This is a genomic window from Streptomyces sp. NBC_00005, assembly GCF_045160215.1.
Taxonomy (GTDB): Bacteria; Actinomycetota; Actinomycetes; order Streptomycetales; family Streptomycetaceae; genus Streptomyces.
Map to the genome: position 1 here is coordinate 10,559,300 of NZ_CP108316.1, position 57,247 is coordinate 10,616,546.

The following is a 57,247-nucleotide window of genomic DNA, read 5'->3' on the forward strand; positions in this document are numbered from 1 at the left end:
CAGGGCCATGGTGCGTTCTGTGAGGTCCCGCGGACACACCGCTCGGACATGGATCATGTCCATCCGGACCTCCGCGAATCGGCTCGGTGCGGCGGCTTGCGGCCCCGACCGGGGCGCCCATCCATTAACCCGGCGGTCCCCGGGCCCGGCAACTCGGTGTGCCGGAATCCGACGCCTGCCGGAGGCTGGGGGTATGCGAACGCCCGACAAGCTGAGCGAGCCCGATTTCCGGTCGCTCTACCGCCACCTGCGCGGCACGGCCCCCGGCGGCGCCACTCGCCGCGGTGCCATGGACACGATCACCGGGGACCAGGTGCTGGCGGCCGTCCGCGAAGTGCGTTCGGGACGTACGGTGTCGCTCGCGGCCCCGGTGAACACCCGTCCCGAACCTGACGACGCCGATCCGGCCGAGCACCGGCTCACGGCTCCGGCCGACGCCGAACCGGGGGAGAGGGGCCTGGAGTTCGCGCGGGACCGCTTCGCCATGAACATCCACGGTGACGTGAACAGCCACCTCGACGCGCTGTGCCACGTCATCTACGACGGCACCCTGCACGGCGGTGTGCCGGCGGCGGGCGCCCTGTCGCCGGACGGAGCGAGCGCACTGACCGTCGACCTGGCTCGCGACGGGATCGTCGGACGCGGGGTCCTCCTCGACGTTCCCCGGCTGCACGGCGTCTCCTGGCTCGAACCCGGATCGAACGTGAAAGCCGAGGACCTCGCCGCAGCCGAAGCCCGCCAGGGGGTCCGGGTCGGCCGGGGCGACATTCTCCTCGTACGGGTCGGACACCGCCGACGTCGTGAGGAACTGGGCCCCTGGGATGTGGCCGAGGCTCGTGCCGGACTCCATCCGACCGCGATGGAGTTCCTGGCCGAGCGGGAGGTGGCCGTACTCGGCAGTGACGGCAACAGTGACACGGCGCCCAGTCCGGTGGAGGGGGTCGCGTTCCCGGTGCATGTGCTCGCCATCCACGCGATGGGACTGCATCTGCTCGACTACCTGCGGTTCGAGGACCTCGCGCAGATCTGCGCGCGGGAAGCCCGCTGGTCGTTCCTGTGCGTGATCGCCCCTCTCCGGCTGCCCGCGGCCACTGGCTCGCCGGTCAATCCCCTCGCGATCCTGTGACGGTCGACGGCCGACGAGTGATCGTTGGGTGGCCCGCGTTTCAGGTGGTCAGCTGGTAGATGCTCTTGCCCACCAGGTACAGGCCCAGCAGCAGTGACAGACCCACGACCGCCTGGTCCTGATGGGCGGCCGGCCACGGGTCGACGTTGATCGCCAGGCCGATGAGGACCAGGTCAAGGACCATCGCTGCCCTGGCTCGGCCTCGCGAGCCTCGCCAAGGCGCGGGAAACACGCATGACCTCATCGTCACCGCCCCGCGCCGTGCCCACAAAACCGTGGTGTCACTCGGAACGCAGGCGGCGGCCTCCTCACCCGTACGGCACAACGGCGCCTGCGCCACAGGCCCGGTCGGCCGCCCGGGGCGGCACTCTGGTGAGGCGGTCACCCCTCGGGGTGTGGCGCCCGGACCCGACCTCGGGAGCAGCATGCGCGCAGGCAGAGAACCCGGCTCGCCCACGGACGGCGCGCGAAGCCGCCTGCGCCGGCGGACGGCTGACCTGCGGGCCCGGCTGCTGCGGCTGCGCGACACCGCCGAAGAGCGGTTCCCGGTGATCACCCGCCTCACCTCCCACCTGATCGCGGTGAATCTGCTGGACTCCGCGACGCGGCTGGCGGCCCAGGCGTTCTTGACCGCCGTACCGCTGCTCTTCCTGGTCGCCGCTTTCGCCCCGCAAGGGGTGCGCAACCAGATCATCACTTCGGTGCATGACGTCCTTGGCATCAGCGGCTCCGCCGACCAGCAGCTGAAGAAGGTCTACCAGGCCGATCCCGCCAATCTGCAGCAGAGCACCGGGGTGGTGAGCGCGCTGATGGTGCTGCTCTCCGCCACCGCCTGCAGCCGCGCGATGCAGCGGCTGTGCCAACGGGCCTGGCGGTTGCCCAGTGCGGGTGCCCGGGTCGCCGCCTGGAGATGGCCTGTGTGGATCGCGGTCTGGATGGTTGTCTTGGCTCTGCAGGGACCGCTGCGTGACGGCTTCGGCGTGGGGCTGTGGCTGGGCCTGCCGCTGCTGCTGATTGTCGAGGTGGGCGTGTGGTGGTGGACCCAGCACCTGCTGCTGGCCGCGCGCGTCCCCTGGATGCCCCTGCTGCCCGGGGCGCTCCTCACCGGAGTGGCCATGACCGCACTGACGGTGATCGCGAAGGTGTACGTGCCCGCCGCGCTCAACCGCAGCCTGGACCGGTACGGGTCGCTGGGTGCGGTCTTCACCGTGTTGTCGTGGCTGATCGGACTCTGTGTCGTAGTGGCTTTGTGCATCACCGTTGGCGCGGTCATCGCTCGAGAGCCCGCCGTGGCCCGACGTTTTGGATCACCCGATTGGCCCAACTCGCCCGAAATGTAACCCAGGGATACGTTGGTAGTTGGACCAGGCCTTCCCTTGACCCAGCGGGGCCGGAGCATGCTCCGAGGACGGTGGCCGGCATGACCGACGAACGACACTACGACGTCATCATCATCGGCACCGGTGCGGGCGGTGGCACCATCGCCCACCGGCTGGCCCCCACCGGAAAACGGATCCTCCTTCTCGAACGCGGAGACTACCTGCCCCGCGAACGCGACAACTGGGAATCCACCGCCGTCTTCGTCAAAGGGAAATACCGCGCTCCGGAGTTCTGGTACGACAAAGATGGAAACCAGTTCCCGCCCGAGGTGAATTACTACGTGGGCGGCAACACCAAGTTCTACGGCGCCGCACTCTTCCGTATGCGCCCCGAGGACTTCGGCGAACTCAGGCACCACGACGGCATCTCCCCGGCCTGGCCGCTGAGCTACGAGGAACTCGAGCCGTACTACTCGCAGGCCGAACACCTCTACCTCGTCCACGGCAGACACGGAGAGGACCCGACCGAGGGCCCCACCAGCGCCCAGTACGCCCACCCGCCGGTCCAGCACGAGCCGCGCATCCAGCAGCTCAGCCACGATCTGGAGAAGCAGGGGCTGCATCCCTTCCACCTCCCGATCGGGGTGAACCTCACCCAGGACGACCGGGGCCGGGCCACCCACACCAGCGCCTGCATCCGCTGTGACCGGGTCGACGGCTTCCCGTGTCTGCTCGGCGCCAAGTCCGACGCGCAGGTCATCTGCGTCGATCCCGCCCTCGAACACACCAACGTCGAGATGGTCACTCATGCGGATGTGCGGCGCCTCGACACGGATGCCACCGGCCGCAGTGTCACCTCGGTCGTCGCGACAGTGGGAGACGGGGACGCCGCCACCGTGGAGTTCAGCGCCGACATCGTGGTCGTCGCCTGTGGTGCGGTCAACTCGGCCGTCCTGCTGCTGCGTTCGGCCAACGACCGGCATCCGCAGGGCCTCGGCAACAACTCGGACGTGGTGGGCAGGCACTACATGCGCCACAACAACATGGCCCTGATGGCCGTGTCCAAGGAACCCAACGACACCAAGTTCCAGAAGACGTTGGCGCTGCACGACTGGTATCTGGGTTCCGACGACTGGGAATACCCCCTCGGCGGCATCCAGATGCTGGGCAAGTCCGACTCCGAGCAGATCCACGGCGAAGCGCCCCGGTGGGCCGGGGCCGTCGCCCCCGACATGCCCTTCGAAGTACTCGCCCATCACGCGGTCGACTTCTGGCTGTGCGGAGAGGATCTGCCCGTCGCCGACAACCGCGTCACCCTGGACCGGGACGGCGGCATCCACCTGGCCCTCGACGAGAAGAACAACATCGCCGGGCTGAAGCGCCTGCGGCACAAACTGCAAAGCATGCTCGGCCACTTGGGCATGCACGAACACCATCTGCTGTCGCACAGCATCTACCTGCACAAGGGCATGCCCATCGGCGCCACCGCACATCAGGCGGGCACGGTCCGCTTCGGCCACGACCCCGAAAGCTCCGCGCTCGACGTCAACTGCAAGGCCCACGACCTCGACAACCTCTACGTCGTCGACACGAGCTTCTTCCCGAGCATCGGAGCGGTCAACCCCTCGTTGACCGCCATCGCCAACGCCCTGCGCGTCGGCGACCACATCGCGGAGCGACTGCAATGACCTCCAACCACCCGGACAACAGCGACATCCGCCACCGCACACCTCAGGAGCGTGCCGCACGGGGCAAGAGCGCCCGGGCATCCGTACCCCGCTCCAGCCACGTCGAGTTCGCTCCCACGGTGAAGCGGCCCGACCCGGTGGACATCATCGAGGGGCAGTCGGCGACGCGGGTTACCGAGCTCGTCCCCATCCGCTACGGCCGGATGAGCGAGTCGCCGTTCCGCTTCTACCGCGGGGCCGCCGCCATCATGGCCGGAGATCTCGACGACACCCCCCGGTCCGGGATCAGGGCGCAGTTGTGCGGGGACGCGCACCTGCTGAACTTCCGGCTGCTGGCCTCGCCCGAGCGCCGCATGATGTTCGACATCAACGACTTCGACGAGACCCTGCCCGGCCCATGGGAATGGGACGTCAAGCGCCTGTCGGCGAGTTTCGTCATCGCGGGCCGGGCGAACGACTTCAGCGACAAGGAGCGGGCCGGCATCGTTCAGGCCACGGTGCGGTCCTACCGCGAGTGGATGCGGCGCTTCGCCAAGATGGGCAACCTCGACGTGTGGTACGCCCAGTTCGACGAGGTGTGGGTGCGGGAGCACTTCGGCCCGGAGCTGAGCGCACGGACCCGCGACCGCTGGACGAAGGCGGTGACCAAGGCACGCAGCCGGGACAGTCTCCATGCCTACGGCAAGCTCACCCACATCGTCGACGGGCAGGCCCGCATCGCCGCGGTTCCGCCGCTGATCACGCCCCTCCAGGACCTGCTCCAGGGCGTAGAACGGGACGCGATGGAGAAGGAGATCCACCGGCTGATCGAACGGTACGGCCGCACCCTGCCGTCGGACCGGAGGTCCCTGCTGGAGCAGTACCGGGTGGCCGACATGGCCCGCAAGGTGGTCGGGGTCGGCAGCGTGGGCACCCGTTGCTGGATCGTGCTCCTGCTCGGCCGGGACGACAAGGATCCGCTGCTCCTGCAGGCCAAGGAGGCCGACCAGTCGGTGTTGGCCCCCTTCGCCGGCGCGAGCGCCTACGGAACGCAGGGCGAGCGCGTGGTCGCCGGTCAGCGGCTTATGCAAGCCACCAGTGACATCTTCCTCGGCTGGGAGCGGGTCGACGGGATCGACGGTCGCCGACGCGACTTCTACGTACGGCAGTTGCGGGACTGGAAGGGCATCGCAGAACCCGAGGCGATGGTGCCGGCCGGAATGCAGACCTTCGGCGAGCTGTGCGGTGCCACGCTGGCTCGCGCGCACGCGCGGTCGGGCGACCGGATCGCCATCGCCTCGTATCTGGGCGGGGGCGACTCCTTCGACCGCGCGCTGGTGACCTTCGCCGAGCGCTACGCCGACCAGAACGAGAAGGACCACCAGGCACTCGTCGACGCCGTCCGTACGGGGCGGGTGCCGGCTGAAGCAGCCTGACAAGGGGACCGGCAAGGGGGATCAGCAAGGAGACCCTCATGGATCGCTACCCGCCCATCGCCGACCACGGGCTGGTCGGTGATCTGCAGACCGCGGCGCTCGTGTCGTCCCAGGGCGTGATCGACTGGTTCGCGGCACCGCGCTTCGACTCGCCCAGCGTCTTCGCCGCCCTCCTCGACCACGACGGAGGCGGCTTTTTCCGTCTCGCGCCCGAGCATCCCGAGGGCACCTGGAAGCAGCTCTACTACCCGGACACGGCCGTCGTGGTGACCCGCTTCATGTCACCCGACGGAGTCGGCGAGATCGTCGATCACATGCCGGTGCTACCGGGCCCGACGGCGACCGACCGGCACCAACTGGTGCGCGTCGTCCGCGCGGTGCGCGGTACCGTGCACTTCGACCTCGAATGCCGGCCGCGGTTCGACTACGCGCGGGCCGGCCACGAACTCGACCTGACGGCCGACACGGCGACGTTCCGGGCCCCGGGCACGACCGCCTACCTCCAGGGCAGCATCCCACTCGAACGGGACGGACAGGACGTCCGGGGCGGCATCACCCTCAACGACGGCGAAGCGGCGGCCGTGGTGTTCACGGTGTGCGCGCAGGACGGGGAGGCGCCGCCGCCACCCACCACCGAAGGGATCACCGACGAGGTCTGGAAGAACATCGACTTCTGGCAGCGGTGGGTGCGCACCTCGAACTACCACGGCCGCTGGACGGAGATGGTGCACCGCTCGGCGATCACCCTCAAGCTCCTCACCTACGCCCCCAGCGGCGCGCCGGTCGCCGCCGCCACCATGGGACTGCCCGAGCAGGTCGGCGGCGAGCGCAACTGGGACTACCGGTACACCTGGGTACGGGACGGCTCCCTCTCGGTGCGGGCGCTGCTCGACCTCGGCTTCGTGGAGGAGGCGACCCGCTTCACCCACTGGCTCGCCGACCGCCTGGGCGCACGCGAAGGACCGGACGACGAACCCCTCCAGATCATGTACCGGGTCGACGGCGACCCGCATCTGACCGAGGAGATCCTGGACCACTTCGAGGGCTACCGCGGCTCCTACCCGGTCCGGGCCGGCAACGCCGCCTCCGACCAACTCCAGCTCGACATCTACGGCGAGGCCCTCTACGCCCTGGCCGAGGGCCGCGAGGTCGGCGAACAGGCGGGCTACCACGGGTGGAAGGGCCTGACCCGCACCCTCGACTGGCTCGCCGACTCCTGGGACCGCCCCGACGAGGGCATCTGGGAGACCCGGGGCGGACGCAAGGACTTCACCTACAGCCGGGTGATGTGCTGGGCCGCCTTCGACCACGCTCTGAAGATGGCAGCGGAGTTCCGCAGGCCGGCCGACACCGTGCGCTGGACACGGGCCCGCGACGAGATCTTCGAACAGGTCATGGAACGCGGCTGGAACGAGAAGGAGCAGGCCCTGGTCCAGCACTACGGCGGCGACGTCCTGGACGCCTCCCTGCTGCTCGCCCCGCGGGTCGGATTCGTACCTCCCCGCAGCCCCGGCTGGCTCCACACCCTCGACGCCATGGAGCACGTCCTGGTCTCCGACAGCCTCGTCTACCGCTACGACCCCCAGGCCTCCCCCGACGGACTGCGCGGCTCCGAGGGAACCTTCAGCCTGTGCACGTTCCTGTACGTCGACGCCCTCGCCCGTGCGGACCGGCTCCCGCAGGCCCGCTACACCTTCGAGAAGATGCAGACGTACGCGAACCATGTCGGCCTGTTCGCCGAGGAGATCGGCCCGAGCGGTGAGCAACTCGGCAACTTCCCCCAGGCCTTCACCCATCTCTCCCTCATCATGGCGGCTACGACGCTGGACGAGGCGCTCGACCGGTTCGCGCGCTGAACGGCGGGATTCCCGGCCCCTGCGGCAGCAACTCCGTGGTCACGAACGCCACGACAGCGGTTAGCACGATCACGGGGACGGTCTCCGAGTTGCCCACGACGAGCACGACCAGCACCACACAGCTGACGGGCAGCCGGAGCGTGGCGACGGACGCGGCCGCCATCCCCGCCGCCATACCCGGTACGACGCCGAGCCCGGGCAGCGGTGAGAGCAGGACACCGACCGCGCCGCCCAGGAACAGCGAGGGGAAGGTCGGACCGCCGCGAAGGCTGCCCAGGCAGAGCATGTACGCGACGCCCTTGAACAGCAGGACCGCCACCAGAGCGCCGACCGACCATGCGTGGGGATCGGCGGCGAGTTGCGACAGGGTGGCCTGGCCGGACAGGGTCACCTCGGACGTCGAACGGCCGGTGATGACGGCGTAGAGCGCCGCGCACCCGGCCGCACCGAGTGCGCAGAGCACCGTGTTCCGCAGCGGATGGCCGCGTCGTGCACATCCAACCAGGGTGAGCGGAAGGCGCCTGACTGGTAAAAGCCCATTTCAGGCGCCTTGTTTCGCGCGCCTGGAATAAGCCCAGCTTCTTCGGCGAGTATCTCACCAGCAGGTTCTTAGTCTGCTGGTGGGACAGGGATCGGGCATAGCTCGACCAGCGGAAACGGCCGGGATCGAGAGAGACGGCGGGAAGCTGGTCCGGCCATGGTCCAGATCTTGAGGCGGTGCTGGTCCGGGGGCGCGGAGCCAGGGGGCATTCTGGACTTGACTGGGGGATCAGTGGCAGTCCGGCTACCGCAGACTCAGCCCAGGCAGGGGCGGGGAACGGTCCCAGCAGGACCTGACGCCCGCCGTCGCTGCCGCCATGAGGCGTCGGCGCCGCCCACGACGCGGGAGACCAAGGGACGGCGTGAAGGGCCGCAGCAGGTCCAGTAGTGACGTCCTGTTGTCGACCGTGACTGTGTGCCGCTTGCCGTTGACCGTCAACGAGACGCGACTGGTGGGTGGCGCCTCGGCGGCAGCCGCCTCCTGGGCCCCGAAGGGCGAGGTTCCCGCGACGAGACCGCCGGCCACGACGGCACCGCCGACGGCGGTGGTGGTCGCCATGAAGGTGCGACGGGTCGGTGCTGTCGGGGGTAAGTCGGCGGGAGCGACGGTTGATTCCGGGAGTTCGGTAGACATGCCCACTCTCTCGTTTCGGCGACGGATTCGGGCGACGAACTCGTGGCTGCGGGTACGTGTGGGCCCACGGGCACGAACGATGCGGAATTGCATCGTCAGCCTTGCGAATTGACCTGTCTTTTACCAGGGTGTGCCGTTCCAGGGACCGGCGTTCGGGGTAACGACAGGGCCCCTCAAGGCACTTGGCTTCTTGGTGACGCGATGTCACGCTGACGCGCGTGCGGGTCGGCGGTGGTGCGCATGCGGACTGCGCCCGTGGCCGGCAGGTGCTACCCCCGGCGGCGGCGAAGGCGTGCCGGTGCACGCAGCTTCGCCGCCTTGCCTGGTCAGTCGGTCATGGCAGCGCGGACGAGGGCGGTGTCGACGAACTGTTCGAAGCGGACGATCTTCCCGCCGCGCACCGTGAAGTGGTGGGCGACGCGGACGTCGAGCGGCTTGCCGGTGGCCTTGTTGACGGCGGTGTAGCGGGCCAGGACGACAACGTTCTCCCCGTCGACGACGTAGGTGTCGTCGTGGGCGGTCCAGGCGTCCCAGCCCTGGCCGAGCTTCTCCATCACGTTGGCGGTGACTCCGTCGGGGGTGCGGTAGGTGCCGGCCAGGGGGAAGCCGGCCATCTCCGTCCACTCCACGTCGGGGGCGAGGGTGGCGCGCAGGGCCTCCAGGTCCCCGGCGGCGGAGGCCAGGTACTGGCGCCGTACGACGTCGGCGGGTGCGGCGGAGACGGCGAACTCGGTGTTCTGGTACGTCATTTGGGTCAGCCCCACTTCATCTCGCCCTTGGCGACCTTGGCGCCGATCTGGGCGGCGATGAGCATGCCGTTGTCCGGGTAGCGCTTGACGAGGGCCTCGGTGAGGGCGGCGCCGTCGGCGGCCTTCCCGAGCTCCTCCTCGAAGGCGAGGAGGTAGTCGCGGGTGGCGGTGATGGCGGAGGCGTCGGCGGGAGTGCCGGGCAGACGGTGGCCGGGGACGACCAACTGCGGCTCGAGAGCGGCCATTTCGTCGAGCAGGTCGACCCAGGAGGACCGGTCGCCGGGGGTGGGAGTGTCCGCGACCCAGACGTGCTCCTGCTGGAAGAGCAGCACCCCGCCGAGGATCGCGCGCTCCTCGCGCTGCCACAGGTAGTGGCGGTCGGGCAGTCCGGCGGAGCCGCCCTTGAGCTCGAAGCGGTGGCTCTCCAGGGTCAGGTCGCCGGTCAGCGGGGTGAGGCCGACCAGCCGGGTGGGCAGGTTCGGGCCGAGGGCCTGCCACGCCTTGAGCTTGCCCTCGTAGGAGTGCTTGATGTGCTCGATGACGATCGGGGTGGCGACGAACTCGGCGTTGGGGAAGGCGTCGGCGAGGACTTCGGCGCCGAAGTAGAAGTCGGGGTCGGCGTGGCTGATGAAGACGGTGGTCAGTTCCTTGCCGGAGTCGAGGATCTCGGCGGCCAGGCGGTGGCCGTCGGCGCGGGTGAAGCCGGCGTCGACGAGCAGTGCCTCGTTCTCGCTGGTGACGAGGGTGGCGGTCTTGTTCTTGCTGCCGACGGGGAAGTCGAGGTCGATGATCTTGAAGGAGAGGGAGCTCATGGGGGTCCTTGGTCCGTGAAGGGGAGGGGTGAGGAGGAGAGGGGTCAGGCGGTGTGGGCGGCGGCGAGGCGCCGGTCCACCTCGTCGGCGGTGGCGTGGCCGCGGGCCAGGACGGTGACGCGTTCACCGTCGATGGCAAGAAGGGTGGGGAAGCTGTTGACGCCCAGCCCGGAGGAGCGGGCGAAGTCGGCGTTGGCCCCGGCCTGGGCTTCGGGTGATTCGAAGGCGGCGACGACGGCTTCGGCGTCCAGTCCGGCCGTCTCGGCGAGCTTCCGGTAGGTGGCGGGGGCCGCCAGGCTGTGCCCGTCGAGGTAGAAGGCGCGCTGGAGGTCGACGGCAAGTTCCGCCGCCCGATCGGGGGCTGCCTGGCGCAGAGCGGCCACGCCGCGCGCGGCGGCCTCCGAGTCCATGACGAACGAGCCGTCCGCGATCAGCCGCTGATACCCCTCGCCGAACTCGGCGCCGGTCAGCCCGGCGATCTCGGCGTTCGCCCCCTGGACGTAGCCGAACTCACGGATCGGCACCCGTCGCGGGCCGGTGAACAGGCCGCCGGAGACCACCTCCAACGTCAGCTCGGGGTGCCGCCGGACCATCTCGCGCAGTGTCCCGGAGAACCCGTGCGACCAGCCGCAGTAGGCATCGAAAACGTAGACGAGCTTCATCGACGACCTCGACAGGTGTGTGGCGCCCGCCCAGCGCGAGCGACTCGTCTGACAGAACAGTATCTGACGTGTCAGATATTTCTGTTCCTTTGTGACTTGGGCCACACCTGTGTTGTCGACCTTGCACCACGGTGATCGTCGCGACGCAGCTCAGGGCAGACGGGGCAGCAGGTCCCGCGCCGAGTGGCTGAGGATGCGCAGGTTCTCCATGAATCCCTGGCGGTCCTCGGGGGCAAGGGGGGCGAGGAAGTAGCGCTTGATGTTCTCGACGTGGACCTGGGACGCACGCACCGCTGTCGCCGCTCCGTGCGAGGTGAGCCGTACCAGCCGTCCGCGCCGGTCGCCGGGTGTTTCCGTTCGCTCGACCAGCCCGGCGGCCTCCATCCGGTCCACCAGTCGTGTCGCTCCACCGGTCGTCAGCACCTGCTCCTGGGCGATGGCCCGCATCGGCAGTCCGGGCTCGCCCGCCCGCCCGAGGATCAGCAGCACCTCGAACATGAGGTGGCTGATCCCGCACTCCTGCTCGAGCGCCCGGCCGAGGATGTACTCCAGGCGGTTGGCCGCGCCCTGCAACCGGCCGAAGGCCAGGATCAGTTCGTGATCCGCTGCCTCCTTCGCCGTCGAGATCTCTGCTCGCTCATTCACGGCCTCTCCGCCTCCCTCGTCGTCCCTGGCAGCAACGCACTGATCATGCCCTGCGGTGGACCAGCGGCGGCAATCCGGTGCCGTGGGGCCGAATGGTGATTCTCTAGGTGAGTTCCAACAGCCCCCGGCGGACCGCCTCGGAGACGGCAGCCGCCCTGTTGTCGACGCCGAGCTTCCGGTAGATGCGCACCAGGTGCGTCTTGACGGTCGCCTCACTCAGATACAGGGCTTGCGCGATGGAGCGGTTGCTGTGCCCGTCGGCCATCAACCGGACGACCTCTCTCTCCCGTTGCGTCAACTCCGGCGCAGGACTGACCACCTGCCCGACGAGGTCGCCGACCACCTCCGCCGCGAGGCCCAGGCCGCCCTCGGCGGCGCTGCGCACGGCCCGGAAAAGGTCCTCAGGCGGCCCCGCCTTGAGGACGTAGCCGCGTGCGCCCGCCTCCAGCGCGCGTACGACGTCGGCCCGTCCTGAATAACTGGTCAGCATCACCACGGGCATGCCCGGGGCTTGGGCGGTCAGCCGGCGGATCGCCTCGATCCCGTCGATGCCGGATTTCGTGCCGGCGAAGCGCAGGTCCATCAGCACGACATCGGGTGACAGCTCGAGCGCCAGGCGGACGGCCTCCTCGCCACTGCCGGCCTCCGCGATCACGTCCAGGTCCGGCGCACCCTCCAACAGGGCCCGCAGCCCGGCCCGTACGACCGGATGGTCGTCGGCGATCAGCACGCGCCGCGTCGAGGCCGTCATCGGGTCGCCGCCGCGGAGAGGGGCACTTCCGGGCCGGGCCGCAACGCATGGGCGGGGACGGTGGCCCGAATCCGCGTGCCCCGCCCCGGGGCGCTGTCGACCTCCAGGTCACCGCCGTCCTTGCGCAGCCGCGCCCGGGCCGATGGCAGCCCGAACCCCCGGCCCGACCGGGCCGACGCGCGGACGCGGGCGGGATCGAAGCCGACGCCGTCGTCGCACACGTCCAGCACGACCCGGTCCGTGAGATGCCGCAGCGTCACCGACACGGCGGTGGCCTGCGCATGCTCACGGACGTTCGCCAGCGTGCTCTGCGCCACGCGGAACAGGGCCGTGGCGGTCCGTTCGTCCAGACCGAGGGCCGGGACTCCGACCGAGCGGAACTGCACCAGCCCAGCGCCGCCGATCTGCTGAGCTCGCCCGCACAGCAGCCGCAGGGAACCCTCCAGCCCGGCCTCGGCGACCGCGGGCGGGGCGAGGTCCTGGATGATCCGCCGGGTCTCGGTGAGTCCCGCGTCCAGGCCGTCGGCGACCGCGCGTACCCGGGTCCGGGCCACGTCGGGCCGTTCCTCCCAGTCCTGCTCCGCCGCCTGCAGCAGCATCAGGCTGCCCGACAGCTCCTGTGCCAGCGTGTCGTGCAGGTCCCGGGCGATGCGCGCGCGTTCCTCGAGCGTGCCGCTGCGATGCCGCTCGTCCGCCAGGACGTCACGGGTGCCGCGCAGTTCCTCGAGCAGACGCTGGCGCTCCGCGACGTTCCGCTGCTGGCTCCGGTACAGCGCCACCGTGCCCCAGACGGCCGTCACGGGGATCAGCACCATTTCCGGGTCGAACCCGCCCGCGGACCGGGTCAGTTGACCGACGAGGAGGGCGGTGATGGCGGTCAACGCCACCGCGGCGGCACGGCGTCCGAGCGCGTCCAGCACCACGCACGCCAGCGGTACGGCGCACCAGACGTAGGCGCCGGTCAGGGGCGGTGGAGTGAGGAGGACGAGGATCGCCCACAGCAGGAGGAGGGCCGTGACCCAGGTGTGCCGGGCGAGCCTGCCCCACCTGCTCCAAAGCGCCAGCCCGGCCGCGTACGTCACGGCGAGCAGCCCGCTGACGGTCACGATGTCCCAGCACAGCGGGGTGTTCAGACGGGCAAGGCGGACCAGCGCGGCACCGACGACGAGGAAGAACAGCAGGTGCGGCAGCTGCCTCGGGCCGAACCGTCTGCGGCCGGCCGACGCGGAAGCGTGGACGGGGCCGGGGTCGGACACGACAAACCCCCTGGATGAGTGATCCATTGGGACAGGGGGTGCGAGTCTATCCGCCGTCTGTATGACTCATGTGAAGAGCGGGGCTGCCGGTCCGCCGGCGGGAGAGTGCGGAACGGCAGCCGGGCCGATGGCTGAGCGGGTGAAGCCCGGTGCAGTACAGCGACCCGTGAGGGGCGCGGGGCTGCATCGATGTGCGGCTCCGCCGCGCGGGCGCGAGCAGCCCCCACCGGGCCCGCGGGTAAACGACCCGCATAACCAGCGGAGCGCTCAGGCGCCGGGGTGCAGTCCGAGCCAGCCGGGCGTGGGGTCGCCCTTGACCTCGCCGAAGTACAGGGCGAAGGTCTGCTTCCAGCGCTCCACCTCGGCGCGGTCGGCCATGAAGCGGGGGAAACCGTCCACGTGGGCGTTGGGGTACTCCCACATCTGCTTCAGGCCGGCCGGGGGAGTGATGTCGGTGCGCACGGACCAGCCGTTGAAGGACTGCTGCTGGTGCTCGGTGGACAGCTGCCAGTTGAGGAAGAGCTTGGCGGCGGTGGAGTTCTTGGCCTGCTTGAGGATCGCGGTGCGCTGGCCCCAGGCCATGAAGGGGTGCCGTGGGTCGATGACGAACTTCACGGGGGACGACGTGGACGGGACCGCCGAGCCCGCGGTGCCGATGCCGATCGGCTTTTGCCCGCCGAAGACGGCGTCGCCGGGGGAGTTGCTGCCCCGCGCGAACTGCACGTCCTGGGCGGCGAGTTCGGCCACCCAGTCCCAGCCGTACTGCTGGGCGTACAGCGTGTAGAGGTAGAGGACCGCGTCGTCGTCGTGCGGGTACGACGAGGCGATCTTGCCCTTCCACTTCGGGTCGACCAGGTCGCGCGGGGTGAGCTGCACGCCCGAGCCGACCGCCGTCGTGCTGTACACGAGGCTGAAGGCGATTGCCCCCGTGGCCACCCAAGCGCCCTGCGGGTCCTTGAACTTGTCGTAGACCTTTGAGAACCCGGCGGGCTTGTAGTGCAGCAGGCGGTCCTGCTGCTTCCAGCGGTCGAAGTCCTGGAGGGTCTGGAACTGCACGACGTCCGGAACGAGGGTGTCGGTGGCGAACTGGTTGTCCACCCGCACGTCGTGGTACTTGCTGTAGTCGACGATCAGCGTCAGGTCTATGTCCGGGAAGCGGTCCTTGAAGGCGGCCTTGGTGCCGTCCTGCTGCGTCGGCGTGTCACCGCCGGCGTAGACGACGAGCTTCCCGCCTTCCGCGAGGGCGGCCTGATAGAGCTCGTCGAGCGACCTCGTCTCCTCGCGTCCGCTCGAGCGCCCCGACGCGGCGGGAGAGGCCGAGGCCGGGACCGCCGAGGCGCCGAAGGCACCGGCGCCGAGGGCGGCGCCGGCACCGACGGCGAGGACACGTCGTCTGCTGGGGAAACTGGACATGCGAAGAGACCTCTCTCAGGGGGGTGGCACAGAAGGCCCGGCGCGCGCCACGGGCCATGGTCATTCTGGTGCGGGCCACCTCGACTTCGCGTCGTCCGCACGGAGCGATGAGGCCTCGAAAAGGTGGAAGCTGCGTTCAACCGATCGGTTGAACGCAGCTTCCAGGCCCTGGTGCGTCCGTCTACTCCGGCGGAGGAGGAGCGGTGGTCCGCCGCGGCACCAGACTCGGAGAGAGCTTGACCTGTACCGATGGCTTCTGCCGGTCGGCGATCCGCTCGAGGAGGAGGCGCGCGGCGTTTCTACCGATCTCGTGGCCCGCCTGGTCGACGCTCGTGAGCGAGATCGGACCGAAGGAGGCGAAGGTCGTGTTGTCGTAGCCGGCCACCGAGATGTCACCGGGAACGGACAGCCCGGCTTCGGTGAAGGCCTCCAGCACCCCCATGGCAACGATGTCCGCACCGGCGAAGACCGCCGTGGGCCGACGAGGACGCGCCAGAAGTTCCTTGGCACCCCCGTACCCGCCCTGCTGGGTGTAGCTGGTGGAGGCGACGTCGATCTCCTCCGCGAGGCCGAGGGACCGCATGGCCCGCCGATAGCCGTCCGCGCGCTGGGCGTTGGGCATCTCCGCGATGCGCGTCGGGTCGGTTTCGTGATGCTCGATATGGGCGATCCGGCGGTGCCCGAGGTCGGCAAGGTGACCGACGACCAGGGACGCGCCCGCCATGTCGTCGTCCGTCACGGTGTCGTACACCGGGGAATGCCCGTGGCGGCCGACGACCACGGCGGGCACGGCGGAAGCGACGTTTTCGAGATGAGCGCGCGGTGACACGGGGGCGATCAGGATGAGGCCGTCCATCCCGCGGTCGATCATGGCCTCCGTGACACGCGCCTCCGCCTTCTCGTCGTTGCAGCCGCCAGGCCCCAGGAATACCTGGTAGTCGGTGTTCGCGAGCCAACCGGTGATCCCGTCGAGGATCTCGGGGAAGAAGGGGTTGCGGATGTCGGGCAGCATCACGCCGAGGGTGTACGTCTGCCCGCGCAGGCCCCGGGCGGCCGCGAACGGCCGGTAGCCCAGCTCGTCGATCGCCCGGCGCACCTTCGCGCGCATCTCGGGGCTGGCTCCGTAGGCGTTGCGCAGCACCTTGGAGACGGCGGTTGTGGACACCTGGGCGTGCCGCGCGACGTCGACGATCGTGACGCGGCGCGGCGGTGCTGGCTGCTCCATCCCGGTGCCCTCCGGCGAATTTGGGGAACGTTGCCGCCGAGTGTACGGACGAAGCCACAGCTCAGTAAGGTCACGCCGACGCGATCCCGGACCACTCGTTGCAGGTCGAGCCTGCCTCGTCGACGTAACAGCCATGCAGCGTGCACGGCATCTTGACGTCACGCAGGACGCTCTCTAAGGTCTGGCAGCACCCTGTGGGTAACGTTGCCCACGGACAGAGGCCGGGGCGCCCGCACCGGTGCCGGACCACATCCCCAAGACGCAGAAGTCGGCTGACCGCCGTAAGGCGTCGAGTCGACCGAAGCCTTGATCGCGCCACTCTTTGAAACGTTTCAAGGAAGAGGTCCGCCTGTGACCCTCGCCCCGCACGAGCAACTTCCGGACCACGACCGCATTCCCCGCCCGGAGCCGGTGGCCAAGGCGCGCCGTCCCCGCAACACCCCGCCCTGGTGGTTCGCGCTGCCGGCACTGCTGCTGTTCGCCTTCGTCGTCCTGGTGCCGAGCGTGCGCGGTGTGTACTACGCCTTCACCGACTGGGACGGCCTCGACCCCCACTTCTCCTTCGTCGGGCTGGGCAACTTCGCCGACATGTTCAGCGACGCCGACGCCAAGCAGGCCATCTGGCACACCCTGCTGATCGCCGTGTCGATCACGGTCATCCAGAACGCACTGGGCCTGGCGCTGGCTCTCGGGGTCAACGCGGCCATCAAGTCCCGCAACGTGCTGCGGGTGTTCCTGTTCGCCCCGGCGGTGATCACTCCGATCGTGACCGCCTACCTGTGGCGCAACCTGCTCGGCCCGGACGGGGCCGTCAACAGCCTGCTGGGTGCGGTGGGACTGGGCCGCTGGCGGCAGGACTGGCTGGGCAGTCCGAGCCTCGCGCTGTGGGCCGTGGTCGGCGTGATCGTGTGGCAGTTCGCCGGCTACTCCATGGTCATCTTCCTGGCCGGGCTGCAGTCGGTGCCGAAGGAGGTCCACGAGGCCGCGGCGATCGACGGGGCCGGTCCTGTACGGCGCTTCTGGTCCGTGACCCGGCCGCTGCTGGCCCCGGCGCTCACCGTCAACCTGATGCTGTCGATCATCGGCGGCATCAAACTCTTCGACCAGGTCTACGCGTTGACGGGCGGCGGGCCCGGACACGCGACCGACACCCTTTCGACGCTGATCTACAAAGACGCCTTCACCCTGGGCGAGTTCGGCTACAGCATCGCCCTCGCCGTGGTTCTCACGGTGATCGTCGCGGTGGTGTCCACCGGGCAGTACCTGGTCCTTTCCCGCAACGAGAGGGCCGCGTCATGAACCGCTACCGCCCCCGCACCCTCGCCCTCGAACTGGCGATGATCGCCGCCGCCCTCTTCGTGGGCTTCCCCGTGTATGTCCTGGTCAACCTCGCGGTACGACCGGCGTCGGACACCTCCTCGCCCATCTCGCCGACCGCCTCGCCGACCCTGCACAACTTCACTCAGGCCTGGCAACAGGGCGCGCTCGGCGGCGCATTGGCCAACAGCGTGCTGGTGACGGTCTGCAGTGTCGCCATCGTGCTGGCCGTCTCCGCCCTCGCCGCGTATCCGCTGGCCCGCGTCACGGCACGCTGGTCACGCGGAACGTATCTGCTGGTCCTCCTCGGCCTCGTGCTGCCCTTCCAACTCGCCTCACTGCCGCTCTACCAGACCATGCGTGACCTCGGCCTGCTCGGCACCCCGTGGGCACTGGTCCTCTTCTACTCCGGCCTGCAGGTGCCGTTCACCGTCTTCCTCTACGTCGGCTTCCTGCGCGCCCTGCCCCGCGATTTCGACGATGCCGCCCTGATCGACGGCTGCACACCTCTGCAGGGCTTCCGGTACGTGGTGCTGCCGATGCTCAAGCCGATCACCGTGACGGCTCTGGTGCTCAACACGGTCGCCGTGTGGAACGACTTCTTCACCCCGCTGCTGTACCTCAGCGGCAGCGCCCAGCAGACCATGCCGGTCGCGATCGCCGGCTTCGTCGGTCAGTACGTCACCGACTGGAATCTCATCTTCGCCGCGCTGGTGATCAGCATCCTGCCCGTCCTGATCGTCTACTTCCTGCTGCAGCGCAGCATCATCAACGGCTTCGCGGGAGGGCTGCGGGGATGACCTGCGACACCCACCCGTCACGCACGGCCGAGGCCTCTTCCCCGAGGGAGACATCATGAAGACACGCAAACCGGCGGTCCTGCTGGCCGCGGTGACAGCGACTGCCGTCCTGGCCGCCTGCAGCGGCGGCACCAACGCGGGCGACTCCGGCGGCGGTGGCGGTTCCAAGACCCTGACGCTCGCCTCGGTCGACCAGGGCTCCGTCGAGGACGTCGTCAAGGCGTTCGAGAAGGCCAACCCGGGCGTCAAGGTCCGCTACACCACCAGCGGCGCCGACCAGTACCAGCAGCAGATCCGCACCCAACTCTCCTCGGGCACCGCACCCGACGTGATGTCCGTCTGGCCGGGCAACGGCAACCCCGCCGCCACCTACGTCCTGGCCAAACCCGGTTACCTGCGTGACCTCTCGGACCAGCCCTGGGCCGCCAAGCTGCCCGACGCGATCAAAACCGTCGCCCAGTACAAGGGGAAGACCTACAACGCCATCTTCGGGCAGAACGGCATCGGCGCGGTCTACAACCAGCAGGCCATGGCAAAGGCCGGACTCACCCCACCCGACACCTGGACCAAGCTCCTGGCGTTCTGCCGGGCCGCGAAGGCCAAGGGAACTCCCGCCTTCGCGCTGGGCAACCAGGACAACTGGGTGACCCAACTCGTGCTGTACGCGCTGGTCGCCACGAACGTCTATGGCGCCGACCGCGACTTCGACAAGAAGATGCAGGCCGGTCAGGCCACCTTCGCCAAGTCGCCGTGGACCACCGCCCTGGACAAGTACCTGACGATGGAAAAGACGGGGTGCTTCCAGAAGAACCCGCTGGGCACCAACTACGAAGCCAGCCAAGGCCTCGCCGCCACCGGCAAGACGCTCGGCATCGTCCAGGGCAACTGGGTGATCGCCCTCCTCAAGGGGAAGAACCCGAAGGGCACGTTCACCTTCAAGGCGCTGCCGGCCACTGACGACACGTCGGCGACCCTCATCCCGGCTGCCGCGGGCGCCGGCTACGGAGTGAACGCCAAGACGAAGAACGAGGGCCTGGCGCTGAAGTTCGTGAACTTCGTGATGTCGCCCGAGGGCATGAACCTGTTCGTCAAGAAGCAGGGCGGTCTGCCCTCACTCCCGGACACGGGCTTTGCGGTCGACCCGTCCCTGACCGAACTCTCCACCTTCATCAAGGCAAACCGCACAGTGCCGTTCATGGACCAGCTGTGGCCCAACGCCAAGGTCCAGCAGACCATGCTCAGCGGGCTGCAGGAGATCTTCAGCGGCCAGTCCACGCCCGACAAGCTCCTCAAGGACATGGACGCCGACTACAAGGCCGGAAGCTGACCATCGCGCCGTCGGCCGTCGGCCGCCGGCGGTGGCCGACGGCGCCCTCTGGCACCTGATTGAAACGTTCAAATCATTGGAGGTCGTGGCATGCCCGATGTCCCGAGCGCGGCCCTGAGCCGTAGACAGGTGGTCGGCACCATGGCCGTCTCCGCGGCCGGGCTGGCTCTGCCCGCGGCCTCATGGCTCCCCACGCAGGCCGCCTACGCCGGCGAAGAAGGTGACGGACAGGGAACGAAGGTCACCGGTCTCGCCGTCGACGGTCGCGAGGACAGCCCGCTCGGTGTCGACGATCCCGCACCGCGACTGAGCTGGCGGGTGGTGGGCGCCGGTGCGGGATGGACACAGTCCGCCTACCGGATCCTCGCGGCGCGCACGGAAGAGGAGCTCGACAGGGGCCGATTGCTGTGGGACAGCGGCAAGGTCCGCTCGTCGGCCCAGACGGACATCGCATGGCGCGGTCCCGCGCCGGCCTCGCGCGACCGGGTCGTCTGGCAAGTGCGGGCGTGGAGCGCCGACGGCCACGCGACACCGTGGAGCCGCTCCGCCTCATGGGAGATGGGGCTCCTCAAGCGCTCCGACTGGGGCGAGGCCCGGTGGATCGAGTACCCGGGCCGCGCCGTCGACCAGCCGCTGCCCGTCTTCGCCCGCGCCTTCCGCGTGGACGAGCGCCGGGGCAGGGTCGTCAGGGCGAGGCTGTACCTCTCAGGTGTCGGACTGCACGTGGCCCGGCTCAATGCCAAACCCGTCACCGACGAGGTGCTCGCTCCCGGCAACTCCAACTACCAACTCTCCACCGAATACCGGGTCTACGACGTCTCTCGCCTCATCCGCCCCGGTGAGAACACCCTGGGCGTCGAACTGGGCCATGGCACGGCCTTGGTGACCCGGTCGGTGACGAATCCGACCACCGGCCGCACCGCCCCGTACAGCTGGTGGCAGAGCCAGTTCAAGGGCAGCGGCAGCCTCGTCGCGCCTGCTGTCCGGGGCGCCACCGCCGTCAAGGTGAGCAGCGTGGCGAACTATCACGTCGGCGGCACCGTCAACATCGACACCGGCGACGGCGGCGAGCACCTGGAGTCGCGCACCATCACCGTGATCGGCACCGCCGGCGCCGACGGCACCGGCCTCACCTTCGAGCCCGCGCTGGCCTCCGGCCACGAGAATGGCGCCGCCGTCACCGGCTCCGGCAACTCCCTTGCGAGCACCGACCCGAGCGCGGGCGCCGCCGTCACGCCCCGGCTGATCACCCGTCTGGAACTCACCCACGCCGACGGGACGGTCGAGACCGTCGTCAGCGACCGCTCGTGGAAGACGGCCCTCGGCCCGACCACCACAGCCAACTGGTACTCCGGCTCCGACTACGACGCCCGTCGCGAGCAGCCCGCCTGGACCGCTCCCGGCGCGGACCTCGGCTCCTCGGCGAGGCGGCGCGACGGGACTGCCATGGGCTGGGTCGACGCCAGCATCGCCCCGCCGCCGAACCTGACCACCGAACTGGTCTGGCGGGTGGCCGAGCCGCTCAAGGTCGTCGACAGACTTCGTCCGGTCAGCGTCACACAGCCGCAGCCCGGCGTGTGGGTCTTCGACTTCGGGCAGAACTTCGCCGGCTGGCCGCTGCTCGCGCTCGACGGCCCGCTCCCGGCCGGTACCACCGTCAAGGTGTATCCCGCCGAGTCGCTCAACGCCGACGGCACCGTCAACCAGGCGTCGATCATGGGCGGCGGTGCCGCCCGCGGCACCAACGTGTTCGCCGCCTACACGTCGTACGGCGACGAGCGTGGCGAGAGGTGGCATCCGCAGTTCCACTACTTCGGCATGCAGTGGCTTCAGGTGACGGGCCTGCCCGAGGGCTACATACCGATCCGGGACACGGTCACCGGCCTGCAGATCCACGCGGACGTGCCGGATGCCGGCTCCGTGCGGACCTCCGACGAGCGGATCAACCGCATTCACCGCATGGCCCGTTACTCGATCATGAGCAACACCATGTCCACCTTCACGGACTGTCCCGGCCGCGAAAAGCTCGCCTATCCCGCCGACTATGTGCAGCCTTTCGGCTCCCTGCACCGCACCTTCGGATACTCCGCCTACCTGCGCACCATGGAGCGGCACCTGGCGGAGGGCCAGTCCAGGTCCGGCGACAACATCGGCAACGTGGCGCTCAAGGCCCCGGTGTACGACTGGGGGTACACCGGCCGGTTCGGCGACGAGATCAACTGGGGTGACGGCATCGTCCTGGTGCCCTGGCTGCTGTACGAGACGTACGGCGACACCCGCACGATGCGCCGCTACTACCCGCAGATGCAGGCCTTTCTGGACTACGTCAGGACCAAGAAGGCCGGCACCGGCGCGGACGCCTACATTGTCGACGCCGCACTGGCCGACTGGATCGCCAGTGAGAACACCTCGGGCCGCATCACCGGAACCTGGGCCTACCACCAGATCGCCGACCGCATGGCTCGTATGGCAGCGCTGATCGGACGCAATGCCGACGCGTCCGCGTACCGCAACCTCGCCTCCAGCATCAAGGACGCTTTCAACGACGCCTTCTACAACGCGGCGCTCGGCCGGTACACAGCCGAGGGCGAGCAGGGCAGTGCCGGGGCGACCCAGGCCGCCCAAGCGCTCGCGCTGGACGAGGGACTGGTACCGGAAGGCGAACGCGGGAAGGTCCTCGACGCGCTGGTCGAACTGGTCCGTGCCCACCAGCCGTTCGGGGGCGGGCCGCATCTCAGTGGCGGCACCATAGGGCTCGCGCCCATCGTCAGGGCTCTGCACGAGGGGGGCCGCGACGACGTCCTCTGGGAGGTCCTCCAGGAGGACACCCGTCCCGGCTACGGCTACTTCATGGCGCCCACGACAGCCAATCCCCACGGCCTGACGACCGTTCCCGAGCAGTGGGACATGGGCAACTCCAAGAACCACATGATCCTGCTGCAGATCGAGGAGTGGTTCCACAGCGGCCTGGCAGGCATCCGCCGGGCGCCCGACAAGGCCGACTACCGCGAGTTGGTGATCGACCCTCGCCCGGTCGGCGGACTCACCCATGTCGAGGGCAGCTACCGCACCCCGTACGGCGTGGTGTCCGCCCGGTGGATCCGTGAGAACGGCAGGTTCCGGCTCGACGTCGAGCTCCCGCCCAACACCACGGCAGAGGTCCGGGTGCCGACCGGCGGACGCACAGCCCAAGTGGCCGGAGACGGTGCGGTGTTCCGGGGCTTGCAGGGGGACCGGGCCACCTACGCCGTGGCCTCGGGGAGACACACGTTCACCACCCGCGACACCCAGTAGATCCGCGGTTCAAGGAGCTCTTCAGCGGACAACTCCATGCCCGAGCCGACCCGTGATCGGTACCGGGAACCGAAAGGAAGACGGTGTGAACCATGAAGCACGCAGTGCAGACGGCGCCGACCGCGATGCCGAGGAGGGAATTTCTACCGGCAGTGACAGAACGGGAGTCCGTCGTCGTACCGTGCTCGCCGCGACAGGCGGCGCAATGTCTCTAGGGGCTGGTGCCATGGGCGGCGGAACGAGTGCGGCGGCAGAAGCGTCGCCTCGCGCGCAGGGCGGCTCGGTGTCGGGCCTGACCGTGGAACACCGCACCGATCCCTTGGGCATGGACGCTGCCCGGCCCCGCTTCGGGTGGCGCATGCGGTCCGCCGCCCGGGGGCGGAGCCAGGGCGCGTACCAGATCCTTGTCGCGAGTTCTCCGGACAAGCTGACCGGTGCCGGGGCCCGTGCCGATGTCTGGAACAGTGGCCGTGTCACCTCGCCCGACTCGGTGGCCGTCCGCTACGGGGGCAAGGCCATGAGGCCCTCGACCCGCTACCACTGGACCGTCAGCGTCTGGGACGCCGAAGGCCGCCCGGCCGGCACCGCGTCTCCCGCGTTCTTCGAGACCGGCCTGATGACCACCGACGGCGTGTCCGGATGGGACGGCGCGCAATGGATCGGGATGCAGGGGAAGACCCCCAACTCGGCCGGCGCACCCATGCTGCGGACAGGAGCAGCCCTGAAGAACCGGTCCCGGGTCCGCGAGGCACGACTGTACGTCTCGGCCCTCGGCGTCTACGACGCCTACGTCAACGGCCACCACGTCACCGTCCCGCAGGACGGCGGCACCACGACCGAACTGCTGCCCCCGGGTTGGACCAACTACGACGCGCGCCTCAACTACCTGACCTACGACGTCACGGACCTCGTGACCCGGGAGCGAGCCGTCACGCTCGCCACCGTCCTCGGCAACGGCTGGTACAACGGCCGCATCTCCGACGGCAGTACGTACTACTCGAAGGACGGCAACGCCCTGGCGGTGAAGGCCAAGTTGCTGATCAGGTACGCCGACGGCACGACGCAGACGGTCGTCACCAGACCGGACGGAGGCTGGAAGGCCACGGACACCGGCCCCTACCGGGCCGACGACATCTACGACGGCCAGACCTACGACGCCCGCAAGGAACTTGCGGGTTGGACGGCGCACGGCTTCGACGACTCCGCCTGGTCCGACGTGGAACGAGTCGTCTTCGAGGACAAGTACCCCGACGTGCAACTCCTCGCCTACCCGGGCGAGACCGCTCGCTTCATGCACCGCTGGGACCGGCGACCGCAGTCGATCACCGTCGCCACCGGAGTGACCGGACAGGACGGCAGTGCCAACGGCAGGGGGCGCATCGTCGTGGACCCGACCCGGACGGTGACGGACCCCGCGAAAGCGGCTTCCGCCCCGGTCACGATCGGCAGCGGCGAGACGGCCGTCTTCGACCTCGGCCAGAACATGGTCGGCGTGGCCCGCTACAGCCTGCGCGGACCGGCCGGAGCACAAGTCGAGTTCAGGTTCGGCGAGATGCTCAACGACGACAGCGCCGGCGCGGACGGCCCCGAGGGCTCCATCTACCGGGCCAACCTCCGCAGCGCCAAGGCCACCAGCACGTACATCCTCAAGGGTGACAGCGACGGCGAGACCCACCAGGACTCCCTGACCTTCTACGGCTTCCGCTACGTGTCCGTCACCGCGACGGACACCGTCACGATCACCGGCCTGACCGGAAAGGTCGCCACCTCCGCGATCCGCGAGATCGGCACCGTCACCACCAACAATCCCGACATCAACCAGCTGGCGAGCAACATACGGTGGGGCCAGCGCGGCAACTACCTCTGGGTACCCACCGACTGCCCGCAACGCGACGAACGCCTCGGCTGGACCGGCGACACCCAGGTCTTCTCCACGACCGGCCTCTACAACGCGGACGCCGGTGTCTTCCTCAGCCACTTCCAGGACACCGTCGTCGATTCGGCTGTCATCTACGGCGCGGACAAGGCGCAGTTCACCGGCGTCGCCCCCGGCGGACGGTACAACTTCCCCGGAGGCGGCAGCGGTTGGGCCGACTGCGGGGTCGTACTCCCATGGACGGTATGGCAGATGACCGGCGACGCGACCGTGGTCGAGCGCAGCTGGCCGGCACTGACCCGCTACCTGGACTGGATCCGGCAGCAGACCGGTGACACCTATGCCGGACAGGGCTCTCTCACCGGTGACTGGCTGGCGCCGCAGAAGACCAGCGCCCAGATGATGAGCGACATCTATTACGGCTATGTCGCCAAGCTGATGGCGCAGCTGGCCCGTTCGATCGGCCGGCCGGCGGAGGGGGAGACGTACGACCGGCTCCTCGCCCGTATCAAGCAGGCGTTCACGGCCAAGTACTTGAGCGCCGAGGGCGGCACGGTCACCGTCAAGTCCAGCCTCGGCGACGCCTCCCCGATCGAACCGGGCGCCGACCCCAACCAGAAGACGGAGGACAACAGCCAGACAGCACTGCTATGGGTCCTCAAGCTCGGCTTCTACGAGACGGAGGCCCAACGCCGCACACTGGTCGGGCTGCTGGCGGCCAACATCGGCAACGACGCGGCCTACAAGGCGGCGCACCCGAACAGCAGCCGGGTCAAGTACGCCGAAAACACGCTGTCCGTCGGCTTCCTCGGCGTCAACGTCCTCGCTCCCGTCCTCACCGACGAGGGCCGCGGGGACCTGGCGTACAAGCTGCTGCACCAGGACGCGCTGCCCTCCTGGCTCTTCTCCGTGAAGAACGGTGCCACCACCGTCTGGGAGCGCTGGAACTCCTACTCCAAGGACGCCGGCTTCGGCCCGGTCAGCATGAACTCCTTCAACCACTACGCCTACGGCGCGATCATGGAGTGGATGTACGCGTACATGGCCGGCATCGCCCGCGATCCGGAGAGCCCCGGCTTCAAGCATTTCGTGCTCCAGCCCCACATCGACCCGACCGGCAGGATCACTCAGGTGTCCGGCTCGTACGAGTCGCCGTACGGCGTGATCGAGAGCGAGTGGAAGCTCGAAGACAGCGGCAGGGACCTCGTGTACGACGTGGCGGTGCCCGCGAACAGCGAGGCAGAACTGCGACTTCCGGCGGCGTCGGTCGATTCCGTCCGCGAAGGACGAACTCCCCTGGCGAGAGCAGAGGGTGCGCGCTTCATCGGTCACACCGACGGTGTTTACGTCTGCCGGTTGACGTCCGGTCGATACCGCATCACCGCCAAGCTCCGGTGAGGGGCAGAAGCTGAGGGGACAGGCGACGTGTTCCGCGGTACCACCCGAGTACCGCGGACGCACGCGTCGGTCAGGGCGGTTCGGTGCTCGCTTTCGTGAACTTCGAGACCGTGGACCACCTGCGCAACGAGTACCAGGTCACCGCCGCGCGTCTCTTGGCCACCTGAGTGGACCTGGTACGGCGGGTGACCGGAGCCGACGGAGGAGAACGTCGGAGATCCGAACCCTGACAGGCTGCCCCTGGCCATCACAGTGGGAAGACGCGTACGACGCTCTTTCCACCCCATGGCCTCCGCCACTTGGGCGTCATGGGCACTTCGGTGGACGACGACGTTACCCAGGTCAAGGGACAGCTGCGTGACGAGAGCGGCGACGCCGTTCCGCCAGTCAGCCGGGGCGATTGCCGGCGGAACGACGATCAGCTCCAGTACGTCCGCAGGATGTGCTGCCGTTCCCTCGATGACGGCGCCACTCAGTGCGAGGTAGTCCGGTGCTGGGTGGAGGTGGCCCAGCGCCTGCTCGCGGACCGCGTCGATGACGCGGCCACGCAGGTCTGTCAGTTGACCCAGAGCGGTCCAGACGATGTGGCCTGCGACGAGACGTACGACTTCTCCTTTGCGTCTGGGGACGATGAGGCCGAGCAGGCCTAGGCGGAAGAGTGCTGCTTCCGACTGGGAGGACGTCACCGCGGCGTCCTTGGACAGCTCGTCGAGCGTCAGCGGCCTGGCGGCGCCGGTGGCGTGGTGATCGACGAGGGCCGTGAGAAGCCGACCTGAGGTCCCGGGGAACAGAGCGGACAGCGGAGTCCGGAAATTCATGGCGCGACCTGACCGTCCGGAGCCGGCGCGCCCATGAGGAACTCGCCGGCGACGATCCGGTTCAGCGCGGCTCTGGACAAGCGAAGCACCCCGATTCTGTGAAGAGTTCAGCCTCTGGGCAGGAAGTGTGGGGTTCTCGCCGGCTCCGCAGGCAGGTGGCATCGACGACGAAGCCGGCGAGAGTCTGATCTCCGGACGCCGCGGTTCGAGCGGTCAGACGCCGGAAGGCCGATCGTTCACGAGCGCCGTGGCGGTTTCGTGGAACCCCTTGAGAACATTGAGGAATCCGGCCCTGCCCCACAGCGCCAGACCCAGAACGGCGACGCCTACTGCCGTCATGTGCACGGCCCCAGGGAGGTCTTGGCCCGACAACGCGCGCAGCGCCGACTGGTCTCCGCGGGCCCAGGCCCGCGTTGCCGCGGCGACGGCGAACTCGTAGTGGGGCGGAGCTGCGGCGGCGACCTCGTCGGTACGCCGAACCAGGTCGCCCAGTTTCCACTGCTTGTCAGTCAACTCCATGATGCTGATGGTGGAGCGCAACAGACCACTCAGGACGGCGTACACCTCTACCCAGCCGCCTGCGTCCAGACCGGCCAGTACCTCTTGAACTGCCATGGCGTCGTGGTCTGTGTAGCCCCGGACTACGTCTATCGCACGGTCACGGGAGGCCTTGTGCGCTGCATCGCTCATGCGGCTCACACTATGGATGCCCGGACGGGCGCGAATCGGTCTCTTGGCGCAGCGCGCCTCGGAAGAAAGCACTAAGACCAACGACCACTCCTCCGCAAACATCGCGGGAGAACACCTGTCCCACGCGGCCATGTTGTCCGCTCGAAGCAGCAGCGAACCCAGAATGACCGAGGGCCCCGACCATCTGTGGTCAGGCCGAACACTCCCTGCTTGGAGGCGCGGCCAGGGAGGCCGACGGGGCAGCCGAGTTCCTTTGCGGCTGCGACTCAGCTTTCGAATTGACCAAGAAAAGGAACCTGGAATGGAGGTGGCAGCGCCGGGGGCACGTTGGTGCGCTCGCGCACGCCCTTGCGCCGCGCGTTGTCCCGTTGCGGGATCGTCAATTGGTCCGGGGGCGGAGGCTCCGCGCCAGGGTGGGGATCATCACCGTCGCAGGGACGAGGTGTAGCCCGAGGAGGGCGGTGGCGGTGGCGGTGTTTGCCCCGGAGAGGAGGGGCGGGACCAACGAGATCGCGGTCAGCGACACTGCGGTCCACACGAATCGCTCGGCAGGGCGAGCGCTCCAACGACGAAGAGCGATGGCAATGACGATGCCCACGACCGAGAAGAAGCCGGTCACCACGGCGAACCCGGACAACGAGATCGTCTCGCCACCATCGGGGACCTCGAAGTCGACGCCAACGGCCTGGGCAAGCGCAGCGGCGAGGGTGGTGGCTACCATCGCTGCGAGCGTGGCAGTGAAGCCGGTGCCGGCGAGCCCGCGGAGTCGGTGGGTGTGGCTGGTCCGGCCCGATGTCGGGCCTGCGCCGACCCCGGTGTCATTCATGCTGTTCATGTCGTTCCTCCGTCATTCGGTAACTGGGGTACGGGGTGGGTTGACTGGCATGTGACGGTCCTGCCCCTGGTGGTGACGATGCGCACCCTCGCCGTGCGACGGCCGGGGTTCCGCAGGGCGCGGACGCCGGTGCCGCGGAGCCAGAACCCGGCGTCGCGTCCGAGGACCGGCCCAGGCTCTCCGTCGCGCAGCTCCAGCTGCACCCGCCCGCGGGTGACGACGCCGAACGCGTCGTGCCACTCGGCCGCGACCACCGCGACACGCGCGCCACCGCGCAGCGCGAGCGTCCACACCGGGACTACTCCGTGCCGTCCGCAGGCAGGCGCTCCGGCAGCCCGAGCCGGGGGAACTGGTCGTCGTGGAAGATGACGATCTCGGTGATCGCCCCGCCGGTGACGCGCAGGACGTCGATCGTCAGCGGCAGGTACGCACCCTCCTGCTCCCGCCAGAGGTAGAAGGCGAGGGCGGGCTGCCGGTTTACCGACGTGAGGACGCAGCGCAGGCGCCCCAGGTCCTCGAACCCGTCCTCGACCCAGTTGTTCACCACCGTGTCGCGACCGACGTACAGGCCCGGGGTGGGCGGCATCGAGCAGCGGACGTCGTCCCGCAGCATGGCAGCGAGACCGTCGACGTCCTTGGCGACGCTCGCGTCGGTGAAGCGGCGCACCAGCTCGCGTGTCCCGGCGTCCTCCTCGCCGCCGGTCCAGTCCTGCCGCTCGGCGGGCAGGTGCTCCCGCATGCCGGCGCGGGCCCGCTGCAGCGCACTGTTCACGGAGTTGACGGAGTCCCCGAGGTGTTCCGCGACGTCCTTCGCCGGCCAGCCGAGCACGTCCCGCAGGATCAGCACGGCCCGCGGGCGCGGCGCGAGGTGCTGGACTGCGACCAGGTAGGCCAGCTCGATCGTCTCCCGCGCGACGGCGACGGTCTCCGGCTCGTCCGCGTCGCCCGCGGGCAGCTCGTCGAGCAGCCGGTCCGGGTAGGGCTGCAGCCACAGCACCTCGCCGCCGGTCGCAGGCTCGGGGCGGCGCTTGGCGAGCAGGTCCAGGCAGGCGTTGGTGGCGATCCGGTACAGCCAGGCCCGGAACGTCGACCGCCCCTCGAAGGTCTCCCGCCGCCGCCAGGCACGGAGGAACGTCTCCTGCACGGTGTCCTCGGCGTCCTCGAACGACCCGAGCATCCGGTAGCAGTGCACGTGCAGCTCCCGCCGGTGCTGCTCCGCCAGCCCCGAGAACGCCGGCTCGTCGACCTCGCCCAGCCCGCTCACGCCCAGCTCCTCCAGCCGCGTGTCCGCACTCATCACGTCATCCTTCCGCCTCGTCGTGTCCCGTCGTAGGTATGACGGGTGCGGGCGCGACAACTCATCACTAGGGTCGGCCGGCACGGCTGCTGAGCGTTTTCCTCCTTGGTCGGTCGGGTTTTGGACGTGGTGGAGAACGAGGATGGCCTGCACCGTTGCGGTCGTCCGGGAGGGGCTGCAGCGCAGCTTGGTCAGGATTTTCTAGGTCTTGAGGGTGGCGACGGCGCGTTCGCCGCGGCAGCGGACGGCACCTGCGGGAACCGATGGAGTGTGAGCCCGTGGATGCGACGTGCGGCTGTGGCCGGCGGAGTAGCGGTGGCGGTGATCGTCCTGCTCCTCGCCGCCTTCTGGGGTGTTCAGAGACTCTGAATCCGCGGGGCCGGCGACGCGAGGGCGCCGCGTCGTATGGTGATCCTTCGTAACCGATCGACTGCGTTGCGTGTGTGATTCATGTGATGGTCGGCAGTCGCGTCCAGCGTCGTCCCGCGCCGTCCGTCCTGCTCATCGGACTGATCCTGCTCGTGGCATCCCATCTGCTGGGTGCCCTGCACGGGCCGGGCTTTCTCAGCCACCACCAGCCGCTCACGCTCACTGCGACCGTCGCGCAGTCGACGGCAGCCGCGGAGCCGGTGGCATTCGGGCCGGATCACGGACATGGTCACGACGTCTTCGATGACACCGTGGAGCACGCGGTCGACCGTGTCCGGGTCTCCGCAGACCGTCCGGTCCACGTGCCTCAGCTCGTCGAGCCGGTCGTCCATCTACCCGGCACGAGCGCATCGCCGGGCCGCGGAGATCCAAGGGGCGGAGCTCTCGCACCAACGGGCGGCCGACCCGCATGTTCCAGGCTTTGTGTCTGGCGGCAGTAGGCACGACCCGCACGCCCCCACCGTGTCCGCGTCGCGACGGCAGCGGACCGCGGTCAGGCGTGCCCGCGCGCCCTGCACCGCGCCCGCCCGAACAAGCGGGCGCGAAGGAGCCGTACGCCCATGGATCTCTCCCTGCTCGAATCCCTCGCCTCGGTCGGGGCCGACGCCCCTGTTCCCCCGATCGCCCGCCGCCCGGCACACCTAGTGGGCAACACCCCGGTCCTGTGGATCGACGAGCCGTTCGCCCCGCCGGGCCGCGGCTTCCACGCCAAGCTGGAAGGCACCAACCCCGGCGGCATCAAGGACCGACCCGGCCTGTACATGGTCCGGGAGGCGCGGCGCCGCGGAGAGCTCGCGCCCGAGGCGCCGATCGTCGAGTCCTCCAGCGGCACCCTCGGCCTCGGGCTCGCCCTGGCCGGGCTGACCTACGGCCATCCCGTCACCGTCGTCACGGACCCGGGCATGGAGCCGTCGATGGTCCGGCTGCTCACCGCACTCGGCGCGCACGTCGAGCAGGTGGCCGCACCGCATCCCGACGGAGGCTGGCAGCGGGCCCGCCGTGAGCGGGTCGCCGAACTGATGGCCCGCACACCGGGCGCGTACTGCCCGGACCAGTACCACAACCCCGACAATACGGCCGCCTACCGCCCGATGGCCGCCGAGCTCATGGCCCAACTCGGCCGTGTCGACGTCCTGGTGGCGGCGGTGGGCACGGGCGGGCACTCGGCCGGTATCGCGGCGGGACTGCGCGAGTCGTGTCCCGAGCTGCGGCTTATCGGGGTGGACGCGGTCGGCTCGACGATTTTCGGGCAGCCTGCCGGGTCGCGGCTGATGCGGGGTCTGGGGTCGAGCATCCACCCCTCCAACGTCGACTACGCGGCCTTCGCGGAGGTCCACTGGGTGGGCCCGGCCGAGGCGGTGTGGGCCTGCCGGCAGTTGGCTCGCCGTCACTACGCGTCCGGGGGCTGGAGTGTCGGAGCCGTGGCACTGGTGGCCGGGTGGGTGGCGCGGACGTACCCCGTCGGAACCCGGATCGCCACCGTCTTTCCGGATGGCCCGCACCGCTACCTGGAGACCGTCTACAACGACGCCTGGTGCCGCGAGCACGACCTCCTCGGCCACGAACCTCCGCCCGAGCCCGGCGTGATCGGCGAGCCGGACGAGCGCGTGGTGACCGGCTGGACGAGGTGCGGCCGGGTGCGGGATCCGCTGGCGCGCGAGGCAGTGGCGAAGGCGGAGCTGTCGCAACCTCTCTTGTCCGGAGTGCTGACACGGTGAAGGCGGGTGTGTAGATTGCGGCCGTCAACAAAATGCACAACATCTGGTGTGCTGCTGAGCCGCGGCCGGGCAAGCGTGGTCCTGCGCCTGCCTCTCCTGCCTCGTCACCCCTGTCTCCGGTGCCGGGCTGCGGGAGTGTCGGGTGGCGCATACGGCGGCACAAGCATCCTCCTGGTCGCCGAGGGCTCATGAGGTCCACCTTCTTGCGCAGCGCTTGTTCATGCACCGCAGTGTTCACGCCGTTCACAGTGCTTTCCGTCAGGAGGAGCTCATGCAAAGGCGCGTTCTCGGGCTTGGGGCAATGCTCATGACCTTCGTCGGCATGGCCGGTTGTGGGACTTCGGGGTCGGGGACGAGTGATGCTGCGCCCTCGGGAGGGAACAAGACGGCGACGGTCAAAGTGGGCATCATTCCCATCGTCGATGTGGCTCCGCTCTATCTGGGGCAGCAGAAGGGGTTTTTCAAGAGCCGCGGCATCAACCTGCAGATGGTGAGTGCCCAGGGGGGCGCGGCGATCATTCCCGGTGTGGTGAGCGGACAGTTCCAGTTCGGGTTCAGCAACACCACGTCGTTGATGCTCGCGCAGGTCAAGGGAGTTCCGGTCAAGTCCGTGGTCAACGGCGCCGCCTCAAATGGCAAGGTTGGCAGCGACGTCACGGGCGTGGCGGTCAATAAGGACAGCTCGATCAAGTCGGCCAAGGATCTCGCCGGACACACGGTGGCGGTGAACACCCTGCAGAACATCGGGGACACCACGGTGCGCGAGTCGGTCCGCAAGGCCGGCGGAGACCCGTCGAAGGTCAGGTTCGTCGAGATCGCGTTCGACCAGATGCCGGCCGCCCTGGACGCCGGGCGGGTGGACGCCGCCTGGATGGGCGAGCCGGCGCAGACGATCGCCAAGGCGCAGGGCGCCCGTATCGTGGCCTCGCCGTTCGCCGAGACAGACCCGAAGCTCACCGTGGCGACGTACTTCACTTCGACGCAGCTCATACGGAAGAACCCCGACTTGGTGAAGAGGTTCACCGAAGCAATGGCCGAGTCGCTGCAGTACGCATCAGGCCACCCCGACGAGGCACGCCAGACCCTCACCAGCTACACCAAGATCAGCGGTGACGTCCTGCAGAACCTCACGCTGCCCAGCTGGCCGGCGCAGGTCGACATGGCTTCGCTGGAAAAGCTCGCCTCTCTCAGCGAGAAGGACGGCCTCTTCGGCGACAAGAAGCCCGATCTGAACGCCTTGTTCTCATGACCTGTACCGATTTCACCTCGCAGCGGCCACTTGGATGAGCCGTCGCTTGTCGAGGAGGTCCTGGGGCATGAACCCCCGGCTTTGATCGCCCAGTTGGACGCCGCCTGCCCGGCGGTCGACGAGCTCGCCGAAGCCACGGCGTGGGCGTTCGCTGAGCATCCGGACTCCGACGTCCTGAACGATCCTCGCCGGGCGCGATGAACCCTCGTGCCGGACGTGCTCCTCCACGCCGGGGGAAATATCGCCACGGCGGGCGGCTGTCCCGCGTCCTGGTACCTCGCCCCCTGGGTGATCACGCGCACCTGCCGGGAGGACGCCGCGCGCGCCGTCATCGGCTGTGCTGTGCCGGTCGGCGGGAACCAGAAGGCGGCGAGCGTGCCCCTGCGCGCTGTCCGCGTGGGCGAGGCCGCGCTGCGCCTGCCGACCGCCTTACCGTGCCGAAGCCCGCAGGGGTCGGGACCGGCCGCCGCGGAACCCGGCACTCCGGCGTCGGCTCACCGCACTCAGATCTCCACGAAGTAGCTCGTGAACCCGCCCTCACCGCTCGACACGCCGGAGATCGCGTCGTTGATCTCGTCGAGCGGCCAGGACTTGGGCTGGAGCACGGCGACATCGATCGCTCCGCTGCCCAGCAGCCCGGCCAGTTCCAGGCCCTCGGCGGCTGTGAACCAGACCGAGCCGATGAGTTCCATCTGCTCGTCCATCCACCACTTCACATCGACGCCCAACTCGCCGGCCGTACCGCCGATGTTGACGATCCGGCCGCCGCGGCCGACCCCGTGCATCGCGTCCCCCAACGAGTCGAGCGAGGCGACGGCGCCGAGGGTGTCGATCATGAAGTCCGCGCCCCGGCCCCCGGTGCGCGACTTCACCCAGGCCTCCGTGCCGCCGCCGCGGTTGGAGAAGATCTCGATGCGGTCCGGGGCGAGTTCCGCCAGCCGCTCCAGCAGTGGTACACCGCGCGCGACGGCGAAGATGCGGGAGACACCGAGCGCCAGGGCGACGAGCGTGACGCCGACACCGAGGGTGCCCGTCGCGCCGTTGACGATCAGTGACTTGCCGGCCAACGGGCCGAGCTTCTTGACCGCCGCGTACGACGTGCCGAGGTAGCCGAGCCGGGTGGCCTGCCGGAACTCCAGGTTGTCGGGGATCTTCACCAGTGCGCTCTGCGGCGCGAGCATGTACTCGCAGAAGCCGCCGTAGGGGTAACGCGCGAACATGTCGAGGCTGTTGGGGTTGTAGCCGAAGTAGCCGCCCAGGGTCCAGTAGTCGCACTTCTGCGGTGTGCTCGACCCGCAGGCGTGGCAGGCACCGCACGAGCGGCCCGGGTTGACGTAGACGCGGTCTCCCGGCCTGACGCCGACGACCTGCTCGCCGATCTCGTGCACGACGCCCACGGGGTCGAGCCCGAAGATCGCCGGGAGCGGGGGCAGTGGCATCTGGGGGTACCACGTCTGCCAGTTGGCGAGGACGTTGGCCAGGTTCGGCACCATGCCGCAGCCCCTGACGGCCACCACGACGTCCGTGCCGCTCGCGGTCGGCCGCTCCACGTCCTCGATCTGCATCTTCTCGCCGACGGCGTGCAGCCGCGCGGCGCGCATCAGTTCGGTCATCATCTCTCTCAATGCTCGGGGGGCGATCAGGACTCGGGTGCGATCGTCACGCGCATCCCGTCGAGGGCAGGGCCGAAGACGACCTGGCAGGACAGCCGGGAGTTCTCCGCCAGGTCGTCACAGGCGTCGAGGAGGTCCTCCTCGTCCGCCGATCTGGGGGAGAGTTCGGCACAGGCGGGCAGGCTGTCGACGTAGACGTGGCAGGTCGCGCAGGAGAGCGAGCCGCCGCAGATCGCCTCCAGTTCCTCGACGCCCGCGTTGCGGATGTTCTGCATGAGGGACAGACCGGTGCTTGCTTCGACCGGGTGTGACGTGCCGTCCCGGGTCGTGACTGTGATCTGCATGGTGTTGTTCCTCCGGGGCGGTTCAGGCCGAAGCGGCTATTTCTTTGAGGGGGATTCGGGCGTCGGCCAGCAGCGCGGGGTCGGCATGGGTGCCGGCCTCCACCAGCCGGCGGCCCTGCAGGTAGTCGCGGGCCGAGTTGACGCAGTCCAGGGCGGTGACCGCGCCGTCCTTGAGGTAGACGAGCGAGAAGCTCCGCTTGTCGGGGGCGCCCCGCAGGACGGTCCGGTCGTGGCCGTGGCTCAGGCCGACGGTCTGCAGCCGCAGGTCGTACTGGTTCGACCAGAACAGCGGGAGCAGGCGCAGTGGTTCGGGCCTGCCGCTGATGGCCTTCGCCGCGGTGTCCGCCTGCTCGGAGGCGTTCTGCCGGGACTCGATGCGAATGCCGGCGCCGCCCCGGATCAACGCGCAGTCGCCGGCGGCGTAGACATCCGTGAGCGTCGTGCGGCACAACTCGTCCACCAGCACGCCCAGTTGGCCGGGTGCTGACTCCGCCCCCGCCGAAAGGAGTGGTTCGACGACGGGTTCGATGCCGATGCCCACGATCACCTGGTCGGCCGGGACGACCGTGCCGTCCGTGAGGCGCACCCCGCTCACCGTCCTGTTCTCGCCCACGATCTCGGCGACTCCCGTGCCGAGTCGCAACTCCACGCCGTGGGCGCGGTGTTCGGCCTCGTAGAAGTGGGAGAGGGGCTCTGCGGTGACGCGGGCGAGGACCCGGTCCAGCGCCTCGATCACGACGACCTGCTTGCCGAGCCCGCTCAGCACGGCGGCGGCTTCCAGGCCGACGTAGCCGCCGCCGATCACTGCGATTCGGTGGCTGTGCGGCAGGGCCGTGATGAGTCGGTCGCAGTCGGCCTTGTCCCGGATCGCGTGGATGCCGTCCAGGTCGTGTCCGGGGCAGCGCAGGGTGCGCGGAGTGCCTCCGGCGCACCAGACGAGGATGCCGTAGCCGATCGTGGTGCCGTCGGCGCAGGTGACGGTGTGCGCCTCGGCGTCGACGGCGGTCACGCGCCGGCCGAGGGAGAGCGCGACGTCGTGCTCGGGCCAGAAGTCCGGCGGGCGCAGCAGGAGTTGGGCGAATTCCTTCTTGCCGGCCAGGTACTCCTTCGACAGGGCGGGACGCTCGTACGGAGCGACGGGTTCGTCACCGAGCAGGCAGACGCTCCCCTCGAACCCCGCCTGCCGCAGGGAGATCGCGGCCTGTGCCCCCGCGTGCCCGGCGCCGACGATCAGGCACCCGTAGTGCTCGATGGTCATCGTGGCGCACCGCCGATCAGGACGAAGCACATCGTCGCGGCCCGGTCGCCCTTGTTGCGCCACGCGTGCCGGGTGCCGCACTGGACCGCGATGTCGCCCTGGCGCAGGTGCGCGGTCGCCCCGTCGTCCAGTTCGAGCCAGATCTCCCCGTCGAGGACGAGGTCGTAGTCGACGGTGTCGGTGCGGTGCATGCCGGGGGCGTCCGGTTCGAATCGCTCGGCAAGGCCGGGTATGAACTCGCGCTGCTCGGCATCCGCGGCGACCGGGTCGAACTCCGGACTCGCCATCACGGTGTCGGGCGGGAAAGTGACGATCATCAGGCGGGTCTCGCCCGGCGCCGGTGGCACGTGAAGCCTGGGCGGCGCTGTCTCGGCCTCGTCCTGCGGCAGGCGCGGGGGTGCCGCGGTGGCGTAGACGACCGAGGTCGTCATGCCGGGGACCGAGGCGTAGTGGTGGACGTTGGGGGAGGGCCCGTCGGAGGCGAAGACCGACTTGCCGTCCCTGAGCGCGGTGACCACACGACGGGGGACCCGGGACCCGGAGGTCTCACTCATAGGTCAGCCCCTTCTCCTCAAGGCGGGCACGCAGGGAATTGACGTCGAGGCTGAGCTGTCCGGCCGCGTAGAGCTTCCGCTTCTCCTCCTCCATGGCAGCCCTGCGGCGTGCCTTGTCCAGCACCTCGGCGGCCGACTCCCGAGGCACCACGCAGACACCGTCGTCGTCCGCGACGATCACGTCTCCCGGCGTGATCAGGCTGCCGCCGCAGACCAGGGGGACCTGGACGTCCGCGAGGGTCTCCTTGACCGTCCCCTGGGCGCTGACGGTCTTGCTCCAGACGGGGAACTCGATGGCGCGCAGCTCCGCGACGTCACGCACCCCGGCGTCGATCACGAGTCCGCGAACGCCTCTCGCCTGCGCCGACGTGGCGAGCAGGTCGCCGAAGTAGCCGTCGTCGCAGGGCGAGGTCGGGCTGACGACGAGGATGTCGCCCGGCTGGGCCTGCTCCAGAGCCGCGTGGATCATCCAGTTGTCGCCGGGCGGTACCTCGCAGGTCAGTGCCGGACCTGCGACGACCCGCCCCGACTGGCGGGGCCGTAGGCGGTGGTCGAGGAGTCCGGTGCGGTGCTGCGCCTCATGTGCGGTCGCCACCCCGAGCTCCGCGAAGCCGGCACAGGTCGCCGCGTCGGCGCGGACGACCGTCGTCACGATCCGGGCCATGGTCAGTCACCCCGGACGAAACCGAGGTCGAGCACACCGGCCGCGTCGCTGACCCGCTCCGGATCGAGCAGCCCGGCACGGACCATGAGGTCCACCGTGGCCTCCCACGCCTTGGGCGAGACGACCAGACCAGGCGGCCACATGCCCATGTCCCGGGTGTAGGACAGGCCCTGGGCGGCCAGGTCCGGGGCGTCGGGGGTGGTGATCCGCTGATAGATCGGCAGCGTGCTGCCGTCCTGCGAGGGGTCGTTGACGATGTCGTGCGCCTCGGTCAGGGCGGCGACCAGCCGTTCGACGGTGTCGCGGTTGCGCGCCGTCCAGTCGTTCCTGCCGATGACCGCCGCGAAGACGACCTCGGGGATCGCGTCGTTCACCTCGCCGATCAGGCGGTACCCCTCGCGCTCGGCGAGGAAGTTCCACGGTGCGGGCTGGGGCGCGCAGTCGATCTCGTCCTTCTGGAGCGCCGCCCACCGGGTCGTGTGCACACCAGCGAGGACGAATTCGTAGTCGCCCGGATACGACAGTCCCTCCCGCTGGAGCATGATCTGCATGTAGAGCGCCGTGCCCTCGGTGAGGGAGGAGGTGCCGATCCGCCTGCCGCGCAGCTCGGCGACGGAACCGACCTCGGGGCGGGCGACCAGGGACATGGGCAGCCGCAGCGAGTTGGCGGCGACGATACGCAGGGCTCCGCCGGCGACGTGGTCGGCGACCGCGCCCTCCGGTGGGGTGATCGCCAGGTCGGCGGTGCCGTCGCGCACGGCGGCGGTGGCCTTGTCGACCGAGCCGAGGCGCAGGTACTCGATCTCCAGCCCGTGTTCGCGGAACAGGCCCAGTTCGTCGGCGACGAACACGGGGAGCCAGTTGAAGCCCTGGGCGCCGCCGGCGAAACGTACGGGTGTCAGGTCGGATGTCATCGAGGGGAACTCCAGTTCGGGAGGCCGGGTGCGTGAGTGTTCAGCGCCCTTGTGCGGTGAGCAGCGCGTCGAGCCGGGGATAGACGCGCCGGGCGTTGCCTTCGAGGACGGCGTGCCGGGTCCCGTCGTCGAGACCGAGGGCGTCGATGTAGCGCTTGGTGTCGTCGAAGGGGTGACCTGTCTCCGGGTCCACGGCCTTTACGGCGCCGAGGAGTTCGGACCCGAAGAGAAGGTTCTTGGGGTCGACGACCCGGAACAGGGTGTCGATGCCGGCCTGGTGGTACACGCAGGTGTCGAAGTACAGGTTGTGCAGGAGGTGTTCGGACAGGGGCGGCTTGCCGAGCATGACCGACAGGCCCCGGTAGCGGCCCCAGTGATACGGAGCGGCGCCGCCGCCGTGCGGGATGACCAGCCGCAGGTCCGGGTGCCGTTCGAAGAGGTCGCCCTCCAGCAGCTGCATGAAGACGACCGTGTCGGCGGCGAGGTAGTGCGCGCCGGTGGTGTGCAGGGCGGGGGAGCAGGAGCCCGACACATGGATCATGCCGGGTACGTCCAGGCGGGTCATCGCCTCCCACAGCGGATCCCACCAGCGGTCGTACAGCGGAGGCGCCGACCAACGCCCGCCCGAGGGATCGGGGTTGACGTTGCATCCGACGAACCCGGCCGCCGCACAGCGCTCCAGCTCGGCGACGACCGGCCCGAGGTCGCCCTCGACGGTCTGGGGCAGCTGGCACACGGCGGCGAAGTTCTTCGGGAACAGCTCGCAGATGCGCCGGACGGTGTCGTTCGAGAGCCGGGCCCACTCCGTCGCGATGTCCTGGCCCGGAACGTGGTGGCCCATGCCCGAGGCGCGGGGCGACAGGAGGGTGAGGTCGGAGCCCCGCTCCCGCTGCAGTCGCAGCTGGTTGTCCGTGATGATCTCGATCAGGGTGTCGTCGTCGGTCCCGGCATAGCCGGGCCGGTCCCGCGACCGGCCCTCGGCGAAGTCCACCTGGGCCGCGCGGAAGGCACGGAACTCGGGCGGCTCGGTCGTGAAGTGGCCGTGGCAGTCGATGGCCAGTCCCGTCGTCCCTGCCATGTCACGCGTCCCAGACGGCGGGCAGGTCCGTGACCCCACGGAAACGCCAGCCCTTCGCCGCCACCTCTCGGCTGTCGTCCAGCCGCAGATTCGGCAGCCGCAGGAAGACCTCCTCCAGCGCGATCGTCCCCATCGCCCGTGACAGGGCGTGGCCCGAGCAGAAGTGGGGCCGGAAGCCGAAGGAGAGGTGCGGCCGCTTCTTGCGGGACATGTCGAACCGGTCCGGATTCTCGAAGCGGTTCGGATCCCGGTTGGCCGACGCCATGACGATGGCGACCGACGAGCCGGCCGGGATGCTGGTGCCGGCCACGACGACGTCCTCGGCGGTGACGCGCGGCGTGACTCCGATGGGGGCGATCCAGCGAAGACCCTCGTCGAAGGCGCGCAGCGCGTGTTCCTTCGGGGCGTCCGCGACGACCCGCGCCTGGTCGGGGTTGAGCAGCAGTCCCGCGCAGGCGTTCGCGGCGGCGTGGCCGGGTTCCTGCAGACCGCCCAGGATGATCACCTTCATGGTCGGCAGGACCTCGTCGAAGCCGCGGACCTCACCGTCCGGCAGGCCGCCGCGCACCACATGGCTCATCAGGGTGTGGTCGGGCCTGGCGACCACCCGCTCGTAGAGTGCGCCGAGTTGTGCGTCGATCTCGGCCAGCGCCCGGTCGAGCCGCTCCCACACGGCCGGGTCGTCGCCGACGTTCTGTAGGCCGGCGCTCATCGCGTGGAACCACTCGACCAGCGTCTCGTTCGCGGTGTCCGTCAGGCCGATGACGTCACCGATGCAGCGCACCGAGATCGGTTCGAAGAGGTCGGCGGTGAGGTTCGCCGACCCGCGCGGTGCCAGCTCTGCCAGACAGCGATCGACGACCGGGCGGGTCAGGGCCTCGACGTAGCCCCGGACCTGTTCCAGGGTGAGGTTCTCGTCGATGCCCAGGCGGAGCAGACGGTGGTCCTCGCCGGTCATGGACAGCACGTTCGGCATGCCCATGACTCGGGCCTCCGGCCGGTCCGGGCTGCCGGAAGGGCCGAACATGCGGTCGTTCGCGCCCACCGTGCGGCAGTCCTCGAAGCGGGTGACGAGGTATTCGTGGGTTCCTTCGAAGAAGGCCACGGGAGCTTCCTCGCGCAAGCGGGCGTAGACGGGATAGGGGTCCCGGTACAGGTTCTCGCCATTGAGTTCCAACGCAGACATCACAGGCCGATCCAATCCGGATTCGGGTCCGACTTCGAATTCCAATGAGTATTTGAGTGCTCTCGGAGCGATGTCAATACATCGAACAAGGGCAACTTTTCCGTCGTCCGGTAGCGAAAAATGCGGCTTCATCGGGCGCTTCAAGATTTTTTGTCCAGACCGTTGACGAGGGTAAGGGCTAGGAATACGGTCCGGAATCCGAAGTCTGATCGGTATCTGAAACGCCGTGAGGCGACGCTTCTGATCAGTCACTCCCCGAGAAGAGATGACGATGACCGACGCGACCCTGCATCTGCCCACCCTCCCGGCCGAGTTGGTCCGCGAGCTCGCGGCGGTCGTCGGCGACGGCTCCCTCCACATCGAGCGCGCCAAGGTCGACGAGTTCAAGGACGCCTACTGGATCCCCGGCGATGAGACGTACGCCGCCGCGGCGGTCGTGCAGCCCACCAGTACGGAGCAGGTGCGGGAGATCGTCCGCCTGGCGGGCCGGTACCGCATCCCCGTATGGCCGCACAGCCAGGGCCGCAACCTCGGACACGGCGGTGCCTCACCCCGTGTGCGCGGTTCGATCCAGATCGGGTTCCAGAAGATGAACCGCATCCTGGAGATCAACGAGGAGCTGGCCTACGCGGTGGTCGAGCCCGGCGTGACCTGGTTCGACCTGTACGAGGCCGTCCGCGCGGCCGGCCACCGGCTGCTCACCCCCTGCCCCGACCTCGGCTGGGGATCGATCATCGGCAACTCGATGGACGCCGGCCACACCTACCAGCACTACGGCGCCGACTACATGCTCCCCACCGGGCTGGAGGTCGTCCTCCCGGACGGCGACCTCCTGCGCACCGGGGCCGGAGCGCTCCCGGACGGCAGGGCCTGGCATGTGTACAAGCGGAGCCTGGGACCGTCGCTGGACCGGCTGTTCGTGCAGTCCAACCTCGGCATCGTCACCAGGATGGGCGTCTGGCTCAAGCGCCTGCCGGAGGCCTACGCCCCGCTCGTGCTCTCGGTCGGCGAGGACGAGGACCTCGAAGCGGCGGTGGACACCATCCGGGAACTGCGGCTCGCGGGACACCTGGAGGGCGCCCCCGCGCTCTTCTCCACACTGCGCGCCTCCCACATGCTCAGGGACCTCCCCGTCGCCGCCTCCCACCAGCTCACCGAGGCCGAGATCCGGGAGATCGGCGAGCGCACCGAGGTCGGTGCGTGGGCTGCGCGCGCGGCCGTGTGGGGCGACCCGGAGATCGTGCGGGCCAAGGTGAGGCGCGTCAAGGAGGCCTGGGCGAAGATCCCGACCGGCCGGGTCGAAGCCCGGCGCCTCTACGCGCCGGACGAGTACGACGAGATCGTCATGTCCGCCGACCAGATCATGATCGGCATCCCGACCCTCAAGGCGATCGAGAGTACCCCGGACCATGTCGCCCACATCGATGTCGCACCGGTTGTGCCCCTCCAGGGCCCGCAGGTGCGCAGCATGGTCGAAACGGCCCGTTCGCTGGTGCTCGACGCGGGCGCGAACTTCGGCGCCACCGTCGTGGTCACCGGGGAGCGCTCGTGCGTGGTCATCATCGGCATCCGGTACGACCGGACGGACCCGTCCGACGCGCGAGCCGCCTTCGACCTCGCCAAGCGCCTGGTCGCCGCGGCCGGCGCGCTCGGCTACGGAGAGTCCCGTCCCCACCTGGAGTGCATGGACCTCGCCTCCGACCAGTACTCCTTCAACGGCCACGCCTACCAGCGGTTCGTGGAGAAGATCAAGGACGCCGTCGACCCGGACGGCATCCTCGCGCCCGGCCGCCACGGCATCTGGCCGACCTCGTACCGGGCGGCCCGCGGCTAGCACGGCACCCCCTTGCCCACGCACCACCCACGCATCACTTCACGCAGAACAGGACGGTGCCCATCGATGGCCGATCCGACACACGACACAGCACTGCGTGTCGACGCACTCGGAGTGAGATTCCAGGGCGTCACAGCACTGCAGGACGTCTCCTTCTCGATACCGGCGGGCGGTGTCTCGGCGGTGATCGGCCCCAACGGGGCCGGGAAGACGACGCTGTTCAACTGCATCAGCGGGGTCGCCCGGCACGCCGGCCGAGTCGAACTGGAAGGGCGTGACCTGAGCCGGCTGCACGCCGACCGCCGCGCGGCCCTCGGCATCGCGCGCACCTTCCAGACGCCGCTGCTGGTCCCCGAACTCAGCGCGCTCGACAACGTCTTGCTCGGCGCCCACTCCCGGATGAAGCACGGCCTGCTGGGATCGCTCCTGCGGCTGCCCCCGGTCGTACGCGCCGAGCGGGCGATGCGCGAACGGGCGTCCGAACTGCTCGGGCGCCTCGGTCTCGACCGGTTTCAGGACCGGCGCGTCGACAGCCTCCCGCACGGCGACCGGCGCCGGGTCGAGGTGGCTCGGGCCCTGATCGCCGAGCCGCGCCTGCTGCTGCTCGACGAACCCGCGGCGGGTCTCGGCGCGGACGAGGCCTCCGACCTCCTCGGTGACGTCGAGGCCTTCGCCGCTGACACGGGGATGACCTGCGTCCTCGTAGAACACGACGTCGGCCTGGTGATGCGCGTATCGCGTCATGTGGTCGTCCTCGACTCGGGCCGACTCCTCGTGGCCGGATCCCCCGCCGAGGTGGCGGCCGACGAACGGGTGATCGCCGCCTACCTGGGCGACGACTGGTCGGAGGTGGGAGTGTGAGCACCGCATTGCTGGAGGCCCGGCACCTCGTCGCACGCTACGGCTCCGTCGAGGTCCTGCACGGGATCGACCTGGCCCTGTCGGACGGCGAGATCGTCGTCCTCCTCGGCCCGAACGGGGCCGGCAAGACAACCCTGCTGCGCGCCATCTCCCGCTTGGTGTCCACACAGGGCGCGATCGAGTACGGCGCGGTCGACATCGTGGGCTGGAGCGGCGCACGGACGGCACGCGCGGGCGTCGGACATGTGCCCGAGGGACGCGGCACGTTCGTCGACCTGACCGTGGAGGAGAACCTCCGCCTCGGCAGCCTCGCCCGGCCCCGGGACCAGCGGTCCCTCGTCGGCAGGGACTTCGCCCTCGTCTACGACACCTTCCCGGTGCTGGCCGAGATGCGCACACGCGCCGCCGGCCTGCTCTCGGGCGGTCAGCAGCAGATGCTCGCGATCGGACGCGCCCTGATGGCCCGGCCCCGCCTGCTGCTCATCGACGAGCCGTCCCTCGGCCTCGCACCGCTGCTCACCCGGCAGCTCTTCGAGGCGCTGGCCCGGATCAGGAGCGAGTGGTCGACCTCGCTGCTGATCGCGGAGCAGAACGCACGGCTCTCCCTCGACATCGCCGACCGCGTGATCGTCCTCACGGGCGGCCGCGTCGCCGCCGCCGGCCGGGTCGAGGAGTTCCGCGACGGCGACGTGATCAAGCGCGCGTACCTCGGTGAGACGGACGGCGGCGCGGAAGCGATCGGAGTCAAGAAGTGACCGAACTGTTCCAACAGGTGCTGGACGGGCTGAGTTCAGGGCTGGTGTACGGCATCCTCGCCCTCGCGCTGAGCGTCGTCTTCCAGGGCACCGGCATGCTCAACTTCGCCCAGGGCGAGATGGCGACGCTCTCCGCCTATCTCACCCTGGTCCTGCTCAACGCGGGCCTGACCTTCTGGGCGGCCGTCCCTGCGGTCGTCGTCCTGTCCGCGGCCGGCGGAGCACTCATCGAGCGGACGCTGGTCCGGCGCGTCGAGGGCGCGGGCGAACTCCCTCTGCTCACCCTCAGCGTTGCCCTGCTCCTTGGCTTCAACGCGCTGATGGCCATCGTCTGGACGACCGATCCGCGGACCTTCCCCAGTCCCTTCGGCAAGGGCCTGATCGAGTTCGCCGGGCTGCGCATGACGGTGCAGCAGGTGGGCTCGCTGGTCATGCTGCTCGCCGTGATGACGGCCACCGCGGTGCTGTTCAACCGCACCAGCGTCGGGCTGCGTCTGCGGGCCGTGGCACAGAACCCGTCCTCCGCCACCGTCCTCGGCCAGCACCAGGGCCTGTGGCTCATGATCGGGTGGGCGATCGCCGCGGCGGTCGGCGCCTTCGCCGCCATCGTCGCGGCGCCCGTCCTGACCCTGTCACCGGGGATGATGACCTTCCCGCTGCTGCTGGCGCTGGCCGCCGGCACGCTGGGCGGACTCGCGAGCCGGGTGGGCGCCGTGGTCGGCGGCATACTCGTCGGCATCGCGAACGGGTTGGCCGGCCGGTACGTGCCCGGCCTCGACGGAGACCTCGCGATCGTCGCCCCGTTCCTGCTCACCGCCATCGTCGTGACGCTCAAGCCGGCCGGACTCTACGGCAGGACCCGGACGGTGCGGGTATGAACACGTTGCGCCGCTACGCCGTCCCCGGCGGCTGGACCGCCGCCCTGACCGTCGGTCTGGTCGTGCCCTTCCTCGTCTCCGACTACGACCTCCTCGACCTCTCCCGGGTCCTCACCCTCGCGATGGCCGTCGCCGGTCTCAACCTCCTGCTCGGCCACTCCGGTCAGATCAGCGTCGGACACGGCGCCGTCTTCGGCCTCGGCGGATACGTCGCCCTCGGCACCGTCACCAAGAGCGGCTGGCCCTGGGTGCCCGCCGTCCTCCTGTCCGGAGCCCTGTGCCTGGTGTTCGGTCTGCTGATCGGCGGCCTTGCCCTGAGGATGGGCGGCGCCAACCTCGGCCTGCTGACTATCGCCGTGGCCGCCGTCTTCCCCCTCGTGATCATCCGCCTGAAGTCCACGACGGGCGGGACCTTCGGCCTCTCGCTGGCGCACTCGGGGATCCAGCCGCCCCCGGGCACGGGGCTCACTCCGGCGCAGTTCGGGTACATCGTCTGCCTCCTCGTCCTCGCCCTGACGCTTGTCCTGCTGCGCAACCTGGCGACGGGAACGAGCGGCCGGGCCCTGGCCGCGGTCCGCACGAGCCCCCTGCTCGCCGCCGCGAACGGCATGAACGTCAAACGCGTCAAGCTCACGGCCTTCGCCGTCAGTTCGGCCGTGGCGGGCATCGGCGGCGCGCTCTACGCCCTCGCCGTCGCCATCGCGGTGCCGGACAGCTACCAGATCACGCTGTCCATCACCCTCCTCGCGGCCGGCGTCGTCGGCGGCAGCCGGACCTGGGCGGGCGCGATCGTCGGGGCGGCGATCGTGGTCTACCTGCCCACCGCCGCCGAGAACGTGGTCAGCGGCGACTCCTCGGGCAACTGGGCCCAGCTCGTCTACGCCGGCGGGCTCATCCTCTGTCTGATCCTCGCACCCAACGGACTCGTCGGCGGCTTCACGCGCCTCCTCGGCCGGTTCACCTCCCCCTCCCCGACCAGCTCTCCCTCCGCACTCGCTTACCTGCCCATCAGAAAGGAAGTTCAATGACGAACTACCCCACGAAGCTGATCGCCCTCGTGGCCGCGGTCGCGGCCACAGCGACCGCCTGTTCCGGACGCTCGGCCGGGTCCCAGACCGAGAACAGCGACATCGTGATCCGGGCCAGCTACCCGCTCAGCGGCGCCCTGGCCTCCGCGGGCGTCTCGGCGGACGGGGCGGCCGCGTACTTCAAGGCGGTCAACGCCGCCGGCGGCATCAACGGTCGGAAGATCGACTTCGAGGTGAAGGACGACGCCTTCGACCCCGCCCGTCTCGTGTCCAACAACACCGAGTTCGTCAAGAAGGACCACGCGACGGTCGTCATCAACTTCGGCGGCATCGCGGTCGCGGCACGGCCCCAGCTCAACTCGGCGGGCGTGGCGCAGATCGTGCAGGGCGGCGAGACCGTGCTGAGCGACGTCAAGAAGTTCCCCGACTCCCGTGCCTTCGTGCCGGACATCGCCTGGGAGGGCGAGCTCCAGGGGCGCTACATCAAGGAGAAGACACCCAAGGCCGTCGTCGGCTTCATGGGCTTCAACAACGAACTCGCCGACAGCCAACTCGCCGGGCTTGCAAAGGCCGGCGTCAAGCCGGTCAAGGCGCTCAGACTCCCGCCGGGCCAGGGCGACGTCGCCTCGCAGGTGACGGAACTCAAGGCCGCCAAGGTCGACACGCTGGTCGTGACCCTCGGCCCGCCGACCCTGGGCGCGCTCCTGTCGTACATGGGTCAGATCGACTACCACCCCCAGGTCTTTGTCGGGAGCCCGTATGCCGACTTCGCCAGCACGGTGAAGCCCGCCGGTGCCGCCAACGTCAAGGGAGCCCTCTCCTACCAGTGGTTCAAGGACCCGCAGAACCCCGCCGTGCACGACGAGAAGGCTCTCGTGAAGTACCGCGCGGACATGGCTCAGTACGCGCCCAAGGCGGACGCGAACCAGTCGTTCGCGCTGACCGGCTACGGACTGGCTGCGGCCGTCGTCTCGGCCCTCAAGGACACCAAAGACGTCAGCAGCAAGAGTTTCCTCTCTGCGTGGGACTCCCTGTCCAACGTGGCCAACCCGCTCCTCATCGACGGAGCGAACCTGACCGGAGAATCCGACGGCCGACTGGTGCACGAGTACCAGCTGCACGAGTTCAACGGCACCAGTTGGATGCCGAAGGGCTCCATCGCCAATGTCTCCCCAAACGGTATCGCCGACTGATTTGTCCTGTGTAACCGGGCTGGCGAAGAATCCTCTTGGCGGTTTCCTCAGCCCGGGCAGGAGTTGCGGCACGGTACACTCGTCCGCGGCTCGGCGCCGGGCGGTTTCACCGTTTGTGAGCGAATTCAGTGGGGAGAGCATCATCATGGCGAGGCTGACGCGAGAGCAGAGCCAGGCGCTCACGCGGGAGAAGCTCCTGAACGCAGCACGGGACGTCGTCGCGAGGGAGGGGTACGAGGGCGCCTCGGTCGAACGCATCGCGGACGAGGCGGGGTTCTCGAAGGGAGCCTTCTACTCGAACTTCGCCTCCAAGCCGGACGTCCTCCAGGTACTCCTCGAGGGAAACGCGGGGCACGACGTCGAAGAACTCTCCGAAGCCCTGCGCGAAGTCACCGACCCGGACGTCGTCATCGAAATCGTCGCCCATTGGTCCGACACCCGTGCCGCGGAACAGAAATGGGGAATCATCGCCATTGAGTTCCTCCGCCGTGCACAGCGTGACGGAAATCTGGGAATGCGGCAGCGTCAGCTGTTCGTCAGTCAGTGGGAAGAAATCGGAAAGCTTCTGCTCGAAAAACTCGCCCTGGGGCGTGACGGGAGGATCAGCGCCCTCGACATGGGGGGAATCGTGCTCGAACTGACCTACGGCGGTATCTCGGGATTCCTCCGTGCCAATACCGCCGGGCAGATGGTGCGGCACGTGCTCAAGTCGTTTCGCGACTCGGCCCGGCCTGCACAAGAGAGATGACCGTCGCGGCAGGGGTGCCGGAGCCGGCCGACGGACGCCGGAAGAGCAGGGCCGCGCTCAGGGGCAGTGGTAGCGAGCAGGGTCGGCCGCACACCAGCAGGGCGTGGTGCAGGCCGGTGACGAACTGGGTGCGGTCGGCGGCGGTACGGACGTGTCCGCCGGGCACCTGGCCGAAGGCGAGCGAGCCGGGCACGGCCACGCCGAACACCTGGCCGACCTGACGCATGGTGTTGACGAGGGCGGAGGCCATTCCGGCCCGTTCCACGCGGACCGAGGTCATGGCGATGGTCTTCATCGGGGTGCCCACCAGGCCACCCTGATCACGACCAGCGAGTCGAATTCTGTCCAGTCATAGCCGACGGAGGTGACCTCGACCGTGGCATGCCGCAGACCGTCGGTTGTCAGGACCGGATTCGGCTTCCCTTGTTCGCCCACCAAGGTGGCAAGTGTGACGGAACGCGCGCGCAGAACGGCCGGGGCAAAGGCCGCGACAAGGAGCCCTGAGCGCCGACCCCGGGCGTCCGACTGCGCCTCCGTGCCTCCGTCAGGCGATGGTGATGCTGTCGTCGAGGTAGACGAGAGCGGATCTGCTGGTCGTGGGGCGCCGTACCGGCCCTCAGACGTCCGAAGGCCGACTGGGGCCGGGGACCACGCCGTACTGCATCACACCCGCTGCCCAGTAGCAGTGGTGCCGTACGCCGGCTGACGGCGGGGATGCTCAGCCGAAGAACACCTCGAACTCCTCGTACAGCGACGGATCCACCAGCTTGGTCTGCGCCGTGGCGTCGGCCAGGGGAACGCGGACGATCTCGGTGCCGCGCAGGGCCACCATCATGCCGAAGTCTCCGTCATGGACCGCGTCGACTGCGTGCAGTCCGAAGCGCGTGGCCAGCCAGCGGTCGAAGGCGCTCGGGGTGCCGCCGCGCTGGACGTGGCCGAGGACCGTGGTGCGGGCGTCCGTGCCGGTGCGTTGCGAGATCTCCTGGGCCAGCCACTCGCCGATGCCGGACAGCCGCACATGGCCGTACTCGTCCACCGTGTGGTCCTTGAGGATCATTTGTCCATCTTTGGGGACGGCTCCCTCGGCGGCCACGACGATCGGCGCATAGTTGGTCTTGAAGCGGTTCTTCACCCACGCACAGACCTGATCGATGTCGAACGGCTGCTCCGGGACAAGGATCACGTTGGCGCCGCCCGCGACGCCGGCGCGCAGGGCGATCCATCCGGAGTGCCGTCCCATCACCTCCACCACCAGGGTGCGCATGTGCGACTCGGCGGTGGTGTGGAGGCGGTCGATGGCCTCCGTCGCGATGCCGACGGCGGTGTCGAAGCCGAAGGTGTAGTCAGTGCCCGATACATCGTTGTCGATGGTCTTCGGCACGCCGACCAGATTGATCCCCTGCCGGCTCAGCTCGCAGGCCGCACCGAGAGTGTCCTCGCCGCCGATCACGACGAGCGCGTCGATGCTGTGCGCGGCCAGGGTGTCCTGGATGCGCCGCACCCCGTCCTCGTGCTTGAACGGGTTGGTGCGGGAGGAACCGAGGATGGTTCCGCCGCGTGGAAGGATCCCCCGCACGCGGGAGATGTCCAGCGGCACCACATTGCCCTGGAGCGCACCGAGCCAGCCGTCACGCAGGCCGACGAAATCGAAGGCGTACTCCTGGACGCCCTTGCGGACGACGCTGCGGATCACGGCATTGAGGCCGGGACAGTCACCGCCGCCGGTCAGCACTCCGACTCTCATGGCCTCTTCCCTTCCCTGCACGGAGTGACGTCGGCGGGCAGCAGCTCCGGGTGATGTGCGGGTCCCGCGTTCGCTCGTCGAACTCGGCAGCGATCGGCTCACGCCAGGTGTCGGCCCGCTCCAGCAGGCTTTCCGGCCTGTGCTGTACGGGCAGAGTCATTCGGTTCACCTCCACGGACGTGAACTCGAAGAGCCAGGTGACTCTCCTTCCATCATGAGCGCCTGTGACCCCGTCGGCGACCCGCCTTGGGGCCTGCCACCGGAGGACCTTCGGCCCCGTGACTCGTCCCCCACGTACGGCACGCCGCCGTTGCGCTCACCGCCGTCGGAACCGACATCATGGGTCACTCCGTCGTCGTCTTCCACGGCTTCACCCGCCAGGTCCTCTTCGACCTCGGCGACTACGCCGTCCATCCGGCCCTGCGCAACGACCTGGGCCTGCTCTGGTCACCTGCGACGAGCACGGTGCTGGATCGCCGACCGGCTCACATGCGCCTGCGCGGAACTGGGTCCCCGCGTCACCGACGAGGGCGGAGGTCTGGCCGTAGCATGGTCTTGCGTGGTGGCGCGGGCGAGGTGACCGCCGGGCGAATGGGACCTCGTGGAGGGCCGATCGGCCCTCGCGCAGGCCGCCCCGTACCCGATATACCAAAGTGAAACGACAGACTCCACGCCGAGGCCCGTCGCACGAAGTGCCCATTGCCGGCGCTGCGACGTCCCCGGTCAAGCGGATCGAGGACCGCCGCGCTGAGGAGGTCGCCACCTTCCGTGCGACCACCGATGCGCGGATGTTCAGTGCTCGCGCACCGATCTCTTGCCGCACGCCCTGGAGTCCTGCCGACATAAGGCCTGCTCGCCGGTGACCAGGGAGGACACCATGTCCAAGCGGCCATCATTTCGACGGCGACCGGGAGCCCGTCTGGTTCCCCTCGTGGCGACCGCCGCCGCGCTGGCGCTCTACGCACTGCGGTTGCGGCCGAGGCTGCTGACCTGGGGCGCGACACAGGACGAGACCGACCGCACCTACCCCGGCGACGACATCGTGCCCGATGCCGACGGCACCTCGACCATGGCCACCACCCTTCCGGCGCCCCCCGAGACGGTCTGGCCCTGGCTGGTGCAGATGGGAGGCGACCGCGGAGGCTGGTACAGCTGGGACCGCCTGGACCGCTACGGAGAACCCAGTGCGGACCGCATTGCGCCCGAGTGGCAGCACCTGGAGGAGGGGCAACGCCTGACGGCGACGCGGAACGGCTGGTCCTGGTTCACCGTGGCCCGTCTGGAGCCGAACCGGACCCTGGTGCTGCGCTCGGATCTGAGCTTGCCCTCCGGCCATTCCTTCGATCCGCAGTGGGATGTTCTCCCACTGGCGCACATGGACGGAATCTGGGCATTCCACTTGCGGCCGACTGCCGATGGCGGCACCCGCCTGGTGGTCCGTACCCGCGGACAGAGCCGCCCGCGTCGCCTCACCCGACCGTTCGACCTGCTGCTGGGCGAACCGGCGCACTTCATCATGCAGACTCGCCAGTTCCACAACCTGCGCACCCGGGTAGGCGCGGCAGCCTGACGCGGGACGGAGCCGCCGGGGTCGGCCCGCGGTCTGCGGGCGCCGAGGATCACGACCTCGTTGAGCGTCGTCAGCAGGGAGGAGACATGCTTCGGTCCCGAGCACATCCGTCTCGGCCCAGGCACCCGAACACCGACACGGTGCCGCTGGTCCCGACGCCGCCCCCGCACGCTGGAGAGGACGGCTCCGCTCCCGTCTTCGTCGACTCCACCGGGCGCCGTGGGCGGCGCATCCGGCGCGTCGTCTACGCGGCGGGCGCGCTGTGTGCCGCGTACGCGGGCGTGCTGGTGCTCAGTTTCATGGGCGCGACGCCGTTCGCCCCGCGGACCATACTGCCCGTACCCGGCCTGCCCTCCGAGAAGCCTGGCACCGTACGTGAGACCCCGCGTGAGGATCTGCCGGGTTCGTCCGTCGCCCCCTCGTCCGGCGGCGCGTCCGTGTCACCGTCGGAGGTCCCGGGACCGTCGGCCCTGCCTACGGACCCGTCCTCGGGCGGCGGAGGTTCCTCGGACCCGGCGACGGAGCCCAGCGCGTCGCCCACACCCACGGGTGGCACCTCACCGACCGGCTCCTCGCCCGGAACCGGCCCGACGGATTCCGGCAGCCCGTCCGGCACCGGCCCCGCGACCTCGGCCGGCCCCTCCGACGGTGCTTCGAGCCCGTCTCCGGAGAGTTCCGGCAGCGCGCCGAGTGAGTCGCCGGGCATCGGTGCGGGGGCGCCGAACGGCGGGGCGTCACCCGCCGCCTCCAGTGACCCGGCGGGACCCTGACCATGTCCGCACAGTCGCCGAGACGCCCTGCGAGGCGACACAAGACCCGCCGCGGCACCGCCTCCCGCCCGCGGTTTGCAGTGCTGCTTCTCGTCCTGGTCCTGGTGGCGGGAATCCTGCTGCTGCACGGCTACACACACGGGGAGTTCGCCGCCGACCAACGCGTGCATCCTCCGGTCGCGGCCGACCAGGTGCCGGAGGCGGTGCTGCGCGGCGGTCCGGTGATCGACACCAGCGGATCCGGGACGCGCAGCCACCGGCTGCCGGACCGTACCGTCGCCCTGACCTTCGACGATGGCCCGGACCCGACCTGGACGCCGCAGGTCCTGGACGTGCTCGACCACTACGGCGCCAAGGGCACCTTCTTCGTGCTCGGCGCGGCGACCGCCCGCGAGCCCGGTCTCGTACGGCGCATGGTCGGCGAGGGACACGAGGTCGGTGTGCACACCTTCACGCACCCCGACCTCGTGTACCAGTCCGAGGCCCGTACGGAGCGCGAACTTGCGCAGACCCAGCTCGCGTTGGCGGGAGCGGCGGGCATCCACAGCTCGCTGGTGCGCCCGCCGTACTCGGCCCACGCCGCGGACCTGGACGACCTGTCCTGGCCGGTGGTCCAGCGGCTCGGGAGCAAGGGGTACATCACCGCGCTGGTCGACGTCGACACCGAGGACTGGCGGCGACCGGGCACGGATGCCATCGTCGCGAGCGTCACCCGGAAGGTGACCGGGCAGGGCGCCGTGGTGCTGCTGCACGACGCCGGAGGGGATCGCTCCCAGACGGTTCGCGCGTTGGAGATCCTGATTCCCGAACTCCGCGCCCAGGGCTACCGGTTCACCACCGTCACCGGAGGCCTCGGGGCAGGCGGCGCCCATCACCCGGTCTCCGGGGCCGAGTTGTGGAGCGGACGGGTTTTCGTGGCGGCGGTGATCGCCGGCGATCGGCTCGTGCCCGCTCTGGTCGTGCTGATGGCTGCCGTGGGCGCTCTGATGCTCGCCCGGTTCGCGGCCATGCTGGTGCTGGCCCGCCGCCACGCCCGGGGGCGCCGCGAGCCGGGCTTCTCCTGGGGACCGGAGATCACTGAACCCGTGAGCGTGGTGATCCCCGCCTACAACGAGGAGAAGTGCATCGTCCAGACGGTGCTGTCCGTCGTCAAGAGCGAACACCCGGTCGAGGTCGTGGTGGTGGACGACGGCTCCACCGACGGCACCGCCGAGGCCGTGGCCTCGCTCGCGCTGCCGGGCGTCACCGTCGTACGGCAGCCCAACCGCGGCAAGCCCGCCGCCCTCAACACAGGTATGGCGCTTGCCCGGTACCCGCTGATCGTGATGATGGACGGCGACACGGTCTTCGAACCGGCCACCGTGCACCACTTGGTGCAGCCCTTCGCCGACCGCCGCGTCGGGGCGGTGGCAGGCAACACCAAGGTCGGCAACCGGGGCCGCCTGCTGGGCACCTGGCAGCACCTCGAATACGTGATGGGTCTCAACCTGGACCGCCGTATGTACGACGTGCTGGGCTGCATCCCCACCGTGCCCGGGGCCGTCGGCGCCTTTCGGCGCTCCGCGTTGCGGCACGTGGGAGGGCTGAGCGACGAAACCCTCGCCGAGGACACCGACCTCACGATGGCGCTGCACCGGGGCGGCTGGCAGGTGGTGTACGAGGAGCGGGCCCGAGGCTGGACCGAAGCGCCCGCGACCGTCGGCCAGTTGTGGCGGCAGCGCTACCGGTGGAGCTACGGAACCCTGCAGGCGATGTGGAAGCACCGCCACGCGCTTGTCGAACGGGGCCACGCCGGCCACTTCGGCCGCTACGGGCTGGGGCTGGTGGTGCTGTTCACCGTGCTCACCCCGCTGCTGGCCCCGCTGATCGACCTGTTCCTGGTGTACGGGCTGCTCTTCCAGGATCCGGCGCGCACCGCGCTCGCCTGGGGCGCGCTGCTCGGCGTACAACTCCTGTGCGCGGCCTACGCGTTGCGGCTCGACGGAGAGAAGCTGCGCGTGCTGTGGGCGCTGCCGCTGCAGCAGCTGTTCTACCGCCAGCTCCTGTACACGGTGCTGCTGCAGTCCTGCACGACGGCGCTCACCGGCGCCCGCCTGCGTTGGCACAAGCTGCGCCGGACCGGCAAGGTGACCGCGCCCCCGGTGTCCGTGCCACCGCTGTCCGCGCCGCAGCCGGTGCCGGCCCCCGGCCCGGTCGCCGCCGTACAGCCCGCCGCGTCCGTGCCCCACAAGAAGGGCCGCAACCTCTATCTGGACTTCCTGCGGGCCGTGGCCCTGATCCGTGTCGTGACCTACCACACCTTCAACTGGGCGTGGCTCACCCTCGCCTTCCCCGCCTTGGGCGTGATGTTCGCCCTGGCGGGCTCCCTGATGGCTCGCTCCCTCGACCGCGGCGACCGCTCAGCGACCGCGGTGGTACGCGCCCGGATGCGCCGACTGCTGCCTCCGGTATGGCTCTTCGGCCTGGTCGTGGTTGTCGCGATGCTGCTGTCCGGCTGGCGGCCGGACGAGGACGGCGGCGGCCAGGCTGCCGGTTGGGCGCGGATGGTGTTCTGGATCGTGCCGATCAGCGAGCCGCCCTTCGCCGACGCCGACTGGGCCCGGCAGATCGTCGCACCCCTGTGGTACATCCGCGCCTACCTGCTGTTCGTGATCCTCTCGCCGCTGCTGCTGCGCGTGTTCCGCAAGGCACCGTGGATCTCGGTGGCGGCCTTCCTGGCACTGGCGGCGCTGGCCCAGAGCGAGCTGCTGCCGTTGCCCGCCCGGGTCGCGGCCCCCTTCACCGACCTCGCCACGTTCGGGGCCTGTTGGCTGCTGGGCTTCGCCCACCGCGACGGGCTCGCACGCCGGCTGCCCGCGGCAGGCGCCGGGGCGGCGGCCGTCGCGGTCATGGCGGTGGGCGGCTGGTTCGTCCTGGCGCATCCGACCGAGGAGGGCTACGACCTCGGCTCGATTCCGCTCGGGCAGGCCTTCTGGTCCTTCGGCTTCGTTCTCCTGCTGCTGCGGTTCGGACCGCAGAGCGACCGCTGGATAAGGCGCCACCGGCCGCTGCACGCCGTCGTCGTGCTGCTCAACGCCAGGGCTGTGACCGTATATCTGTGGCACGAGGTCGCGCTCGTGCTCGGTGTGGTCCTCATCGACCAGATGTGGCGCGTACCCGCGCTGGAGAACTCCCTGCCGCTCGGCGCCGAGTGGTTCCTGTACCTCGTCGCCTGGCCTCTCATCGCCGTGGCGGTGTTGCTGGTCGGCTGGTCGGAGGACCGGGCGGCGAAACGCCCGATACGGCTGTGGCCACGACCGGATCGGCAGCCCGAAGAGGTGTGATCTGCGCTCGCCGATCCGGCGGGGCGGTGTGGTCTTCTCAGACGGCGATGAGGTGGTCCGACACTGCGACCACATCCGCGATCTGTTCCACTGCAGTCCTCAACTTCGGGACCAGAACAGCGTCCAGCGTGCCGCTCAGCGTGACCGTGCCGCTCAGGACCTGCACGTGCACTCGAGCGGGGTCGATCCCCAACTCGCCTTGGACGACGCCGGTGACGATGGGGCGTACGGTGAGCGCCGGCGCGGACATCGGCGTGGCCCCCGTCTCTCCCGCGTCCGCGGTACATGGCCGCCGACGCAGCATACGGTCGAACGCGGCGGGCCGATCGCCCGCGGCAAGCGATGCCGCCCGGGCGAGGAGGTCGGACTCCGCGATCACGCCGATCACCCGCTGGGTCTCATCCACAACGGGTACGGCCCCGGTCTGCAAGCGGGCCAGCATCCGGGCGACGTCGAGGAACGGCGTGTCGCCGAAGACTCCGGACACGGACCGCCGCATGACGTGACTCACCTGACGATCCGCGGCTGATGGCGGTGGACGGCACGTGCTGGGATGGCGCCGACAGCGCGGCGAATGAGAAGGCCTTCGGACGTCCGGGCAACACCCGCGGCCCGGGCAGGGCGGCGTTCCCGCAGGTAGGCCGTGCCGGCCTACGGTCCCGGTGTCACGAGCCCTGTCTCGTAGGCCACCACCACCGCCTGGGCCCGGCTGTTCAGGTCCAGTTTGTTCATGGTGCGGTTGAGGTGGGTCTTGACCGTCGCTTCGCTGATGCAGAGCCGGTCGGCGATGTCCAGGTTGGACAGGCCGCGCGCGGTGAGCTTGAGGACGTCGACCTCGCGTGAGGTCAACGCATCCAGGTCGCACGGGGGTGGGGCGCCGGGATCGGAGCGGGTCTGGTGGGCGAAGGCTTCGACCAGGCGCCGGGTCACGGTGGGTGCGAACAGGGCGTCGCCGCCGCCGACCGCGGCTACCGCCGCCAACAGTCGCTCGGGCCCTGAGTCCTTGAGCAGGAAACCCGATGCTCCGGCCCGCAGCGCCCCGTACACGTATTCGTCGAGGTCGAAGGTGGTCAGCACGAGCACCCGGGGCACGGGGGCGGCCGCCTCGGCGAGGATGCGCTCGGTGGCCTCGATGCCGTTCATGCCGGGCATGCGGATGTCCATCAGGATCACGTCGGGCCGCGTCTTGGCGGCCAGTCGCACCGCTTCCTCGCCGTCTCCGGCCTCACCGACGGTCTCGAAGCCGGGCGCGGCGTCGAGCAGCCCGACGAGCCCGGCGCGGATGAGGAATTGGTCGTCGACGACGAGGACTCTGGTCATCTGGTGCGTTCGTCCCTCCACCGTGCGGCAGTTGCCGATGTTGGCAGGGTCAGGCTGACCGCGAAGCCCCCTTCGGCGCATGGGCCGACGCTGATGGTCCCGCCGTAGAGCTTGGCCCGCTCTCGCATGCCGATCAAGCCGTGTCCGCCGCCCGACGAGACTATGGCCGGAATCTTCCCCTCTCCGCCGTTGGTGACGCTGACGGTCAGTTCGTGCTTGGCGTAATGGAGTCGCACCTGGGTGGCGGCGTGGTGGGTGTGTTTGAGGACATTGGTGAGGGCTTCTTGGACGACGCGGTATGCGCACAGCTCGACGCCGGGCGGAAGCGGGCGCGCGGTGCCCTGGATGTTCAGCTCGACGGGGACTCCGCCGGCCCGGACCCGCTGCACCAGGTCGTCGAGGCGGGCGAGGGTGGGCATGGGGGCGGCAGACTCGGCGCCGCCCAGGTCGTGTTCCCGCAAGACCTTCAGCAT

Annotated in this window: 49 protein-coding genes and 5 pseudogenes (1 of these 54 only partly in view); 25 read left to right on the forward strand and 29 right to left on the reverse strand. The window is 69.5% G+C overall.

The window, feature by feature from the left end; all coding sequences use genetic code 11:
- Positions 1-193: 193 nt before the first annotated feature.
- A complete protein-coding gene (locus OG303_RS48270; protein ID WP_405876398.1) occupies positions 194-1,126 on the forward strand; it encodes a cyclase family protein in 933 nt (310 codons plus the stop codon).
- 40 nt (positions 1,127-1,166) lie between these two features.
- Here OG303_RS48270 and OG303_RS48275 read toward each other — a convergent pair whose 3' ends face one another.
- Positions 1,167-1,310, reverse strand: coding sequence for a hypothetical protein (locus OG303_RS48275; protein ID WP_405876399.1), 144 nt, complete (start codon positions 1,308-1,310; stop codon positions 1,167-1,169).
- A gap of 241 nt (positions 1,311-1,551) precedes the next feature.
- On the opposite strand from OG303_RS48275, the gene OG303_RS48280 reads away from it, so the two are divergent.
- From OG303_RS48280 to OG303_RS48295, 4 genes are all read left to right on the forward strand, one after another.
- Positions 1,552-2,466, forward strand: a complete 915-nt coding sequence (locus tag OG303_RS48280; RefSeq protein ID WP_405876400.1) for a YhjD/YihY/BrkB family envelope integrity protein — start codon at positions 1,552-1,554, stop codon at positions 2,464-2,466.
- An 80-nt stretch (positions 2,467-2,546) separates the two neighbouring features.
- Positions 2,547-4,133 (forward strand): GMC oxidoreductase, encoded by a 1,587-nt coding sequence (locus OG303_RS48285; RefSeq protein WP_405876401.1) that lies wholly within the window; start codon positions 2,547-2,549, stop codon positions 4,131-4,133.
- Positions 4,130-5,548, forward strand: a complete 1,419-nt coding sequence (locus OG303_RS48290) for a DUF2252 domain-containing protein (RefSeq protein WP_405876402.1) — start codon at positions 4,130-4,132, stop codon at positions 5,546-5,548. The genes OG303_RS48285 and OG303_RS48290 overlap by 4 nt, the downstream gene beginning before the upstream one ends.
- A gap of 38 nt (positions 5,549-5,586) precedes the next feature.
- Complete coding sequence (locus tag OG303_RS48295) at positions 5,587-7,404, forward strand: glycoside hydrolase family 15 protein (protein ID WP_405876403.1); 1,818 nt, start codon at positions 5,587-5,589, stop codon at positions 7,402-7,404.
- On the opposite strand, the pseudogene OG303_RS48300 reads toward OG303_RS48295, so the two are convergent.
- From OG303_RS48300 to OG303_RS48345, 10 genes and pseudogenes are all read right to left on the reverse strand, one after another.
- A pseudogene (locus tag OG303_RS48300) lies at positions 7,364-7,882 on the reverse strand (chloride channel protein); the annotation flags it as partial. The gene OG303_RS48295 and the pseudogene OG303_RS48300 overlap by 41 nt on opposite strands.
- A gap of 432 nt (positions 7,883-8,314) precedes the next feature.
- Positions 8,315-8,578, reverse strand: a pseudogene (locus tag OG303_RS48305) (carbon monoxide dehydrogenase); the annotation flags it as partial.
- Positions 8,579-8,904: 326 nt separating this feature from the next.
- Complete coding sequence (locus OG303_RS48310; protein ID WP_405876404.1) at positions 8,905-9,327, reverse strand: nuclear transport factor 2 family protein; 423 nt, start codon at positions 9,325-9,327, stop codon at positions 8,905-8,907.
- A gap of 5 nt (positions 9,328-9,332) precedes the next feature.
- The gene (locus tag OG303_RS48315) at positions 9,333-10,139 is read right to left on the reverse strand and encodes an MBL fold metallo-hydrolase (RefSeq protein ID WP_405876405.1); all 807 of its coding nucleotides are present in this window, start codon (positions 10,137-10,139) and stop codon (positions 9,333-9,335) included.
- Between the two features lie 44 nt (positions 10,140-10,183).
- Positions 10,184-10,801, reverse strand: coding sequence for a DsbA family protein (locus OG303_RS48320; protein ID WP_405876406.1), 618 nt, complete (start codon positions 10,799-10,801; stop codon positions 10,184-10,186).
- Positions 10,802-10,951: 150 nt separating this feature from the next.
- Positions 10,952-11,446 carry a MarR family winged helix-turn-helix transcriptional regulator gene (locus OG303_RS48325; RefSeq protein ID WP_405876407.1) on the reverse strand — a complete coding sequence of 165 codons (495 nt, stop codon included), beginning with the start codon at positions 11,444-11,446 and terminating at the stop codon, positions 10,952-10,954.
- Between the two features lie 103 nt (positions 11,447-11,549).
- Positions 11,550-12,197 (reverse strand): response regulator, encoded by a 648-nt coding sequence (locus OG303_RS48330; protein WP_405876408.1) that lies wholly within the window; start codon positions 12,195-12,197, stop codon positions 11,550-11,552.
- Positions 12,194-13,453, reverse strand: a complete 1,260-nt coding sequence (locus OG303_RS48335; RefSeq protein ID WP_405876409.1) for a sensor histidine kinase — start codon at positions 13,451-13,453, stop codon at positions 12,194-12,196. The genes OG303_RS48330 and OG303_RS48335 overlap by 4 nt, the downstream gene beginning before the upstream one ends.
- A gap of 267 nt (positions 13,454-13,720) precedes the next feature.
- Complete coding sequence (locus OG303_RS48340) at positions 13,721-14,866, reverse strand: ABC transporter substrate-binding protein (RefSeq protein ID WP_405876410.1); 1,146 nt, start codon at positions 14,864-14,866, stop codon at positions 13,721-13,723.
- A 181-nt stretch (positions 14,867-15,047) separates the two neighbouring features.
- Positions 15,048-16,091, reverse strand: coding sequence for a LacI family DNA-binding transcriptional regulator (locus OG303_RS48345; RefSeq protein WP_405876411.1), 1,044 nt, complete (start codon positions 16,089-16,091; stop codon positions 15,048-15,050).
- Positions 16,092-16,442: 351 nt separating this feature from the next.
- On the opposite strand from OG303_RS48345, the gene OG303_RS48350 reads away from it, so the two are divergent.
- The 6 genes from OG303_RS48350 to OG303_RS48375 all read left to right on the forward strand — a co-directional run bounded on the left by OG303_RS48350 (position 16,443) and on the right by OG303_RS48375 (position 26,753).
- Positions 16,443-17,390 (forward strand): carbohydrate ABC transporter permease, encoded by a 948-nt coding sequence (locus OG303_RS48350; protein ID WP_405876412.1) that lies wholly within the window; start codon positions 16,443-16,445, stop codon positions 17,388-17,390.
- Positions 17,387-18,208: a carbohydrate ABC transporter permease gene (locus OG303_RS48355; protein WP_405876413.1), complete on the forward strand. Its 822-nt coding sequence runs from the start codon at positions 17,387-17,389 to the stop codon at positions 18,206-18,208. The genes OG303_RS48350 and OG303_RS48355 overlap by 4 nt, the downstream gene beginning before the upstream one ends.
- A gap of 55 nt (positions 18,209-18,263) precedes the next feature.
- Positions 18,264-19,535 carry an ABC transporter substrate-binding protein gene (locus tag OG303_RS48360; RefSeq protein WP_405876414.1) on the forward strand — a complete coding sequence of 424 codons (1,272 nt, stop codon included), beginning with the start codon at positions 18,264-18,266 and terminating at the stop codon, positions 19,533-19,535.
- Between the two features lie 90 nt (positions 19,536-19,625).
- Positions 19,626-22,829 carry a family 78 glycoside hydrolase catalytic domain gene (locus tag OG303_RS48365; RefSeq protein ID WP_405876415.1) on the forward strand — a complete coding sequence of 1,068 codons (3,204 nt, stop codon included), beginning with the start codon at positions 19,626-19,628 and terminating at the stop codon, positions 22,827-22,829.
- 226 nt (positions 22,830-23,055) lie between these two features.
- On the forward strand, positions 23,056-26,103 hold the full coding sequence (locus tag OG303_RS48370; protein ID WP_405876416.1) for a family 78 glycoside hydrolase catalytic domain: 3,048 nt from the start codon (positions 23,056-23,058) through the stop codon (positions 26,101-26,103).
- Positions 26,104-26,423: 320 nt separating this feature from the next.
- Positions 26,424-26,753 (forward strand): hypothetical protein, encoded by a 330-nt coding sequence (locus OG303_RS48375; protein ID WP_405876417.1) that lies wholly within the window; start codon positions 26,424-26,426, stop codon positions 26,751-26,753.
- 381 nt (positions 26,754-27,134) lie between these two features.
- Here OG303_RS48375 and OG303_RS48380 read toward each other — a convergent pair whose 3' ends face one another.
- The 5 genes and pseudogenes from OG303_RS48380 to OG303_RS48400 form a co-directional block, all read right to left on the reverse strand.
- Complete coding sequence (locus OG303_RS48380) at positions 27,135-27,611, reverse strand: hypothetical protein (RefSeq protein ID WP_405876418.1); 477 nt, start codon at positions 27,609-27,611, stop codon at positions 27,135-27,137.
- Positions 27,612-27,990: 379 nt separating this feature from the next.
- On the reverse strand, positions 27,991-28,446 hold the full coding sequence (locus tag OG303_RS48385) for a DUF6069 family protein (protein WP_405876419.1): 456 nt from the start codon (positions 28,444-28,446) through the stop codon (positions 27,991-27,993).
- A 298-nt stretch (positions 28,447-28,744) separates the two neighbouring features.
- A complete protein-coding gene (locus OG303_RS48390) occupies positions 28,745-29,743 on the reverse strand; it encodes an RNA polymerase subunit sigma-70 (protein WP_405876420.1) in 999 nt (332 codons plus the stop codon).
- 120 nt (positions 29,744-29,863) lie between these two features.
- Positions 29,864-29,986: pseudogene (locus tag OG303_RS48395) on the reverse strand (IS5/IS1182 family transposase); the annotation flags it as partial.
- A gap of 113 nt (positions 29,987-30,099) precedes the next feature.
- On the reverse strand, positions 30,100-30,504 hold the full coding sequence (locus tag OG303_RS48400) for a hypothetical protein (protein ID WP_405876421.1): 405 nt from the start codon (positions 30,502-30,504) through the stop codon (positions 30,100-30,102).
- Between the two features lie 228 nt (positions 30,505-30,732).
- Between OG303_RS48400 and OG303_RS48405 the strand changes: the two genes are divergently transcribed.
- From OG303_RS48405 to OG303_RS48415, 3 genes are all read left to right on the forward strand, one after another.
- Positions 30,733-31,890, forward strand: a complete 1,158-nt coding sequence (locus OG303_RS48405) for a PLP-dependent cysteine synthase family protein (RefSeq protein ID WP_405876422.1) — start codon at positions 30,733-30,735, stop codon at positions 31,888-31,890.
- A gap of 271 nt (positions 31,891-32,161) precedes the next feature.
- The gene (locus OG303_RS48410; RefSeq protein WP_405876423.1) at positions 32,162-33,139 is read left to right on the forward strand and encodes an ABC transporter substrate-binding protein; all 978 of its coding nucleotides are present in this window, start codon (positions 32,162-32,164) and stop codon (positions 33,137-33,139) included.
- A gap of 207 nt (positions 33,140-33,346) precedes the next feature.
- Positions 33,347-33,661, forward strand: a complete 315-nt coding sequence (locus tag OG303_RS48415) for a hypothetical protein (RefSeq protein ID WP_405876424.1) — start codon at positions 33,347-33,349, stop codon at positions 33,659-33,661.
- On the opposite strand, the gene OG303_RS48420 is transcribed toward OG303_RS48415, so the two are convergent.
- From OG303_RS48420 to OG303_RS48455, 8 genes are read right to left on the reverse strand one after another with little or no spacing between them, the layout of a single operon-like run.
- Positions 33,643-34,755, reverse strand: a complete 1,113-nt coding sequence (locus tag OG303_RS48420; RefSeq protein WP_405876425.1) for an alcohol dehydrogenase catalytic domain-containing protein — start codon at positions 34,753-34,755, stop codon at positions 33,643-33,645. The two genes, OG303_RS48415 and OG303_RS48420, sit on opposite strands and share 19 nt — an antisense overlap.
- Before the next feature lie 23 nt (positions 34,756-34,778).
- On the reverse strand, positions 34,779-35,096 hold the full coding sequence (locus OG303_RS48425; RefSeq protein ID WP_405876426.1) for a 2Fe-2S iron-sulfur cluster-binding protein: 318 nt from the start codon (positions 35,094-35,096) through the stop codon (positions 34,779-34,781).
- 22 nt (positions 35,097-35,118) lie between these two features.
- Entirely contained in the window at positions 35,119-36,354 is a 1,236-nt protein-coding gene (locus OG303_RS48430) for an NAD(P)/FAD-dependent oxidoreductase (RefSeq protein ID WP_405876427.1), read from the reverse strand.
- Complete coding sequence (locus OG303_RS48435; RefSeq protein ID WP_405876428.1) at positions 36,351-36,908, reverse strand: cupin domain-containing protein; 558 nt, start codon at positions 36,906-36,908, stop codon at positions 36,351-36,353. Before OG303_RS48435 ends, OG303_RS48430 begins: the two co-directional genes overlap by 4 nt.
- Positions 36,901-37,572, reverse strand: a complete 672-nt coding sequence (locus OG303_RS48440) for a 4-carboxy-4-hydroxy-2-oxoadipate aldolase/oxaloacetate decarboxylase (protein ID WP_405876429.1) — start codon at positions 37,570-37,572, stop codon at positions 36,901-36,903. Before OG303_RS48440 ends, OG303_RS48435 begins: the two co-directional genes overlap by 8 nt.
- Before the next feature lie 2 nt (positions 37,573-37,574).
- Entirely contained in the window at positions 37,575-38,486 is a 912-nt protein-coding gene (locus OG303_RS48445) for an ABC transporter substrate-binding protein (protein WP_405876430.1), read from the reverse strand.
- 40 nt (positions 38,487-38,526) lie between these two features.
- Positions 38,527-39,546 carry an amidohydrolase family protein gene (locus OG303_RS48450; RefSeq protein WP_405877851.1) on the reverse strand — a complete coding sequence of 340 codons (1,020 nt, stop codon included), beginning with the start codon at positions 39,544-39,546 and terminating at the stop codon, positions 38,527-38,529.
- A gap of 19 nt (positions 39,547-39,565) precedes the next feature.
- Positions 39,566-40,750: a cytochrome P450 gene (locus tag OG303_RS48455; RefSeq protein WP_405876431.1), complete on the reverse strand. Its 1,185-nt coding sequence runs from the start codon at positions 40,748-40,750 to the stop codon at positions 39,566-39,568.
- A 271-nt stretch (positions 40,751-41,021) separates the two neighbouring features.
- Here OG303_RS48455 and OG303_RS48460 point away from each other — a divergent pair, with 271 nt between their 5' ends.
- The 7 genes from OG303_RS48460 (at position 41,022) to OG303_RS48490 (ending at position 48,047) form a co-directional block, all read left to right on the forward strand.
- Entirely contained in the window at positions 41,022-42,584 is a 1,563-nt protein-coding gene (locus OG303_RS48460) for an FAD-binding oxidoreductase (protein WP_405876432.1), read from the forward strand.
- Between the two features lie 66 nt (positions 42,585-42,650).
- Positions 42,651-43,445: an ABC transporter ATP-binding protein gene (locus OG303_RS48465; RefSeq protein ID WP_405876433.1), complete on the forward strand. Its 795-nt coding sequence runs from the start codon at positions 42,651-42,653 to the stop codon at positions 43,443-43,445.
- Positions 43,442-44,200, forward strand: a complete 759-nt coding sequence (locus tag OG303_RS48470) for an ABC transporter ATP-binding protein (RefSeq protein WP_405876434.1) — start codon at positions 43,442-43,444, stop codon at positions 44,198-44,200. The genes OG303_RS48465 and OG303_RS48470 overlap by 4 nt, the downstream gene beginning before the upstream one ends.
- A complete protein-coding gene (locus OG303_RS48475; protein ID WP_405876435.1) occupies positions 44,197-45,078 on the forward strand; it encodes a branched-chain amino acid ABC transporter permease in 882 nt (293 codons plus the stop codon). The genes OG303_RS48470 and OG303_RS48475 overlap by 4 nt, the downstream gene beginning before the upstream one ends.
- Positions 45,075-46,106, forward strand: coding sequence for a branched-chain amino acid ABC transporter permease (locus tag OG303_RS48480; RefSeq protein WP_405876436.1), 1,032 nt, complete (start codon positions 45,075-45,077; stop codon positions 46,104-46,106). The genes OG303_RS48475 and OG303_RS48480 overlap by 4 nt, the downstream gene beginning before the upstream one ends.
- Positions 46,103-47,299 (forward strand): ABC transporter substrate-binding protein, encoded by a 1,197-nt coding sequence (locus tag OG303_RS48485; RefSeq protein WP_405876437.1) that lies wholly within the window; start codon positions 46,103-46,105, stop codon positions 47,297-47,299. The genes OG303_RS48480 and OG303_RS48485 overlap by 4 nt, the downstream gene beginning before the upstream one ends.
- Positions 47,300-47,444: 145 nt before the next feature.
- Positions 47,445-48,047 (forward strand): TetR/AcrR family transcriptional regulator, encoded by a 603-nt coding sequence (locus OG303_RS48490; protein WP_405876438.1) that lies wholly within the window; start codon positions 47,445-47,447, stop codon positions 48,045-48,047.
- Here OG303_RS48490 and OG303_RS48495 read toward each other — a convergent pair.
- The gene (locus tag OG303_RS48495; RefSeq protein ID WP_405876439.1) at positions 48,004-48,354 is read right to left on the reverse strand and encodes a hypothetical protein; all 351 of its coding nucleotides are present in this window, start codon (positions 48,352-48,354) and stop codon (positions 48,004-48,006) included. The genes OG303_RS48490 and OG303_RS48495 overlap by 44 nt on opposite strands.
- 411 nt (positions 48,355-48,765) lie before the next feature.
- Positions 48,766-49,791 (reverse strand): 6-phosphofructokinase, encoded by a 1,026-nt coding sequence (locus tag OG303_RS48500; RefSeq protein WP_405876440.1) that lies wholly within the window; start codon positions 49,789-49,791, stop codon positions 48,766-48,768.
- 931 nt (positions 49,792-50,722) lie between these two features.
- Between OG303_RS48500 and OG303_RS48505 the strand changes: the two genes are divergently transcribed.
- From OG303_RS48505 to OG303_RS48520, 4 genes and pseudogenes are all read left to right on the forward strand, one after another.
- Entirely contained in the window at positions 50,723-51,361 is a 639-nt protein-coding gene (locus tag OG303_RS48505) for a hypothetical protein (RefSeq protein WP_405876441.1), read from the forward strand.
- Positions 51,362-51,447: 86 nt separating this feature from the next.
- Positions 51,448-52,131, forward strand: coding sequence for a hypothetical protein (locus OG303_RS48510; protein ID WP_405876442.1), 684 nt, complete (start codon positions 51,448-51,450; stop codon positions 52,129-52,131).
- A gap of 2 nt (positions 52,132-52,133) precedes the next feature.
- Positions 52,134-54,287, forward strand: a pseudogene (locus tag OG303_RS48515) (glycosyltransferase); the annotation flags it as partial.
- A 96-nt stretch (positions 54,288-54,383) separates the two neighbouring features.
- Positions 54,384-55,454: pseudogene (locus tag OG303_RS48520) on the forward strand (acyltransferase); the annotation flags it as partial.
- Positions 55,455-55,491: 37 nt separating this feature from the next.
- Here the strand turns inward: OG303_RS48520 and OG303_RS48525 are convergent.
- The 3 genes from OG303_RS48525 to OG303_RS48535 form a co-directional block, all read right to left on the reverse strand.
- A complete protein-coding gene (locus OG303_RS48525; protein WP_405876443.1) occupies positions 55,492-55,953 on the reverse strand; it encodes a CBS domain-containing protein in 462 nt (153 codons plus the stop codon).
- A gap of 152 nt (positions 55,954-56,105) precedes the next feature.
- A complete protein-coding gene (locus OG303_RS48530; RefSeq protein WP_405876444.1) occupies positions 56,106-56,774 on the reverse strand; it encodes a response regulator in 669 nt (222 codons plus the stop codon).
- Positions 56,771-57,247, reverse strand: partial view of a sensor histidine kinase gene (locus OG303_RS48535; RefSeq protein ID WP_405876445.1) — the final stretch only. It continues 690 nt past the right edge of the window; 477 of the gene's 1,167 nt are visible here — the last part of the coding sequence; its start codon lies off the right edge, out of view; its stop codon occupies positions 56,771-56,773. Before OG303_RS48535 ends, OG303_RS48530 begins: the two co-directional genes overlap by 4 nt.

What these genes read in the sequence shown, in the direction of transcription:
- OG303_RS48270 (WP_405876398.1), top strand. Translation starts at nt 194, where the DNA reads ATGCGAACGCCCGACAAGCTGAGCGAGCCCGATTTCCGGTCGCTCTAC.
- OG303_RS48275 (WP_405876399.1), bottom strand. Translation starts at nt 1,310, where the DNA reads ATGGTCCTTGACCTGGTCCTCATCGGCCTGGCGATCAACGTCGACCCG.
- OG303_RS48280 (WP_405876400.1), top strand. Translation starts at nt 1,552, where the DNA reads ATGCGCGCAGGCAGAGAACCCGGCTCGCCCACGGACGGCGCGCGAAGC.
- OG303_RS48285 (WP_405876401.1), top strand. Translation starts at nt 2,547, where the DNA reads ATGACCGACGAACGACACTACGACGTCATCATCATCGGCACCGGTGCG.
- OG303_RS48290 (WP_405876402.1), top strand. Translation starts at nt 4,130, where the DNA reads ATGACCTCCAACCACCCGGACAACAGCGACATCCGCCACCGCACACCT.
- OG303_RS48295 (WP_405876403.1), top strand. Translation starts at nt 5,587, where the DNA reads ATGGATCGCTACCCGCCCATCGCCGACCACGGGCTGGTCGGTGATCTG.
- OG303_RS48310 (WP_405876404.1), bottom strand. Translation starts at nt 9,327, where the DNA reads ATGACGTACCAGAACACCGAGTTCGCCGTCTCCGCCGCACCCGCCGAC.
- OG303_RS48315 (WP_405876405.1), bottom strand. Translation starts at nt 10,139, where the DNA reads ATGAGCTCCCTCTCCTTCAAGATCATCGACCTCGACTTCCCCGTCGGC.
- OG303_RS48320 (WP_405876406.1), bottom strand. Translation starts at nt 10,801, where the DNA reads ATGAAGCTCGTCTACGTTTTCGATGCCTACTGCGGCTGGTCGCACGGG.
- OG303_RS48330 (WP_405876408.1), bottom strand. Translation starts at nt 12,197, where the DNA reads ATGACGGCCTCGACGCGGCGCGTGCTGATCGCCGACGACCATCCGGTC.
- OG303_RS48340 (WP_405876410.1), bottom strand. Translation starts at nt 14,866, where the DNA reads ATGTCCAGTTTCCCCAGCAGACGACGTGTCCTCGCCGTCGGTGCCGGC.
- OG303_RS48345 (WP_405876411.1), bottom strand. Translation starts at nt 16,091, where the DNA reads ATGGAGCAGCCAGCACCGCCGCGCCGCGTCACGATCGTCGACGTCGCG.
- OG303_RS48355 (WP_405876413.1), top strand. Translation starts at nt 17,387, where the DNA reads ATGAACCGCTACCGCCCCCGCACCCTCGCCCTCGAACTGGCGATGATC.
- OG303_RS48360 (WP_405876414.1), top strand. Translation starts at nt 18,264, where the DNA reads ATGAAGACACGCAAACCGGCGGTCCTGCTGGCCGCGGTGACAGCGACT.
- OG303_RS48365 (WP_405876415.1), top strand. Translation starts at nt 19,626, where the DNA reads ATGCCCGATGTCCCGAGCGCGGCCCTGAGCCGTAGACAGGTGGTCGGC.
- OG303_RS48370 (WP_405876416.1), top strand. Translation starts at nt 23,056, where the DNA reads ATGGGCGGCGGAACGAGTGCGGCGGCAGAAGCGTCGCCTCGCGCGCAG.
- OG303_RS48380 (WP_405876418.1), bottom strand. Translation starts at nt 27,611, where the DNA reads ATGAGCGATGCAGCGCACAAGGCCTCCCGTGACCGTGCGATAGACGTA.
- OG303_RS48385 (WP_405876419.1), bottom strand. Translation starts at nt 28,446, where the DNA reads ATGAACAGCATGAATGACACCGGGGTCGGCGCAGGCCCGACATCGGGC.
- OG303_RS48390 (WP_405876420.1), bottom strand. Translation starts at nt 29,743, where the DNA reads ATGAGTGCGGACACGCGGCTGGAGGAGCTGGGCGTGAGCGGGCTGGGC.
- OG303_RS48400 (WP_405876421.1), bottom strand. Translation starts at nt 30,504, where the DNA reads ATGGACGACCGGCTCGACGAGCTGAGGCACGTGGACCGGACGGTCTGC.
- OG303_RS48405 (WP_405876422.1), top strand. Translation starts at nt 30,733, where the DNA reads ATGGATCTCTCCCTGCTCGAATCCCTCGCCTCGGTCGGGGCCGACGCC.
- OG303_RS48410 (WP_405876423.1), top strand. Translation starts at nt 32,162, where the DNA reads ATGCAAAGGCGCGTTCTCGGGCTTGGGGCAATGCTCATGACCTTCGTC.
- OG303_RS48420 (WP_405876425.1), bottom strand. Translation starts at nt 34,755, where the DNA reads ATGATGACCGAACTGATGCGCGCCGCGCGGCTGCACGCCGTCGGCGAG.
- OG303_RS48425 (WP_405876426.1), bottom strand. Translation starts at nt 35,096, where the DNA reads ATGCAGATCACAGTCACGACCCGGGACGGCACGTCACACCCGGTCGAA.
- OG303_RS48430 (WP_405876427.1), bottom strand. Translation starts at nt 36,354, where the DNA reads ATGACCATCGAGCACTACGGGTGCCTGATCGTCGGCGCCGGGCACGCG.
- OG303_RS48435 (WP_405876428.1), bottom strand. Translation starts at nt 36,908, where the DNA reads ATGAGTGAGACCTCCGGGTCCCGGGTCCCCCGTCGTGTGGTCACCGCG.
- OG303_RS48440 (WP_405876429.1), bottom strand. Translation starts at nt 37,572, where the DNA reads ATGGCCCGGATCGTGACGACGGTCGTCCGCGCCGACGCGGCGACCTGT.
- OG303_RS48445 (WP_405876430.1), bottom strand. Translation starts at nt 38,486, where the DNA reads ATGACATCCGACCTGACACCCGTACGTTTCGCCGGCGGCGCCCAGGGC.
- OG303_RS48455 (WP_405876431.1), bottom strand. Translation starts at nt 40,750, where the DNA reads ATGTCTGCGTTGGAACTCAATGGCGAGAACCTGTACCGGGACCCCTAT.
- OG303_RS48460 (WP_405876432.1), top strand. Translation starts at nt 41,022, where the DNA reads ATGACCGACGCGACCCTGCATCTGCCCACCCTCCCGGCCGAGTTGGTC.
- OG303_RS48465 (WP_405876433.1), top strand. Translation starts at nt 42,651, where the DNA reads ATGGCCGATCCGACACACGACACAGCACTGCGTGTCGACGCACTCGGA.
- OG303_RS48480 (WP_405876436.1), top strand. Translation starts at nt 45,075, where the DNA reads ATGAACACGTTGCGCCGCTACGCCGTCCCCGGCGGCTGGACCGCCGCC.
- OG303_RS48485 (WP_405876437.1), top strand. Translation starts at nt 46,103, where the DNA reads ATGACGAACTACCCCACGAAGCTGATCGCCCTCGTGGCCGCGGTCGCG.
- OG303_RS48490 (WP_405876438.1), top strand. Translation starts at nt 47,445, where the DNA reads ATGGCGAGGCTGACGCGAGAGCAGAGCCAGGCGCTCACGCGGGAGAAG.
- OG303_RS48500 (WP_405876440.1), bottom strand. Translation starts at nt 49,791, where the DNA reads ATGAGAGTCGGAGTGCTGACCGGCGGCGGTGACTGTCCCGGCCTCAAT.
- OG303_RS48510 (WP_405876442.1), top strand. Translation starts at nt 51,448, where the DNA reads ATGCTTCGGTCCCGAGCACATCCGTCTCGGCCCAGGCACCCGAACACC.
- OG303_RS48525 (WP_405876443.1), bottom strand. Translation starts at nt 55,953, where the DNA reads ATGCGGCGGTCCGTGTCCGGAGTCTTCGGCGACACGCCGTTCCTCGAC.
- OG303_RS48530 (WP_405876444.1), bottom strand. Translation starts at nt 56,774, where the DNA reads ATGACCAGAGTCCTCGTCGTCGACGACCAATTCCTCATCCGCGCCGGG.